Source organism: Streptomyces malaysiensis subsp. samsunensis (genome assembly GCF_024519315.1).
In the GTDB taxonomy this organism is placed as follows: Bacteria; Actinomycetota; Actinomycetes; order Streptomycetales; family Streptomycetaceae; genus Streptomyces; species Streptomyces malaysiensis.
The window spans coordinates 57,189-99,082 of record NZ_JANIIC010000043.1 but is presented as its reverse complement, the minus strand read 5'-3'; the positions used below and the strand labels follow the sequence as shown (position 1 = coordinate 99,082).

Here is a 41,894-nt window from a genome sequence, read left to right as displayed (position 1 = left end):
GTAGGACTCCCTTCGGAATACCCCCATCAGCGCCACACGGGCGCAATTCACCTGCACAACCAGCTTCATGACATCGGACCGTAGTACGACCACCACACACACGACCGCCACTTCCCCAACGACCATCCGTCCAGGTGACCCACCAGGCAGGTGTTCGCAATTCCCGACGCGCTCCAGCCGATGGCGCACGCGCTGCTGAACGACGTGGTCGACGCGGCCGAACGCGGCGCGGCCTTCGGCCTGTTCAACCTGGTCGGGGAGATCGGCGCGGTGATCAGCCCGGCGCTCGGCGGCACCCTCTTCGACCACTACGGCAGCTGGACCCACGCGGTCTACATCGACGGTGCGCTGATGCTCATCAGCGCACTGCTGTACATGCTGATCCGGGAGCACACCGCGCGCGCCGCATAAGTTGGTGCCCTAAAGCCGGACATCCAGTGGCGGAGGGGCATACATGGCGGCGGCACGACGCATGGTGGTCATCGGAGGCGACGCGGCGGGGATGTCCGCCGCGTCGCGGGCGCGCAGGCTCAAGAGCCGCGGCGAACTGGAGATCCTCGCCTTCGAGCGCGGCCAGTTCACCTCGTACTCGGCCTGCGGCATCCCGTACTGGGTCGGCGGGGTGGTGAACGGCCCCGACGAGCTGGTGGCCCGTACGCCGGAGACCCACCGGGGCCGCGGGATCGACGTGCGGACCAACACCGAGGTCGTCGAGATCGACCTCGCCGAACAGCGGGTCCTGGCCCGGGACCTCGACCCGCGCGGCGAGGACGAGCGCTGGTACGGCTTCGACGACCTGGTCATCGCCACCGGCGCCCGGCCGCGCCGCCCCCGGATGCCCGGGATCGACGCTCCCGGCGTCCACGGGGTGCAGACCCTGGACGACGGGCGGGCGCTGCTGGAGACCCTGGAGTCCACCCCGGTCGAGCGGGCGGTCGTGATCGGCGCCGGATACATCGGGGTGGAGATGGCCGAGGCGCTGATCCAGCGCGGCTGTCTGGTCACCGTCCTGGAACGCGGTGACCAGCCGATGTCCACGCTCGACCCCGATATGGGGCGGCTGGTGCGCGACGCGATGTCGGGGCTCGGCATCGACACCGTGACCGGCGCCGAGGTCACCGAGGTGGTCACGGGCGAGGACGGCCGGGTGCGGGCCGTGGCCACCAAGGTCAGCGAGTACCCCGCCGACCTCGTGGTCCTGGGCCTCGGGGTGGCCCCCGAGACCGGGCTCGCCCAGGAAGCGGGGCTGCCGGTGGGCGATTACGGCGGGCTGCTGACCGATCAGGCCATGCGGGTGCGCGGTTACGACAACATCTGGGCGGGCGGCGACTGTGTCGAGGTCCTCGACCTGGTGTCCGGCCGCACCCGGCACATTCCGCTGGGCACCCACGCCAATAAGCACGGGCAGGTCATCGGCTCCAATGTGGGCGGCGACTACGCGACCTTCCCCGGTGTCGTCGGCACGGCGGTCAGCAAGGTCTGCGATCTGGAGATCGCCCGCACCGGACTGCTGGAGGCCGAAGCGGCCGCCGTGGGGCTGAAGTTCGAGGCGGTCACGATCAAGTCGACCAGCCGGGCCGGGTACTACCCGGAGACCCGGCCGATGACGGTGAAGATGCTCGCCGAGCGGCGCACGGGACGGCTGCTCGGCACGCAGATCGTCGGCCGCGAGGGCGCGGGCAAGCGGGTGGACATCGCGGCGGTCGCGCTCACCGCCGGGATGACGGTGGAGCGGATGACGGCGCTGGACCTGGGCTACGCCCCGCCGTTCTCCCCGGTGTGGGACCCGGTGCTGGTGGCGGCGCGCAAGGCGGCGGCGACCGTAAGGGCGGCGGAGCGCCACTGAGCCCGCGGCGCGCTCTTACGGGGTGTCCGGCGGACCACGCTGGAGCCGCATATCGTTGCGGTGCCGCGGGAAGGGGCGGGGCGCTGAAATCAGCCCCTCCGGCGTTTGAGGAGCGGGGTCCGGGGCGGAGCCCCGGTTTCGGGAAGGGGCGGGGAGGGGAAGGCCCGCCGCAGGCGCCAAGCCCCGTCGCCCCCGCCGCCGATCAGTGCGCGCCGTCGATGATCCGCAGCGCCTCCCTGACCCGCCCGGCCACATGGCGGGGGCAGCTCCACGCCTCCGGGTCGAAGGGCGGCTCGGGAGTGTCGTACTCCCCGGGCGCGTACAGATGGTTGAGATGGGCGCCGTAAGGGTCCTCGTGGAGGCCGAAGTGACGGCGGCCGGCCAGTTCGGCCAGCATCTCCCAGGGGTGCGCGTCATGGGGGCAGGGCCCGGCCGCCGGACCGGTCCGCACCGCGCCGAGGATCGCCCGCAGATCCCGGTGGACGGCCTCGGGCGGCGCCTCCTCGGCGGAGGTCACCGACCAGCAGGCGACCAGCAGCAGCACCAGCCGCTCGCGCGGATCGGCCGGGCCCGCCGCGAACCGCCGCGCGGCCCACAGCCCGGCGTCCTGTGCGGCCTGCCCGTCCCGGCAGCGGAAGCGCAGGGCGTGGGTGAGCCGTTCGATGTCGAGCCGCCCGTCGGGGCGTACGAGCGCCCCGTCCAGGTGGGCGGTGTCCCGGAGGCCGAAGAGCCGTTCCCGGCCGGTGCGCAGATGGTCCAGCGCCTCGCGGGCGATCGCGGCGAGGAAGGCCGGGCACAGCCACGCCTCCAGCGGCGCCGTCTCCAGCTCCTCCCGGTGCCATTGGCGGTAGACGCCCCGGCCGCCGGGGCTGAGCAGATGGATGCCCACGGTGGCCTGCTCCGCGGTGTCCCGGCCGACTTCGGGGTGGTCGCCCTCGCCGTGCCCGCACGACGCGTCGCCGAGACCGGGCAGCACCGCCTCCAGGGCGTCCACCATGGTGTCCAGGACCCGCCGGTCGCGGATCCGGCCGCTGGCGGCGTACCAGCAGGCGGCGTGCAGCACGACCACGAGCCCGGCGCGGTGATAGCCGAGCGGGTTGGCGACCAGGTTCCTGGCGTAGGCCGACAGCTCCTGACCGGGGTCGACGGCCGCGCTCGGGTAGTCCCAGACGATGGAGCGCAGATCCTCGGCGCGGCGCGCGTCGCGGACCGGCAGCCGGGGCGGGATACCGCCCACGCTGCCGGGGGCGATGATGTCCACGGCGACCCGCGCGTACCCGGCGATGTCGCGCGGGCACAGCCACTGCTCCTTGGTGGCGTCGTCCTCCCAGTCGGGGTCCTCGTCCTCGGTCAACCCGTTGGTGAGCAGCGGCAGATCGTCCACGAAGTGGTCGATCCGGTCGTCCAGATCGCTCTCGTACGGATGCGTCCGGTGGGCGCAGGGCGCCTCGCGCAGCCGCCGGTCGGTGGCGTGGAGGGCCTCCAGGGCCGCCGCCGCGACGTCCTTACGGGAGAACCGGCCGATATGCGCGGCCATCATGACCAGCCCGAGCGTCCACGCGTACGCCCCCTCGCCCGCGGGGTCGGCCGCCAGCCGCCGGGCACAGTCCAGGACGGCCCGGTCCGAATCGCCGCCATAGGTCTCGTGGAGGATGCCGTCCCAGTCGTCGACGAAGTGGACACACTCCGGCGACTCCGGCGAATCTGACAGCGCGGTGGCGGGCATGTCGGTCATGCCCCTCACGACGCCACGGGAGATACGCGGGTTCCCCCTTGGTTCAGACCTTCACAGAAGGTGCGCGCGATGCGCTCCTGGTGTGCACATACTCCACGAGGCGGGTGAGCGCGTCCGGGTCGGTGCTGGGCAGCACGCCATGGCCGAGGTTGAAGATATGCCCCTCCAGCCCCCGGGCCGCCTCCAGCACCTCGTCCGCCTTGGCCTCGACGGCCGCGCGCGGCGCGAAGAGCACGGCGGGGTCGAGATTGCCCTGGAGCGCCTTGCCGGGACCGACGCGCCGGGCGGCCTCGTCCATCGGCACCCGCCAGTCGACGCCGACGACATCCGCGCCCGCCTCGCCGAGCAGCCCGAGCAACTCACCGGTGCCCACGCCGAAGTGAATGCGCGGCACACCGTATCCGGCGACGGCGTCGAAGACCTTCCGGGAGGCGGGCAGCACGCTGCGGCGGTAGTCGGCGGGGGCCAGGGCGCCCACCCAGGAGTCGAAGAGCTGTACGGCCGAGGCGCCCGCCTCGATCTGGACCTTGAGGAAGGCCGAGGTGATGTCGGCGAGCCGGTCGAGCAGCGCGGCCCAGAGCGCCGGGTCGCCGTACATGAGCGCCTTGGTGTGCTCGTGGTTGCGCGACGGGCCGCCCTCGACCAGATAGCTGGCGAGCGTGAAGGGCGCGCCCGCGAAGCCGATCAGCGGGGTCGCGCCGAGCTCGCCGATGAGCGCCCCGACGGCCTCGGTGACGTACTTCACATCGTCCGGATCGAGCGGACGCAGACGCTCCAGATCGGCGCGGGTGCGGATCGGCCGCTCGACGACGGGCCCGACCCCGGGCTTGATGTCGAGGTCGACACCGATGGCCTTGAGCGGTACGACGATGTCGCTGAAGTAGATGGCCGCGTCCACTCGGTGGCGGCGCACCGGCTGGAGCGTGATCTCGGTGACCAGGTCGGGCCGCATACAGGACTCGAGCATCGCGGTGCCCTCGCGCAGCTTGCGGTACTCCGGGAGCGAGCGCCCCGCCTGCCGCATGAACCACACGGGCGTGTGGGGCACCGGCTCCCGGCGGCAGGCCCGCAGAAAAGCCGAATCGGCTGTGGCACCGGCCGTGGGGCGGCCGGTCTGCTGCTGGCCCGAGGGCCGCTCACTGGCGCTCATGCCCCAAATCTTCGCACGGGCCGAACGAGTGACCCGCCAACCCGGGTGTTCCTCCCCGGTTAGGGCCCTCACTGCGCCTAGTCTTCCGGGCATGGCAGCGGTTCAAGGACACCTCTCGAACGGTGCTGACGGCCCTGACGGCACGGACGCGGGCGGCGATGACACGCCTCCCGCCTTCCGGCATGCCGTCACCGCGCTGCGCGGTGTGCGGGTACGGCCCGAGGTGGAGCTCGATCCGACCCCACCCCCGCGTCGGCTCGCACCCTACTCGTACGCGCTGGAGGCGGTGGTCACCGGCGCGTCCGGCGATGACGAGGAGCTGGCCGAGGGGCGGCTGATCCTGCTGCACGACCCGGCCGGGCACGACGCCTGGCGCGGCACCTTCCGCCTGGTCACGCTGGTCCACGCGGACCTGGAGCCGGAGATCGCGGCGGATCCGCTGCTGCCGGAGGTGTGCTGGTCCTGGCTCACCGGCGCACTGGAGGCACGCGGTCTGCCCTACGGGGAGCCCAGCGGCACGGTCACCCGGGCGAGCTCGCACTACTTCGGCGCGATGGGCGAACGGGAGCCGTCGACCAAGATCGAGATCCGCGCCTCCTGGACCCCGTCCGACCACCCGCCCCCCGAACCGGCCCGCTCCGGCCCCCGGCGCCGGGAGCCGGCGGGCGAGGGCGCGGCCGAGCGGCTGGTCGTACCGGACACCGCGGGACATCTGGCCGCCTGGTGCGACCTCCTGTGCCAGATCGCGGGGCTGCCTCCGGCGGGCGCCACGGAGGCGGGCGTCGTCTCGCTCCCGCAGCGGAGGGGACCTCAGGCGCGCTGAGCCCCGCAATATTCGGGATGTTCGGGATGTACGGAAAAAGACGCTGAGCTTCCGGATGTCCTGAAAAAGATCAGTCACGATCGATCAGTCGTCCTAATCGCCCGAATTGTTACTCACCAAATCGTGATCTTTCTCTAAAGCCGGGCCCTATCGGTGCCGAAGGACGTTATGACCCGTCCCACCACTTACCCAGGAGGACCTGGTGTCTGTTCTCCTCGAGCAACCGTCCAGCCTGGTCGCCTACCGCCCCAACAAGCCGACGGCCATGGTCGTCGTCGCCGACCCCCGCGTACGTTCCACCGTCACCCGCCACCTCTGGGCCCTCGGGGTGCGCGACGTCATCGAGGCGTCGTCCATCGCGGAGGCCCGTCCCCGCATCGGCAACCCACGCGACATCTGCGTCGCCGATGTCCACCTTCCCGACGGCTCCGGCCTCACGCTGCTGTCCGAGACCCGCGCCGCGGGCTGGCCCAACGGGCTGGCCCTGTCCGCCGCCGATGACATCGGCGCGGTACGGAACGCACTGGCCGGGGGCGTCAAGGGCTATGTCGTCACCGGCACCCGCACCAACCTCGGCATCCCGGGCCGCCCCGGCGCCGCCCCGCTCGGCGCCGCCGCCCGGATGCACCGCCGCCCGCCGGGCGCCCCCGGCCACCCGGGCGGCTACCGGGAGCTGTCGGGCCGCGAGGTCGAGGTGCTGAGGCTGGTTGCGGAGGGCCAGTCCAACAAGGCCATCGGCGTCTCGATGGGCCTGTCCGCGCTCACCGTCAAGAGTCACCTCGCCCGGATCGCCCGCAAGCTGGGCACCGGGGACCGGGCCGGAATGGTCGCGGTCGCGCTGCGCACCGGAATCATCCACTGAGCCGTACCGCCCGCCCGGCCGCCATGCGGCTCTCCATCACCCCCGCGCCCGTCGACGGAACGTTCCGTCGACGGGCGCCCTGCGTACTCTCCGCACACAGCTACCCTTGACAGGTGACCGACGCCCAAGAGACCGCAGCAGAGACGACACTGCGAACCACCGGGGGCGCTCCTCCGGACGACCTCCCCCCGGCGCCGGTCCCCTTGCTGGAGCCGCGTGAGGGCATCCCGCCCGTCACCGCGGACGCGGACGCCCTCGCCGAGGTCATCGCGACCTTCGCCGCGGGCCACGGCCCGGTGGCCGTCGATGCCGAGCGCGCCTCCGGCTACCGCTACGGACAGCGGGCCTATCTGGTCCAGCTGCGCCGGGCCGGAGCGGGGACCGCACTGATCGACCCCGTCGGCTGCCCCGACCTCTCCGGTCTGGGCGCCGTGATCGCCGACGCCGAATGGGTGCTGCACGCCGCGACCCAGGATCTGCCCTGTCTGCGGGACATAGGCATGGTCCCGGCCCGGATCTTCGACACCGAACTCGCGGGCCGGCTGGCCGGATTCGCCCGGGTGGGGCTGGGCGCCATGGTCGAGAACATCCTCGGATACGCCCTGGAGAAGGGCCACTCCGCCGTCGACTGGTCCACCCGCCCGCTGCCCGAGCCCTGGCTGCACTACGCCGCGCTCGATGTCGAGCTGCTGGTGGACCTGCGCGATGCGCTGGAGGAGGAGCTGGCGCGGCAGGGCAAGCTGGACTGGGCGCACCAGGAGTTCGCGGCCATCGCCGCGGCCCCGCCCGCCCCGCCGCGCAAGGATCCCTGGCGGCGTACGTCGGGGATGCACAAGGTGCGGCGGCGCCGGCAGATGGCCGTGGTGCGCGAGCTGTGGACGGCGCGGGACCGGATCGCCCAGCGCCGCGATGTCTCACCGGGCAAGGTGCTGGGCGACGCGGCCATCGTCGAGGCCGCGCTTGCCCTGCCCGCCAACGTGCGGGCGCTGGCCGCGCTCAGCGGTTTCGGCCACCGGATGAACCGGCGTCAGCTGGAGCAGTGGCAGGCCGCGGTGGACCGGGCGCGGGCCCTGCCGGAGGCCGACCTTCCGCAGCCGGGCCAGCCGGTGGCCGGTCCGCCCCCGCCGCGGGCGTGGGCCGACAAGGACCCGGCCGCGGCGGCGCGGCTCTCCGCGGCGCGTGCGGCCGTCACCCAACTGGCCGAACAGCTGAATCTTCCGCAGGAGAACCTGATCGCCCCGGACACCGTCCGGCGGCTGTGCTGGGAGCCGCCCGCCGAGCCGACGACGGATGCGATCGCCTCCGTTCTCGCAGGTCACGGCGCCCGCTCCTGGCAGATCGACCAGGTGACCCCGGTGCTGACGGCCGCCTTGCTGACGCCGCCCGCCTGATGTGACGCGCGTGGACCGGCGGCGGGTGCCACCGGTCCACGGCTGTGACGTTCAACCCTCCGGCGGTGAGGACTGGGCAGCTTGGTTACTCATAAGTAGCATGAGGGTGTGACGGCGCGCCCCGGGCGTGCCCGCAGCAGTGCCATCCCGCACCTGGAGGAGAGCCAACGTGCCTCGTACCGCTAGGGACGTCGTCTTCGTCGACGGCGTCCGGACCCCATTCGGCAAGGCGGGCCCGAAGGGCATCTACCACGAGACCCGCGCCGACGACCTGGTCGTCAAGTGCATCCGGGAGCTGCTGCGCCGCAACCCGGATCTGCCGCCGGAGCGCATCGACGAGGTGGCCATCGCCGCGACGACGCAGATCGGCGACCAGGGCCTGACCATCGGCCGCACCGCGGGCATCCTGGCCGGGCTGCCCCAGTCGGTCCCCGGCTACGCCATCGACCGAATGTGCGCCGGTGCCATGACGGCCGTGACCACCACCGCGGGATCCATCGCCTTCGGTGCCTACGACGCCGTCGTCGCGGGCGGTGTCGAGCACATGGGCCGCCACCCCATGGGCGAGTCCGTCGACCCCAACCCCCGCTTCGTCTCGGAGAAGCTGGTCGATGAGTCGGCCCTGTTCATGGGCATGACGGCGGAGAACCTCCACGACCGGCTGCCGCATATCTCCAAGCAGCGCGCCGACGAGTTCGCACTGCGCAGCCAGGAGAAGGCCGCCAAGGCGTACGCCAACGGAAAGATCCAGCAGGACCTGGTGCCGATCTCGGTGCGCCGCACCTCCCCCGAGGGCGGGGAGCTGGGCTGGGGCCTGGCCACGGCCGACGAGCCGATGCGTCCGGGCACCACGCTGGAGGGCCTGGCCTCGCTGAAGACCCCGTTCCGCCCGCACGGCCGGGTCACGGCCGGTAACTCCGCGGGGCTCAACGACGGCGCCACCGCCTCGCTGATCGCCTCCGAGGACTTCGCCCGGGAGCTCGGCCTGCCGGTGCGGATGCGCCTGGTCTCCTTCGCCTTCGCGGGCGTCGAGCCCGAGGTGATGGGCTACGGCCCGGTCCCGGCCACCAAGAAGGCCCTCGCCAAGGCCGGTCTGTCGATCGAGGACATCGGCCTGTTCGAGATCAACGAGGCGTTCGCCGTCCAGGTCCTGTCGTTCCTGGACCACTACGGCATCGCGGACGACGATGAGCGCGTCAACCAGTACGGCGGCGCGATCGCCTTCGGCCATCCGCTGGCCTCCTCCGGTGTCCGCCTGATGACGCAGCTTGCACGGCAGTTCGAGGAGCGCCCCGAGGTCCGCTACGGCATCACCACGATGTGCATCGGCTTCGGTATGGGTGGCACCGTGATCTGGGAGAACCCGCACTTCGAGGGGAACAAGTGACCAACACCGCAGAGCTTCTCAAGGGGGCGGCAGAGCTGTTCCCGGGCGAGGTCGTGACGCAGGCGCACGTCCGCCACCTCGATCTCCCCCAGGGCGCCGGCCGCTTCGCGCTCATCACGCTGGACAACGGCCTGGACCACACCAAGCCCACCACCTTCGGCCCGGCCTCGCTCGCCAATCTCAACACGGCGATCGACCAGGTCGAGAAGGAGGCCGCGGACGGCGAGATCACCGGTGTCGGCATCACCGGCAAGCCGTTCATCTTCGCCGTGGGCGCCGACCTCAAGGGCGTGGAGCTGCTGAAGCGCCATGAGGACGCGCTGGCCATCGGCAAGGGCGGCCATGACGTCTTCAAGCGGCTGTCGGCGCTCGCCGTGCCCACGTTCGCGTACTACAACGGCGCGGCGATGGGCGGCGGTGTGGAGGTCGGGCTGCACTGCACCTACCGCACCGTCTCCTCGGCGCTGCCCGCCTTCTCGCTGCCCGAGGTCTTCCTCGGCCTGGTCCCCGGCTGGGGCGGCTGCACCCTGCTGCCGAACCTGATCGGCGCCGACCGCGCGGTCTCGGTCATCATCGAGAACTCGCTCAACCAGAACAAGCAGCTCAAGGGCGAGCAGGTCTATGAGCTCGGGATCGCGGACGCGATCTTCGAGGGCGCGGACTTCCTGGAGCAGTCGCTGATCTGGACCGCCTCCGTCCTCAAGGGCGAGCTCGAGGTCGTACGGCCCGAGATCGACCGCGGCGACGCCTGGCACGAGGCCGTGGTGCGCGGCCGCGCCATCGCCGACGGCAAGGTGCACGGGGCGGCCCCCGCCGCCTACCGCGCGCTGGAGATCATCGATGCCGCGCGCAACGGCGACCTCGCCCGGGGCTACGAGGCCGAGGAGAAGGCGCTCGCCGACCTGATCATGGGCAGTGAGCTGCGCAGCGGCATCTACGCCTTCAACCTGGTGCAGAAGCGCGGCAAGCGCCCGGCCGGCGCCCCGGACAAGTCGCTGGCGCGCCCGGTCTCCAAGGTGGGCGTCGTGGGCGCGGGCCTGATGGCCTCGCAGCTGGCGCTGCTGTTCGCGCGGCGTCTGGAGGTGCCGGTCGTGCTGACCGACATCGACCAGGAGCGCGTCGACAAGGGCGTGGGCTATGTCCACGGCGAGATCGACAAGCTGCTGCTCAAGGGCCGGATCAACCAGGACAAGGCCAATCGCCTCAAGGCCGCGGTGACCGGTTCGCTGGACAAGGCCGCCGCCTTCTCCGACGCCGACTTCGTCATCGAGGCCGTCTTCGAGGAGATGGGCGTCAAGCAGCAGGTGTTCGCCGAGGTCGAGGCGGTCGTGCCGGAGCACGCCATCCTCGCCACCAACACCTCCTCGCTGTCGGTCTCCGAGATGGCGTCCCAGCTCAAGCACCCCGAGCGGGTCGTGGGCTTCCACTTCTTCAACCCGGTCGCGATCCTGCCGCTGCTGGAGATCGTCCGCGGTGAGAAGACCGATGACCCGGCGCTGGCCACGGCCTTCGGGGTGGCCAAGAAGCTGAGGAAGACCGCCGTTCTGGTCAAGGACGCCCCGGCGTTCGTGGTCAACCGGATCCTGACCCGCTTCATGGGCGAGATCCAGAACGTCATCGACGAGGGCACCCCGGTCGACGTCGCCGAGCGCGCCGTCGAGCCGCTGGGCCTGCCGATGTCCCCGCTGGTGCTGCTGGAGCTGGTCGGCCCGGCGATCGGCCTGCATGTCTCGGAGACGCTGCACGGCGCCTTCCCGGACCGCTTCACGGTCTCGGAGAACCTCAAGCGCGTGGTCGAGGCGGGCAAGCGCGGCTTCTATGTGCGTGCCGGCGGCAGTTCAGCGAAGCCGGAGCTGGACCCGGAGGTCGCCGCGCTGCTCCAGCAGGGCGACACCGTCCTCTCCGAGGAGCAGGTGCGCGCCCGGGTGCTGGACGCCGTCGCGCAGGAGCTCGGCCTGATGCTCGAGGAGGGCGTCGTCGCCGAGGCGCAGGACATCGACCTGTGCCTGATCACCGGTGCGGGCTGGCCCTTCCACCTGGGCGGCATCACGCCGTACCTGGACCGCGAGGGCGTCTCGGAGCGGGTGAACGGCAAGACGTTCCTGGCTCCGGGCGTGGCGAGCGTCCCGGCGTAGCCGGACGGCGTACGGCGCGGGCGCCGGGCGGGCCGAGGGGTCCCGTCCGGCGCCCGCGCCGTCCCCCGGCCGCTCAGCCGGGCCCTCAGCCCGCCTGCCGCGCCGCTCAGCCGCCTCCCACACGGGTCCAGGCATGGAGGGCCAGCCCGCGCTCGTCGGTCTTCTGACGGGCCACCAGGAGCTTTCCGTCCAGACTCAGCGCGGCCAGCACCACCCCGCCCTGTCCGTCGAGCGCCAGCGCCGGGGTGTGGGCGCCCTGTTCGCCGGTGGGGGTCCACCACACCCCCGCCGCCTCGTCCTCGCTGGGGTGGGCGGCGACCGCCAGCCGGCCGGCCTCGGTGTCCTGGTGGGCCAGAACGGTGCAGTCATGGCCGTCCACCACGGCGCGCACCGCGGCGACCGGGCCGGTGCCCGCCGCCCCGCCAAGCGGCGCGGGGGCCGGGACGTCCGGCCGCCAGGCCAGGAGCTCACCGCTGCGGGCGTCGCGCCAGTAGTGGGTGAGGGTGCCGGGGCTGGTCTCCACCACGGACGCCGAATCAGGCCGGGCGTCGGCGGGGACGTCCTCGCCACGCTTCGGGGCGGCGCCGGGCTTGGGCTGGAACCAGCGCAGCGCCGCGCCCTTCCCGGCCGGTGCGAGCAGTTCGAGACGGCCGTCGGCGGTCGAGGCCGCCGACAGCCCGCCCAGCACCCGCTCGCCCTTCCAGTCGGTCCAGCGCTCCCAGGTGCCCTTGGGGTCCTGCCGCCGCGCGCTCACCCCGCCCCCGGCGTTGCGGACGAAGACGCGGAGGGCGCCGGAGGAGTCAAGCGCCGCGGCCGGGGGGCCGGTGCGCTGCGCCTTGGCGCGGTCCTTGGGGTGCGGGGTGCCCAGGGAGTGCCACGCCGTCAGCGGGCGGCCCGTCTGGAACTGGATGGCATGAACGACGTCGAGGTCGACCTTCGGCCCGTCCTTGCCCTCCGTGCGCCGCAGCCCCACCAGATGGGCGTAGCCGTCCGGCCCTTGAGCGATCGTCACCTGGGACAGCCCGGGGGTCCGGATCAGCCATGGGCCGGTCCATGAAGACCCGCCGGGGCGGTCCTCGGTCCAGCGGGCGAGACCGCCCGTCACCGGTACGTAGGCCGTGAGCCTGCCGTCCTTGCCGCGGAGCAACCGCAACGCCATGGCCCGCCGCCAACCCTTCCCCGAGCCGTTCCATCCGATCGAACGACGTCCATAGTAATTTGCCTGGACTATGGATGGGGTTGTGGTCGTGGATGCCGCCAATGTGGTCGGCTCGGTGCCCGACGGCTGGTGGCGCGACCGGCGCGGGGCCGCCGAGCGGCTCCGCGACCGGCTGGCCTCGCTCGCCGGGACCGGGCTCCCCGGCCGGCCGGGCGTGCCCGGCTGGGCCACCCGCCCTCCGGTGGACATCGTGATGGTGGTCGAGGGCACGGCGCGGGGCGTCGAACCGGTGGCGGGCGTACGGGTGGAGAGCGCGCCGGGCAGCGGCGACGACCACATCGTGGCGGTGGTGGCGGCCCGTGGCGAGGGGCGTCCCTGCCTGGTGGTGACGGCGGACCAGGGGCTGCGGACGCGGGTATCCGCGCTGGACGCGGAGGTGACGGGCCCCCGGACAATCCGCCCGGAGGGGTCGTAGCACCCCGCCCGGAGGGGTCGTAGCACCCCGCCCGGAGGGGGCGTAGCACCCCTACTCCCCGCGCGTCCCCGCCTCGGTCACCCGGCTGTGGCGGCGCCCGTAGAGGAAGTAGACGATGAAGCCGATGGCCATCCACACCGCGAACCGCAGCCAGGTCTCGGCGGGCAGATTGAGCATCAGCCACAGCGACGCGACCACCGACACGACCGGCAGCACCGGCATCCAGGGCGTGCGGAAGGCGCGGGGCAGATCGGGCCGGGTGCGACGGAGGATCAGCACGCCCAGGGCGACCACGACGAAGGCGAAGAGCGTGCCGATGTTCACCAGGGCCGCCAGTTGGGAGATGCTGGTGAACCCGGAGACGATGGCGATGATCACGCCGAGCAGGATCGTCGAGCGGTACGGCGTGCGGAAGCGCGGATGCACCCCGGAGAAGACCCTGGGCAGCAGCCCGTCCCGGCTCATCGCGAAGAACACCCGGCTCTGGCCGAGCAGCAGGATCATGCACACCGTGGTGAGCCCGACCGCGGCGCCGAAGCTGATGACGCCCGCGTAGAAGGGGTGTCCGGTGGCCTTGAAGGCGTCGGCGAGCGGGGCGTCCACGCTCAGCTCGGTGTACTTCTGCATCCCGGTGACCACGACGGACACGCCGACGTAGAGCACGGTGCAGATGAAGAGCGAACCGAGGATGCCCCGGGGCACGTCCCGCTGGGGGTTCCTGGTCTCCTCCGCCGCGGTGGCCACGATGTCGAAGCCGATGAAGGCGAAGAAGACCACGGCGGCGGCGGTGAAGATGCCCTCGACGCCGAAGGTGGTCGGCTGGTAGCCGGACATCAGCTGGATCAGCGGCGCGGTGAGTCCGGAACCCGAGATCGAGCCCTTGGCCTCGGGGATGAAGGGGCGGTAGTTGGCCGGGTCGACGAAGAAGGAGCCCGCGATGATGACCAGCAGCACCACGGCCACCTTCACCGCGACCACCACCGAGGTGACCCGCGCCGACAGCTTCATCCCGAGGACCAGGATCGCGGTGAGCACCAGCACCAGCGCGGCGGAGAGCACATCGAAGGAGAAACCGTGCGCCACATCGGGGCCGGACAGCGCCGCGGGCAGCTCCAAACCGGCGTTGGCCAGCAGCGCGCGGATGTAGCCCGACCAGCCGACCGCGACCACGGCGGTGCCGAGCGCGAACTCCAGCACCAGGTCCCAGCCGATGGTCCAGGCGGGCAGTTCGCCCAGCGAGGCGTACGAGAAGGTGTACGCGGATCCGGCCACCGGGACGGTCGAGGCGAACTCGGCGTAGCAGAGGGCGGCCAGCGCGCAGACGATGCCCGCGACGACGAAGGCGAGGGCGGTCGCGGGGCCCGCCTGCTCCTTGGCGACGGCCCCGGTGAGGACGAAGATGCCGGTTCCGATGATCACGCCGACGCCGAAGACCGTGAGGTCCAGGGCGGACAGGGACCGGGTGAGGGCGTGCTCGGGCTCCTCGGTGTCCTTGATGGACTGCTCGATCGACTTCGTCCGCAGATAGGCCGGCCGGCCCTTGCGACCGGAGCCGCCGCCGGAGCGGCCCTCGGGTTCCCGCTCGCTCACCGATGCCACCTCCACGCCTGCCCGTGCGGGTCATGCTTGTGGCTACCGGTCGGCGGCGAGGGGTACACACTCTGGGCCGCCCCCGATTCACCCGATGGGGGCGGTCCGCGCGACACACGCTGGGCCGGTCGGAGCAGGAAGCGCTCCGACCGGCCCGGACGGGATGGGGGCGGTGGCCCGGTGGCTCAGTCGCGCACCGGCTCGGCCGTCGTCGGGCGGGTCACATCGGCGCCCTGGGAGTCCGCGGCCGCGGACTCGTAGCCGCCGCCGATCCTGGAGACCAGCCCGGTGATCTGCCGGGCGATGTCCGGCGCGGTCAGCCCGATCTCCGCCATGACCTCCTTGCGGGAGGCGTGCTCCAGGAAGCGCGGCGGGATGCCGAAGTTGCGCACCGGCATGTCGAAGCCGCCGTCGCGCAGCGCCTGGGCGACGGCCGCGCCGACGCCGCCGACCCGGATGTTGTCCTCGACGACCACCACGACGCGGTGGAGGTCGGCGAGCACGGGCAGTTCCTCGTCCACCGGCTTGACCCAGCGGGGGTCGACCACAGTGGTGGAAATGCCCTGTTTGTCGAGGAGGTCGGCGATCTCCAGACACATCGGGGCGAGCGCGCCGACCGAGACCAGCAGCACGTCCGGGGCGTTCCCCGCGGCCTCGGAGGGCTCGCGGAGCACATCCATCCCGCCGATCCGGCCCACGGCCGCGACCGCCGGGCCCACCGCGCCCTTGGAGTAACGCACCACGGTCGGCGCGTCCTCCACCGCCACGGCCTCGCGCAGCTGGGCGCGGACCTGGTCGGCGTCGCGCGGGGCGGCGATCCGCAGCCCCGGGGCGACCTGGAGGAGCGACATGTCCCACATGCCGTTGTGCGAGGGGCCGTCGGTGCCGGTGATACCGGCGCGGTCCAGGACGAAGGTCACCCCGCACTTGTGCAGGGCCACGTCCATCAGCACCTGGTCGAAGGCGCGGTTGAGGAAGGTGGCGTAGACGGCGAAGACCGGGTGCAGACCGCCGGTGGCCAGGCCCGCCGCGGAGACGGCGCCGTGCTGCTCGGCGATGCCCACGTCGAAGACCCGGTCCGGGAAGCGCTTGGCGAACTCGGTGAGGCCCACCGGGTGCAGCATCGCGGCGGTGATCGCGACGATGTCCTCGCGCTCCTCGCCCAGCTTGACCATCTCCTCGCCGAAGACCGAGGTCCAGTCGGCGCCGCCCGCGGAGATCGGCAGCCCGGTGTCGGGGTGGATCGGGCCGATGCCGTGGAAGCGGTCGGTCTCGTCCTGCTCGGCCGGGGTGTAGCCGCGGCCCTTCTCGGTGAGGCAGTGCACGATGACCGGGCCGCCGAAACGCTTCGCCCGCTGGAGCGCGGACTCCAGGGCCTCGATGTCATGGCCGTCGATCGGGCCGACGTACTTCAGCCCCAGGTCCTCGAACATGCCCTGCGGGGCGATGAAGTCCTTGAGCCCCTTCTTGGCGCCGTGCAGCGTCTCGTAGAGCGGCCGGCCCACGACCGGGGTGCGCTCCAGGATGTCCTTCCCGCGGGCGAGGAAGCGCTCGTAGCCGTCGGTGGTGCGGAGCGTGGCGAGGTGGTTGGCGAGGCCGCCGATGGTCGGGGAGTACGACCACTCGTTGTCGTTCACCACGATGACCAGCGGGCGGTTCTTGGCGGCGGCGATGTTGTTGAGCGCCTCCCAGGCCATACCGCCGGTCAGCGCGCCGTCGCCGATCACGGCGACCACATGGTCCTGCTTGCCGAGCAGCTCATTGGCCTTGGCGATGCCCTCGGCCCAGCCGAGGACGGCCGAGGCGTGGCTGTTCTCGATGACGTCGTGCTCGGACTCGGCCCGCGAGGGATAACCGGACAAACCGCCCTTGCGCTTGAGCTTGGAGAAGTCCTGGCGGCCGGTGAGCAGCTTGTGGACGTAGGACTGGTGGCCGGTGTCCAGCAGCACCTTGTCCCGGGGCGAGTCGAAGACCCGGTGCAGGGCGATGGTCAGCTCCACCACACCGAGGTTGGGGCCTAGGTGGCCACCGGTCTTGGAGACGGCGTCGACGAGAAAGGTGCGGATCTCCGCGGCCAGCTGGTCGAGCTCCTCCGCAGTGAGCCGGTCCAGATCGCGCGGTCCCGTGATGCGGGTCAGCAGCACCCGTGCCTCCTTGCTTCGAGCGTCTCCATGGAGCTTGCCGGTCCGCCCGAGTCTAATGTTCCGCCCTCCGGCGCAGACCTCCCCCCATGCAATCTCCGTCACGCGTGTTCTTTTCAGCCACCCGTGTGTTCCCCTCAGACGGCTGCCCGGTGCCTCCGCGGAGGCACCGGGCAGCCGGGCGAAGAGGACCGTGGTCAGCCGCGACCCGCGGTGCGTTGTGTCCTGCGCGACACCGAGTCGATGACGACGGCGGCCAGCAGCACTCCACCGGTGATCATGTACTGGACGGAGTTCGCGACGCCCAGCAGGTTCATCCCGGACGAGATCGAGCCGATGACCAGCATGCCGAGCAGCGCCGACCAGACCGAGCCACGGCCACCGAAGAGGCTGGTGCCGCCGATGACCGCGGCCGCGATGGCCTCCATCAGCAGGTTGCCGGTGCCGGCCTGCTGGCTGGCGGAGCCGATCCGGGAGGCGATCATGATGCCGCCGGTGGCGGCCATCAGACCGGCCAGCGAGTAGACCGAGATCCGGATGGCGACAACGTTGATACCCGCGCGGCGGGCGGCCTCGACGCTGCCGCCGAGGGCGATCACCTTGCGTCCGTAGGAGGTGCGGCGGACCACGAAGTCGAGGATCACCAGGACCGCCACGAAGATCACCAGGGCGAGCGGCAGACCCTTGTACTGGTTGAGCCGCCAGGCCGCGGTGAAGAGGATCACCGCGAGCACGGCCGTGCGGACCAGGATCTCGCTCAGCGGCCGCGAGGGGATGCCGACCGCCTTACGGCGCCTGCTGTCCAGGAACTGGACGAGGAAGAAGGCCGCCGTCGCCAGCGCGGCCACGCCGTAGGCGGCGATGAGCTGGCTGAAGTAGTGGGCGGTGAGATCGCGCACGAAGCTGTCGTCCGCGATGCTGATGGTGCCGGTGGTGCCGAGCACCTGGAGCATCAGACCGTTCCAGGCCAGCAGACCGGCCAGGGTCACCACGAAGGCCGGAACGCCTATCTTGGCGAAGAAGAAGCCGTGCACCGCGCCGAGGGCCGCGCCACTGGCGAGCGCCGCGATCACCGCGATCCCCTCGGGCACCCCGTGGTTGACGTTGAGCACCGCCAGGGTGGCCGCGGCCAGACCGCTGACCGAGCCGACGGACAGGTCGATCTCACCGAGCAGCAGCACGAAGACGATCCCGACCGAGATCATGCCGGTGCCGCCGAGCAGGATGGAGAGGTCGGAGAGGTTCTTGGGCGAGAGGAAGGCGCTGTCCTTCCACTGGAAGACCGCCCAGATGATGGCGATGCCGACGATGACCGGGACCACGCCCAGTTCGCCGCTGCGCATCTTGCGGCCGAACTCCGTCAGATAGCCCTTGAACCCCTCCTGACGGACCAGCAGCCGGGGGTCGACGACGGTGACCGCGTCCTTGGCGACGGGGTTGGCGTCGGCCGGGCCGCCCGCATTGTTGCCGCCGTTCGACGGGCCGTCGTTGGTCTGGTGGACGTTCGTGGTCACTTCGCGACCTCCCCGCTACGCGCCTTGCGGCGGGTCACGGCGTTGTCCGTGGCGCCGGTGATGGCGGAAATGATGTCTTCCTGAGAGGTGGTCTTCACATCGAAGGTGCCGTTGTTACGGCCCAGCCGCAGCACCGCGACACGGTCCGCGACGGCCTTGACGTCGGCCATGTTGTGGCTGATGAGGATGACGGCGAGGCCGCGGTCGCGGAGCCGCTCCACCAGGTCGAGGACCTGCGCGGTCTGCTCGACACCGAGGGCGGCGGTCGGCTCGTCCAGGATCACCAGCTTGGGCTCGCCGAGCATCGAACGGGCGATGGCGACGGTCTGCCGCTGGCCACCCGAGAGCGAGGCGATCGGGATCCGCACACTGGGGATGCGGATCGACAGGGTCTGGAGCAACTCACGGGAGCGCCGCTCCATTTCGACCTCGTCGAGCACCCCGGCGCGCAGGATCTCGCGGCCGAGGAAGAGGTTGCCGACGACGTCGATGTTGTCGCAGAGGGCGAGGTCCTGGTAGACGGTCGCGATGCCCAGCTCCTGGGCGTCGTGCGGCCGGGTGACCTGGACGGGCCTGCCCTGCCACTCGATGACGCCTTCGTCGGCGGGGCCGACTCCGGCGATGGACTTGACGAGGGTCGACTTGCCGGCGCCGTTGTCGCCCACCAGGGCGACGACTTCACCGGCGTGGACCTCCAGATCGATGTCGGTGAGCGCCTGGACGGCGCCGAACCGCTTGGAGATCCCGCGCAACGCCAACACGGGTCCGTTCGGCACGATGGCCATCTCCGTTCCGGGCAGGGTGGTCCCTGCTGTGTGACGGAGGGGAGAGGGTGCTCTCCCCTCGGTTGGGGGGTGGGTCAGGGGGGCGGGCCGCCCTCGGGGTAGGGGCGGCCCTGCTCCACTACTTCAGACCGGCCGCTGCGCAGGCCGCCTTGACCTTGGCGGTGCAGATCTGGTCGATCTTGTAGATGCCGTCCTTGATGACGGTGTCCTTGATGTTCTCCTTGGTCAGCGAGACCGGGGTGATCAGCGTCGCCGGGATGTCCTTGTTGGTCGGGCTGTCGACCGTGTTGGACTCGTTGACCTTCTCACCGCGGCCGAGCGCGACGGCCATCTCCGCGGCGGCGGTGGCCTCGTCCAGGTAGGACTTGTAGACGCTCATGTACTGCTCACCCGTGACGACCCGGCGCACACCCTCGATCTCGGCGTCCTGCCCGGTGACCGGGGGCAGCGGGTTGAAGCCGCCGCTCTTGAGCGCGGTGATCGCGCCGCCGGCCATGCTGTCGTTGGCGGAGTAGACGCCGACGATGTTGTCCTTGCCGAGCGAGGAGATGGCGCCCGTCATGGCCTCGTTGGCCTTGTCCGCCAGCCAGCGGTCGACGTCGTACGACTTGCCGATGTTCACCTTGCCCTTGAGGACGGACAGCGCGCCCTTCTTGAACATGGCGGCGTTGGGGTCGGCCTCCCAGCCGTTGAGCATGACGATCTTGCCGCTCTTGGCCTTGTTGCCCAGCGCCTTGAGCAGCGCCTGGCCCTGGACCTTGCCGACCGTCTCGTTGTCGAACGAGGTGTACGCGGAGACCGGGCCCTCGGCGAGGCGGTCGTAGGCGACGACCGGGATACCGGCCTCGTCGGCCCTGCGGACCGAGCTGGCGATGGACTTGGAGTCCACCGAGTCGAGGATGATCGCGTCGACCTTCTTGGTGATCATCGAGTCGACCTGCTGCTGCTGAACCGAGGGGTCCGACTTGGCGTTGACGTACAGGACCTTGCAGTCGGCACACAGGCCCTTGATCTTCTTGGTGACGAACGGCCGGTCGAAGTTCTCGTATCTGGCCGTCTGGTCCTCGGGCAGCAGCAGCCCGATCGTGAGCGGACCGGTCTTCTTCTTGTCGTCCTTGCTGTCGCCGCCGGCCTCCTTCGCCGACCCACAGGCGGCGAGGGCTACCGTCATCGACACCACGGAAGCGGCAAGAGCGACGCGACGCATCGTTGCGTTCATTTGGGGATGACCTCCCTGACGAGGCCGCGTCATTGCGGCCGAGGTGGCTGGAAGTCAACTCGGCCGCCCGCATGACGTCAAGAAGTAAATCCTTAACGAGATGGCAACGGTGCCATTCGTTATCTGAGTGAACGCAGCCGGACAGGCCGGATAGACGGAGCGTGACGGGACAAAGGCGCTCAGGCAACCCCTGGGCCAGCAGCCGCGGCCCGGCGGTCAGGTGAGCGCCGGGGTCCCCGCCGAGAGCGCACCGTCCAGCAGCGTCGAATCTCCCATCTCGCTGAGCACCAGCGCCAGCGCGCCCAGCACCTCGGCCCGGCCGCCGAGCGCCCCGGGCATCACCGACAGCTGATGGGCCGCGCTGGGGATCGCGTACCGCGCGACCGACTCCCGGATCGGGCCCAGCACCAGCTCCCCCGCCTCGGCGAGCTGACCGCCCAGCACCATCCGGCTCGGGTTGATCAGATTGCAGAGGTTGGCCACCCCGCTGCCGATGTGCCGGCCGACGTCCGCGATCACCCGCCGGCAGCCCGGGTCGCCCTCGCGGGCGAGCTGCACCATGCGCTCCACGGTGAGGTCGGCGCCATGGCTGGAATGCAGCAGTGGCAGCACATAGCGGGCCGCGGTGAAGGTCTCCAGACAGCCGCGGTTGCCGCAGCGGCACACCGGGCCCGACTCGTCGAGGGTGATGTGACCGATCTCGCCCGCCGTGCCGCCGGGGCCGCGGTAGATCTTTCCGCTGATCACCAGCCCGGCGCCGACACCGTCGGCGACCTTGATGTACGCGAGGTCGGCGACCCCGCGGCCGGAGCCCCAGACCAGCTCGCCGAGCGCGCCGAGGTTGGCGTCGTTGTCCACGTGCACCGGCACCCCGAGCCGCTGGGCCAGGTCATCGCGCGGATTGGTGCCGGCCCAGCCCGGCAGGATCGCGGTCGAACCCAGCGTGCCGGTCTCCACATCGATCGGGGCGGGCACCCCGAGACCGACGCCGACCACCTTGTCCTGGCTCAGCCCGCTGGCCGTGATCAGCCTGCTGACCAGGTGCTCCGCCCGGTCCAGCCCCTGTGAGGCGGAGGCGTCCACATCCAGCGGCTCGGCCTCCTCGGCCAGCACCTGATGGGCGAGGTTGCCGATGGCGACACGCAGATGCGTATGGCCGAAATCCACCCCCACCACAATGCCCGCGTCACCGCTGAGCGAGACGCTGCGCGCCCGGCGGCCACCCGCCGAGGTGGGGGTGACCTCGACCGTTCCGCCGTCCTTGAGCTCACGCACGATGTTGGAGACGGTGGCGGCGGACAGCCCGGTGGACCGGGCGATCTCCGCCTGGGTCAGCGAGCCCGCCATCCGCACCGCACGGACCACCCGCTCGAGATTGGCCCGGTGCAGCGACGACTGCGATCCCGGAGTCTCCACGCCCATCCACTCCCGCCTTCGCGGGCGGCACGACGGCCGCTCCGCAGGCCGGACCGCAGCAGTGGGGCCCGGCTGTGTCTCCAACATGTGAACTCTAAGCTGAGCCGCCACGGTTGTCCCACGTCAAGTCCCCGACCGCCACGGGACGGCCCGCGACACCGTCCGATACCCACGAACCACACGGCCCCGTCCTTTCCGCGCGGCGGAATGGACGGGGCCGCGAAAAGGCGATCTGCGCGTTTCCCCTATTTGAGCGCGCCCGCGGTCAGGCCCGCCTGGACCTGCCGCTGGAAGAGGATGTAGACGCCCAGCACCGGAAGCATCGCCAGCACCAGACCGGCGAAAAGGGCGGACCAGTCGCCTTTGTACTGCTGGCTGGCCGCGAGCTGCACCAGACCCTGGGTGAGCACCCGCTTGTCCTCATCGGTGTTGAGCACCGTGGGCAGCATGTACTGATTCCACTGGCCGAGGAAGTTGAAGATCCCCACACTGATCAGTCCGGGCTTCGCCATCGGCAGCATGACCTGGAAGAACGTACGGGTATGGGACGCCCCGTCGATCAGGGCCGCCTCCGCCACCGAGGACGGCAGCGTCTTGAAGAACGAGGTGAGGAAGAAGACCGTGAACGGCAGCGAATAGGCGATATAGACCAGAATGAGCCCGTGGAAGGTGTTGAGCAGACTCATGTTCTTCATCACGAAGAACAGCGGCACCAGCGCCAGGATGATCGGAAAACTCATCCCGCCGACGAACATGAAATAGATGAATCGCTTTCCCGGGAATTCAAAGCGGGCCAGGATGTATGCCGCCATCGAGCCCAGCAGCATCGTGCCGATCAGGGAGCAGCCCACCACCAGGATCGTATTGAGGAAGAAGTCGCCGATGTTCGACTTGCTCCAGGCCCGGGTCCAGTTGTCGAAGTGCAGCGCGGAGGGCAGTCCCCAGGGCGAGGTGAAGATCTGCTTGTCCGTCTTGAGGGAGCTCATCACCGCCCACAGCAGCGGCAGTGTGACCAGCAGCCCCCAGACCACCAGGATGCCGTGCGAGAAGACGTTGAGGACCTTGCCCTCGCTACCGATCCGGTCCTCGGAGCCCGGCGACTGCTTGCGGACGGGCCCGGTGGGCGGTGCCTCGTCCTCCTTGGTGATGCCCGGGAGTTCCGAGGGCTCTGCGTGCGAGGTCACTGTGGTACCCCCAGATCGGCGGTCGGGCGGCGGTGGCCGGGTGCGGTCGGTGTGATCGGCATCAGTACTCCAGCCGCTCGCGCCGGCCGAGCCTGGTCACGACGACCGCGAAGATCAGGGTGACGATGAGCATCGCGACGCCGATCGTGGTGGCCCGTCCCGCCTGCCCGTCATGGAAGGTCTTGGTGTAGACGTAGTAGCCCATGACCTGCGTGGAGTCGGCGGGGCCGCCCGGCCCCACGGTCATGATCTGCACCACGGCGAACGCGTCGAGCGCGATGATGCCCATATAGATCCAGCCGGTCTGGACCGTGTCCCACAGCAGCGGCAGGGTGATCTTGAAGAAGGTCTTGACCCGGTTGGCCCCGTCGAGCAGCGCCGCCTCGTAGAAGTCCCTCGGGATGGAGCTCATCCCGGCCGAGAAGAGGACGACGTAGAAGCCGACATTGCTCCAGACCATCACCGCCATCAGGCACCACAGCGCCAGCTTCGGATCGGCCAGCCACTGCTGCTGGAGCGAATCCAGCCCGATTCCGCCGAGGAAGGAGTTGAGCGCGCCGTTGCGCGGGTTGTAGGTGAACTGGAACAGCAGGGCGACGATCGCGATCGACAGCACCTGCGGAAAGAAATAGATCACCTTGTACAGGCTCGACCCGCGCACCCCGGAGATGGCCGCGTTCTTCCGGCCCCGGCCCCCCACATTGAGCATGAAGGCGAAGAAGAGTCCGAGGCCGAGCGTCACCAGCGGCACCACGAGCAGCAGCACGACATTGTGCCCGACCGCTTTCCAGAAGAGGTCGTCATGCAGCAGCCAGTTGTAGTTCTTGAACCCGACCATCTTGAAGTCGGAGCTCAACCCGGTCCAGTCCGTGAAGGAGTAGTAGACGGCCTGGACAAATGGCGAGATCACGAAGACCGCGTAAAGGATCACCGGCAGGGCCAGGAACCCCACGATGAACCGGTACTTCCCATGCTGCATTTCTACCGACCTCGGTCTTCCCCTACGGATAATGCCGCCGGCGACGCATGAAGGGGCATCAGACGTGCTTGTACTTCTTGACGGCGTCGTCCTTGGCCGTGTCATCGGCGAACTTCTGGCACTTCTTGATCGTCTCGGCGGGGGTCATCCGGCCGGCCATCATCTCGCCGAGCGCGCCGACGCCGATCTGCTGCTTCTGGAGCGTCACGTACCAGTCCTGGAGCCGCGGGTTGACCACGTTCTTGCCCGCCTTGGTCAGCGCCTCCTGCGCCGAGGCCAGGCCCGGCGGCAGGGAGAGTCCCTCGGTGCCGCCGTTGAGGGAGGAGAGCGAGGAGACCTGCTTGATGAAGTTCTTGGTGGACTTCTCCCCGAGCATGATCCGCAGCAGCTCCATGCCGCCCTCGGGGTTCTTCGCCGACTTCGGGACGATGAAGGGCTCACCGCCGGAGGCCCACAGGGTGCCGAACGGCAGCTTGTCGCTCTTGTCCAGGCCGGAGGGCGCGGCCACCGCCATCTGGAAGTCCTTCGGGGTGGTCTTCTTCGCCTCGTTCTCCACCCAGGAGCCGTTGGGGATGAACAGCGCCTTGCCCTGGTTCCACGCGGTCTGGGACTCGATGTGGGTCAGGCCCGGGGTGCCCTTGAGGATGTAGCCCTTCTTGTAGAGCTCGTAGTACGCCTCGAAGGCGGCCTTGACGGCCGGGTGCTTCCAGGCGTTCGGCTCCAGGTTGTCGATCGAGTCCAGGACCTCCCGGCCGCCGATCTTGGCGATGAAGGGGTAGAGGCTGAACGGCAGGTAGTAGGGGTACTTGCCGGGGTAGGTCCAGCCCGCGATCCCCTTCTTCTTGGCCTTCTCGCAGACCTTGAGCATGTCGTCCCAGGTCTCGGGGTACTCCACGTCCAGCTTGGCGAGGTTGGTCTTGGAGTACCAGACGCCGTAGACGGTGTAGGCGTAGTAGAGGATCCACACCGGCTTGCCGTCGAACTGGCCCATCTCCACGACACCGGGGCGCAGGGTCTCGCGCACCGTCTTGTTCGGGTCGTCGAGGGAGGGCGCGTCCAGCAGCGGGGTGAGGTCGGTCAGCTGGTTCTTCCCGACCAGGGTGCCCATGTCCATCTGCTCGGCGCCGGAGTTGTCGACCAGGTCCGGCGGGGTGCCGCCGTTGAAGCGCGGCTGGAGCACGGTCTGGATCTTCTGGGTGGCGGCGTGCTTGACCTTGCCCTTGGTCTTCGGGAAGGCCGCGGCGTACTCCGCCTCGGCATCCTTGGCGTACTGCTGGCCGAAGCCGCCGTCGAAGATGACGACGTCGAGCGCGGCGCTCTCATTGACCGCGAGCGGGTTCTTGGCGCTCTTCTTGCCCTTGTCCACCTTCTTGGGGTCGTCGTCACCGCCACTGGCACAGGCGGACAGCACGCTCATCGCCGGCACGGTGATCAATCCGAGCGCCGCCGAGCGCTTGATCAGATCGCGACGGCCGACATCTGAAGTGGGTCCCATGCTCAAGTCCTCGCCTTCGTCAGGACTCAGGCGGTGTAACGGTCTCCCGTACATACTCGCCTCCGGCGAGGGGCCCGACACCGCGGGTCAGTTGAAGCGTCAAGCGGAGTATTGCTGGGTGTGCGCCGGGGAGTGCGGAGGACCCGCCGAGGCCCTCCGATATGGGCCGCGGTGCGGCCTTCCCCCTGGGGCGACAGGTATAGTCCACTGGGCCTCATATGGGCAAGATCGAGAGGTCATCGGGTATCAGTCTTTCCCGAGTTGAGACCTGGCCGACATACCGTAGGGAAGACAGTCCGCGCGGCAAGCCGTCGTGCGCGCTCCCCGAAAGGCGGTCCCCGTGTCCCGGAAGCAGCTGACCCTCGCCACCAGCATTGTCGTGACCGCGACACTCGCGGTCACCGCGGGGTGCGGCTCGGACAGAGGAGGCTCGTCCGCCACGGACGGCAAGGGGGGCGCCGCGATCGGCAAGGGCATGGCCCAACTGCCGGTGGAGCCCACGCAGGCGCCGACCGAGGACCCCACCGACGACCCCTACGACAATCCGTATGACGAGCCGTCGGACTCCCCCACCGGCGGCTCCGGGCTGGTCACCCCGGACGCCAAGATGGGCACGTGCGGATGGGGTTCGGACGGCAAGCCCTACGCCAATGTGAAGATCGCCAACTCCGGTTCCAGCACGGCCTACTACTCACTGCTGGTCGGCTTCGTCGACAGCTCCGAGAAGGCCGTGACCACCGGGGTGGAGTCCGACGCGCCCGTGGCGGGCGGCGCCGAGAAGACCATCAAGGTCACCGGGCTCAAGGCGGACAGCTCCCATACCGCGAAGAAGTGCCGGCTGTCGCTGGCCACCAAGTCCGGCAGCAAGGACTGACGACACACCAGGGGCGGCCCCGACGGGCGCGCCGTATCACCCCCATGGACGCGGGCCGTACCACTTCCGGTGGTACGGCCCGCGTCGCACCGTCCGCCGGGCGGACCCGAATTGACGGCTGTCCGCATCCTTGACACCACCCGCCCCCTGCCTCCCTACTTATCACTGCCCGAACCAGTGGACAACGTTGTCAGACTCGTTGAGAGGCTGAGTATGCGACAGAGACGACCACAGAGACGATGGCGTGGGATCGGACGGACGGCCGCCCTGGTGGCGGCCGTCCTGCTGGCGGTGACCGCCCAGGGCGGCGCGGTCGCCGCCCCCGCCGGCCCGGCTTCCGCTCACCACGCCGACCGCGCCTTCACCTCCTCCTTCGAGTCGGGCGACCCCCAGCCCGACTGGCGCAACACCGTCGAGACCGGACCCGACGGCAAGAAGAAGGCATCCGGAGTGGACGGAGGCTACTCCTCCGGAATCCCCGGCAATGTCACCGACAAGGTCACCGAGGTCCGGGCGAGCAAGGAGAACACCGACGGCGGGGAGATCAAGGAGAACCTCGTCGACGGCGAGGTCACCAGCAAGTGGCTGGCCTTCGACACCACCGCCTGGCTCGAGTTCGATCTGAGCGAGCCGGTGGAGGCCGTCCGCTACGCCCTCACCTCCGCCAATGACGCCCCCGGCCGGGACCCGAAGGACTGGACCCTCAAGGGCTCGGCCAATGGCTCCGACTGGACGACACTGGACACCCGTAAGGACGAGACGTTCTCCTCGCGCCAGCAGACACGGGAGTTCGCCTTCGACAGCTCCACGGCCTACCAGCACTTCCGGCTGGAGATCACCCGCAATGCCGGGGACGACATCGTCCAGCTCGCGGAGGTGCAGTTCGCAAACGGCGACACCACTCCGCCCGCGCCCTCCGACATGCGCACCCAGATCGACCGCGGCCCGACCGGCTCCCCCACCGCCAAGGCCAACGCGGGATTCACCGGCACCCACGCCCTGCGCTACGCGGGCACCCACAAGCCGGACGGCCGGGCGTACTCGTACAACAAGGTCTTCGACGTCGACACGGCCATCGGCCGGGACACCGAGCTGTCCTACCGGATCTTCCCGTCGATGCCCGAGACCGACCTCAACTACCCGGCCACCCATGTCTCCGTCGACCTCGCCTTCACCGACGGCACCTACCTCAGCGATCTGCCCGGCGCGGTCGACCAGCACGGCGCCCGGATGAGCCCGAAGGGCCAGGCCGACTCCAAGACGCTCTACGTCAACCAGTGGAACCACAAGGAGTCGCGGATCGGCGCGGTCGCCGCGGGCAAGACGGTCGACCGGATACTCGTGGCCTACGACTCCCCGAAGGGCCCCGCGCAGTTCCGCGGCTGGGTGGACGACATCTCGATCGCCCCCAAGGCGCCCGAGAAGCCGCTGGCACATCTGTCCGACTACGCCGTGACCACCCGCGGCACCAACTCCAGCGGCAGCTTCTCGCGCGGTAACAACTTCCCGGCCACCGCCGTCCCCAATGGCTTCAACTTCTGGACGCCGGTGACCAACTCGGGCTCCACCGACTGGCTCTACCAGTACGCCCGCGCCAACAACGCCGACAACCTCCCCACCATCCAGGCGTTCAGCGCGAGCCATGAGCCCAGCCCCTGGATGGGCGACCGGCAGACCTTCCAGGTGATGCCGTCCGGCGCGGCCGGCACCCCCGACGCCGGGCGCACCGCCCGCGCGCTCCCCTTCCGCCATGAGAAGGAGACAGCCCGTCCGTACTACTACGGGGTGACCTTCGAGAACGGCCTCACGGCGGAGATGGCGCCCACCGACCACGCCGCGGCCATGCGCTTCACCTATCCGGGCGAGGACGCGAGCGTCATCTTCGACAACGTCAACGGCAACGGCGGGCTGACCCTCGACGCCGAGCACGGCGTCGTCACCGGCTACTCCGACGTCAAGAGCGGACTGTCCACCGGGGCCACCCGGCTGTTCGTCTACGGCGTCTTCGACACCCCGGTGAGCGCGAGCGGCAAGCTGGACGGAGGCGGTGGCAAGGATGTCACCGGCTACTTCCGCTTCAAGCCGGGCAAGGACCGTACGGTCACCCTCCGGCTCGCCACCTCCCTCATCGGCGTCGACCAGGCGAAGGCCAACCTCGACCGGGAGCTGCCCGCGTCGAAGTCGTTCGGGCAGGTCAAGCGGGCCGCGCAGGCGGAGTGGGACAACATCCTGGGGCGGATCGAGGTCGAGGGCGCGGACCGCGACCAGCTCACCACGCTCTACTCCAGCCTCTACCGGCTGTACCTCTATCCCAATTCCGCTTTCGAGAACACCGGGACCGCGGCGACCCCCCGCTACCAGTACGCGAGCGCCTTCTCACCGGCCGCCGGGGAGAACACCCCGACCCGCACCGGTGCGAAGGTCGTCGACGGCAAGGTGTACGTCAACAACGGCTTCTGGGACACCTACCGCACCACCTGGCCCGCCTACTCCCTGCTCACCCCGAAGCGGGCGGGCACGATGGTCGACGGCTTTGTGCAGCAGTACAAGGACGGCGGCTGGATATCCCGCTGGTCCTCACCGGGCTACGCCGATCTGATGACGGGCACCAGCTCGGACGTGGCCTTCGCCGACGCCTACCTCAAGGGCGTGCGGTTCGACGCCGAGGCCGCGTACGAGGCGGCGCTGAAGAACGCCACCGCGGTGCCGCCCTCGTCGGGCGTCGGCCGGAAGGGCATGTCCACCTCGCCCTTCCTCGGCTACACGAGCACCGAGACCCATGAGGGGCTGTCCTGGGCGCTGGAGGGCTATCTCAACGACTACGGCCTCGCCAACATGGGCAAAGCGCTCTACGAGAAGACGAAGAAGGCCCGCTACAAGGAGGAGTCCGAGTACTTCCTCCACCGCGCGCAGGGCTATGTCTCGCTCTTCGACGACAAGGCCGGCTTCTTCCAGGGCAAGGACGCCGGCGGCAAGTGGCGCGTGCCCTCCGACAAGTACGACCCCCGGATCTGGGGCTACGACTACACCGAGACCAACGGCTGGGGCTACGCCTTCACCGCGCCCCAGGACAGCCGGGGCCTGGCCAACCTCTACGGCGGCCGGTCGGGCCTGGCCAAGAAGCTGGACACCTACTTCTCCACCCCGGAGACCGCCTCCACCGAATTCGCCGGTTCCTACGGCGGGGTCATCCATGAGATGACCGAGGCGCGGGACGTCCGCATGGGCATGTACGGCCACAGCAACCAGGTCGCCCACCATGTGGCGTACATGTATGACGCGGCGGGCCAGCCGTGGAAGACCCAGGAGAAGGTGCGCGAGGTGCTCTCCCGCCTCTACACCGGCAGCGAGATCGGCCAGGGCTACCACGGCGACGAGGACAACGGCGAGCAATCCGCCTGGTACATCTTCAGCTCGCTGGGCTTCTATCCGCTGGTGATGGGCGGCTCGGAGTACGCGATCGGATCGCCGCAGTTCACCAAGGCCACGGTGCATCTGGAGAACGGCCGCGACCTCGTCGTCAAGGCCCCGCGCAACAGCGAGCGGAACGTGTACGTCCAGGGCCTGAAGGTCAACGGCAAGGCGTGGAACTCCACCGCCCTGCCGCACGACCTCCTCGCCCGCGGCGGCACGCTGGAGTTCGCCATGGGCGCCAAGCCGTCGTCCTGGGGCACGGGCGCGAACGCCGCGCCGTCCTCCATCACCAAGGACGACAAGGTGCCCACCCCGCGCCACGACCTGACGGTGCCGAGCGGCGGTACGGCGCTGCTGGACAACACCTCCGGCACCGAGGCGACCTTCGAGTCGGTGGACCTCCCGGTCACGGAGGCGGGCCGCGCGGTGCAGTACACCCTGACCTCCTCGGACCGGAGCAAGGCCCCGGCGGGGTGGGTGCTCCAGGGCTCACGGGACGGTGAGAGCTGGAAGGACCTGGACCGCAGATCGGGAGAGTCCTTCAGCTGGAACAAGCAGACCCGCGTCTTCTCGGTGCACACGCCCGGTACGTACGCGCACTACCGCCTGGTGCCCGATGGCAAGGCGACCCTGGCGGAGGTGGAGTTGCTGAGCTGAGCTGAGAACGTGCGGGCCGTGGCCGTGAGTTCTGGCGGCCACGGCCCGCCGTGCGGTGAGGTGCGGGCTTCACCCGACTAGTCTTCTACGTCGCTTCGCGAAGACCATTTCGCCGGGAAAACCTTATGACGAATTCCCGCGTGAGCGAATGTAATGCCGTCCGAAATAGAGCGCGCCCAGCGCTCCCGCAACCGCACCGACCGCGCACAGCGCCATCGCCCATGAGGCCATGTCTCGTGTGATCCACAGCAAGCTCACGACAATCAGGGCTATGGAGAACAAGAATCGCTCTCCATAGCCCGGACCGCGGCGACCTGTCAGTCGCGGGTGGCGGTGCATGAGTAGGTGACGCCCTTCATTTTAATCTTCCGCCAACCTGCCATCGGCGCGAGATCGGTGCCACCGCCACCGCCACCGCCGTCTTTCCGGCAGTAATAACCAAGCGCGTCGAGCTTCCCGAGGTCACTCTTCGCCTGGTAGTTTTTGTACGACTTGATCATGGCAGCTCGCTTACTCGCAGGCGTAGCTTCCTTCGCCTTCGTGTACGCATAGCAGCCGATGCTGGCGCCGATCCCTACCCACGAAGCCCCCTTGGCCAGCGCCTTGGTGAGGCCCGCCGCGCCACTGCCGATCCCCAGGACCGCGCAGATCTCATCAGCTCCAGCGGCGCGAATGGGCGCCTCAGCTGATGCTCGCGCCACTACCGAATCCCCGTTACCTTCCACCGAAGCCGCGTTTGCCGCCTGTGCGCCAATTCCGCACATCGCGCCGGCCATAGCGAAGGTGATTGCAGCAGAAACGCCCTTGTTCCGCATACTCACGAAACCATTCCCCCATGTTTTTTGGTCATTGCGGGAAAGAACATTACCAGCAAGATCACATTTGCGCAATGGATTAATCGGAGCTATTGCGGAATGCCGCGGACCGGCCAGGGGGCGGTGGCCCCGACGGCGGGGTGTGGTGTCCACGGTGGAACACCGTCACCCGTCGGCCGCGGGCCACCGCCGGATCCGGTCAGCCGCGGGCGACCGCGAAGACGTGGAGATCCGCGTTGTCGGGGAGGGTGACGGTCTTGATCGTCTTGCCCTCGGGGGCCCGGAACGCCTTCGTGGCGAAGATGTACGCGTCCACCACGTCCTTGTCGCCGCCGCTGATGTTGCGGTACGGGGTTTTGGCGAGGGTCACGTTGCCGTATTGGACCGTTCCGCCGCCGCCACCCACCGTCCAGTCGGTGAAGGACAGGTCCGCCTCGTCCGAGCTGCCGTCCGTGTAGGTGACCTTGGCCGTGGCCTTCTGGTTGCCGTTGACCGCGCTGCCGATGAAGGACAGCGCGGTGGACTCGGGCAGGGTGATGGTCTGGCCGGTGGCGGAGGCGTTGTCGGGGCGGCCGGGCGGGGAGGCGGGCCAGGTGTAGTCCAGGTCCTGGGTGGTCCCCTTGGCGCCCGGCCCGAGGTCGGCGGCGGCGAGGGCCTGGCGGGAGTAGCTCCAGCCGCCGCCGTCGTAGTCGCCCTCGTCGTGCTCGCCGTCGTCGTCGGTCGCGCCCACGTTGTTGTAGGCGGCGAGCAAGGTGCCGGGGGCGGCGACGGTCAGGGTGATCGGCTGAAGGACCTCGGTGTCCTCGCTGGCCACCGTCACCTTCGCGTCGTAGAAGCCCTCGGGCGTGTCCTTCCCCGCGCGCAGGGAGATCTCGGCGGTGCCGTCCGGGCCGACCGTCCCGGAGGCGGGTGAGGCGGTGAGCCCGTCGGGCGCGTCGGTGGTGAAGCGCACCTCGGGGCGGTCGCCCTCGCTGACCGGGACGGCGGCGACCTTCACGGTCAGGCTCTCGCCCGGGGCGAGCGTGCCCGTGGTGGGCCCGACCCCGATCTGGTACGGCTGCTCACCCTCGCGGAAGGAGGGCGGCGCGGCGGACGGGGCGGAGCCCCAGGTGCGGTCGGGGGCGTCGGACAGGGTGTAGTCCAGGGTGCCGCCGTGCCGTACGAAGGACTCCGGCAGCCAGGGGCGGTCGCTCGCCCGCCCGTCGACCTTCAGGGACTGGACGTAGGGCGCGCCGGGCGCGGCCTGCGGGGCGCGGATGGAGATGTCCCGGCCGCCGCGCTCGATCTCGATCCGCGGGAAGAGCGGCGAGGCCAGGACGAGTTCGGCGCGGGAGGGCACCTGCGGGTACATGCCGAGGGCGGAGAAGACGTACCACGAGGACATCTCGCCGAGGTCGTCATTGCCGGGGATGCCGTCGGGCTTGGTGGTCCACAGCTGGCGCATCGCGGCGCGCACGGTCTCCTGGGTCTTGTACGGCTGCCCGGCGTACGCGTACAGATAGGGGACGTTGATCGACGGCTCGTTGTCCAGCTCGGACTTCTCGCCGCCCGCCCCCGTGAGCGCCCAGCCGCCGTCGGCGTCGTGGAAGAAGGCGTCCAGACGCTTCACCGCGGCGTCCTTGCCGCCCATGGCGGCGAAGAGTCCGGCGGGGTTGTGCGGGACCATCCAGGTGTACTGGGCGCTGGTGCCCTCGACGAAGCCGTTGCCGGTGCCCGGGGTGAAGCCGGTGACCCAGCTGCCGTCGGCCTTACGGTTGGCGGCATAGCCGCCGGTGGCCGGGTCGGCGGCGGCGTTGAAGTTGTTCTGCCACCACTGGGCGCGGCGCGCGAAGGTTTCGGCGGTGTCCTTACGGCCCGCGGCCCGCGCCAGCTGGGAGAGGGCGAAGTCCGCGCCGGACATCTCCAGGGTTTCGGCCGCGCCGCCCCAGGCGTTGGATACGGACGGCATGTAGTGCAGCTTCAGGTACTTGTCGAGGGAGGGCCGCTGACCCACCGACATGATGGGCTTGCCCGCCGGGCTGAGGTCCTTCTCCGTCGGCACGGTGGCCGCCTTGACGAGCGAGTCGAGCGCGGCGTCGAGGTCGAAGTCGTCACCGCCGAAGGCCCGGATCCCGGCGAGGGCGGCGGGCGAGGGGTCGCCGTTCATCACATGCGTCCCCGAGGCGCCCTGGAGCCAGCGGTCCCAGACGCCGCCGTTCTGCTGGGCGAGGTTCAGCAGGGACTGCGCGATGTCGGAGCCCTTGTCCGGCTCCAGCAGGGTGAGCAGCTGGAGCTGGGAGCGGTAGATGTCCCAGCCGGAGAAGGTGCCGTACTGCGCCCGGTGGCCCCGGCTCACCCGGTGCACCTCACCGTCGCTGCCCCGGTAGCTGCCGTCGGCGTCGCTGATGACGTTGGGGTGCAGCAGCGAGTGGTAGAGCGCCGAGTAGAAGGTGGTGCGGTCCGCGTCCGCGCCGCCGCCGACCCGGATGGCGGACAGCTGGCGCCGCCAGGCGTCGTACGCGGCACTCCGCACCTGGTCGAAGCCGCGCCGCGGCGGGTTCTCGGCGGCGAGGTTGGCCCGTGCGCCCTTGTCGCTCACGTAGCTGATGCCGACCTTGACGCCCACGTCGCGGGTGCCCGGGGCGAATTGGAGATAGCCGCCGGAGCCCTTCCCGGCCACCGGACGGCCGTCGCCGCCATAGCCGCCGGAGCCGCCCTCGGCGCTGGTGGTGCCGGGCCGCAGGGTGCCGTCCCGCCAGGTGCCCTGGGCGGAGAAGGGGGTGTCGAACGTGGCGGTGAAGTGCAGGGTGTAGTAGCTGCGGCGCCCCTCGGGGTCGAGATAGCCGCAGAAGTTGCCGCTGGTGACCGAGCCGGAGACGGTGCGGTGGGCCGGGTCGATGGTGAGGTCGGCGTCGCTGCTGCCGACCTCGGAGGAGGAGGTGCGGATGAGCAGGGAGGCGGTCTTGTCCGCGGGGTAGGTGAAGCGGGCCGAGCCGGTGCGGGCGGTGGCGGTCAGCTCCGCACCGGCGCCGGAGGCGAGGGAGACCTTGTAGCGGCCGGGTTCGGCGGTCTCGTCGGAGTGGCTGAAGTCGGAGGCGTAGACCTGGTCCTTGGTGTCGGCGGCGGGTGAGCTGGTGACCTCGCCCACGTGGGGGAAGAAGGGGATGTCGCCCGCGCCGCCCGCACAGCCGGTGCCGGACATATGGGTGAGGCTGAAGCCGCGCACGCGGGTGGCGTCGTAGTGGTAGCCGCCGGGCGCGACGGTGCGGGTGGCGTCGCCGCGGGTGTTCTCCGGGCTCCACGACAGCATGCCGAAGGGGACGACGGCGCCGGGGAAGGTGTCGCCGCCGGCCGAGCTGCCGATCAGCGGATCGACGTACGCCGCCGGGTCCTTGACCAGCGTCGGCGGCGGGGCGGCCGAGGCGGGCGCGGTCGCCGCGGTGGCGAGGAGCCCCGCGGTCAGGGCCGCGGCCGCCAGGGCGGCCAGGGGTCTTGAGGGCATTGCGGTCCCACCTTGTCGGAAGGGCCGCGATCACCGGGTCGAGCAAGCCGTGGGGACCGTACCGCACGGGGGCCGTCGGCCGTAAGGGGGCGGGGACGGTCTTGACAGGGGCACCCGGTTGGCGGCGTACTGATCGTTACAGCCAGCCTGACAACGTTGTCGCGTTCGCCGGTCGAGCAAGCCGCCACCACGTACCGACAACCCCTCACCCGACGCGCCATCATGGGCGCATGATCCTCCGCCAGCTACGTGACACCGACGAGGACGCCGAGGCGGCATGGGAGGTGATGGCCGCCGCCTTCGGGGACGCCGCCGCTCTCGCGGGCGAGGAAAGATGGCCGCCGGCGTACGTGGCCGAGGTCCACGAGCGGAACCGCCATCTTGCCCGCACCGACCCGGGCGGCTGCTGGCTCGCCCTGGACGAGGCCGGAATGCCGCTCGGCGTGACGCTGTCCACGCGGCGCGAGGGCACCTGGGGGCTCTCGATGTTCGCGGTGCTGCCGCGGGCCCAGCGGCAGGGCGTGGGCCGGGAGTTGCTGGCCGCGGCGCTGATGTACGGCCGGGGATGTCTGCGCGGCATCATCTGCGGATCGGAGGATCCGCGCGCGGCGAGCACCTACCGGCGCGCGGGGTTCGCGCTGCATCCGGCGATGCGGCTGCGCGGCACCGTCGGACCGGAGACCAAGGAGCGGCTGTCCCCTCCCGACGGCGCCGTGCACGAGGGCGTGGCCCGCCACCGGGACCTGCTGGACTCGGTGGACCGCCGCACCCGGGGCGGCGCGCACGGCGCCGACCACGAACTGCTGCTCACCCAGCGGCGGCTGCTGGTCGTGGACGACTTGGCGGGCAGCGGCTACTGCTACGTCGGCGAGGACGGCAAGGTCGAGATGCTGGCCGCGACCTCACGGCGGCTGGCGAAGCGGCTGCTGACGGCCGCCCTGCTGTGCCTTCCGGAGGGCACCGACGCCCGGGTCCCGGGGCTGACGGCCGAGCAGCAGTGGGCGGTGGACGTGGGTCTCGAGGCCGGGCTCGAGCTGTCCACCGGCGGCTATGTATGTCTGCGGGGGATGCCGCCGCCGGCGCCGTACATCCCCTCGGGGACGTTCCTCTGACCGCGGGGACGTTCCTGCGACCGCGGAGCGACTGGTACGCGGACGGGCCGCACCCCCGCCGAGGGGTGCGGCCCGTCGCCGCCGTGAGCCGCCCTTACTTGCGGATCAGCGAGCGCAGCACGTACTGCATGATGCCGCCGTTGCGGTAGTAGTCCGCCTCGCCCGGGGTGTCGATGCGCACCTTGGCGTCGAACTCGATGCTCTTCCCATCAGCGGCTCCGCCGCGGGCGGCCTTGACCTTGACGGTCTCCGGGATACCGCCGTCGTTGAGCGCGACGACGCCGGTGATGTCGAAGGTCTCCTCACCGGTCAGGCCCAGCGCCTGCGCCGAGGCGCCCTCGGGGAACTGGAGCGGCAGGACGCCCATGCCGATGAGGTTCGAGCGGTGGATGCGCTCGTACGACTCGGCGATGACGGCCTTGACGCCGAGCAGCGCGGTGCCCTTCGCGGCCCAGTCGCGGGAGGAGCCGGAGCCGTACTCCTTGCCCGCCAGGATGACCAGCGGGATGCCGGCCGCCTGGTAGTTCTGCGACGCGTCGTAGATGAAGGAGACCGGGGCTCCCCCGTCACCTTCGGCGGCCCGGGTGAAGTCGCGGGTGAAGCCGCCCTCGGTGCCGGGCGCGATCTGGTTGCGCAGCCGGATGTTGGCGAAGGTGCCGCGGATCATGACCTCGTGGTTGCCCCGGCGGGAGCCGTAGGAGTTGAAGTCACGACGCTCGACACCGTGCTCGGTGAGGTACTTGCCGGCCGGGGTGTCGGCCTTGATCGCACCGGCGGGGGAGATGTGGTCGGTGGTGACCGAGTCGCCCAGCTTGGCCAGCACCCGGGCACCGGCGATGTCCTCGACCGGGGCCGGGTCCATCGTCAGGCCCTCGAAGTACGGGGGCTTGCGGACGTAGGTGGACTCCGGGTCCCACTCGAAGGTGTTGCCGGTCGGCACCGGAAGCGACTGCCACTGGGCGTCACCGGCGAAGACGTCGGCGTAGCTGGTCTGGAACATCTCCTGGCCGATCGAGGAGGCCACGACCTCCTCGACCTCCTTCTCGGAGGGCCAGATGTCCTTCAGGTGGACCGGGTTGCCGTCCTGGTCGATGCCGAGGGCGTCCTTGGTGATGTCCACCTTCATGGAGCCCGCGATGGCGTAGGCGACGACCAGCGGCGGGGACGCCAGGTAGTTCATCTTGACGTCGGGGTTGATCCGGCCCTCGAAGTTGCGGTTGCCGGAAAGCACCGCGGTGACGGCCAGGTCGGCCTCGTTGACCGCCTCGGAGACCTCCTCCGGCAGCGGGCCGGAGTTGCCGATGCAGGTGGTGCAGCCGTAACCGACGAGGTTGAAGCCCAGCTTGTCGAGGTACGGGGTGAGCCCGGCGCGGTCGTAGTAGTCCATGACGACCTTGGACCCGGGGGCCAGGGTGGTCTTGACCCACGGCTTGCGGCTGAGGCCCTTCTCGACGGCCTTCTTGGCCACCAGGGCGGCCGCGACCATCACATACGGGTTGGAGGTGTTGGTGCAGGAGGTGATCGCGGCGACGGTGACGGCGCCGTGGTCGATCTCGTACTGCGAGCCGTCGGGGGCGATCACCGGGGTCGGCTTGGTGGGCACGCCGTTGGTGACGGCCGGGGCGTCGGAGGCCGGGAAGGACTCGACACCGGCCTCGTCCAGGTCGGCCACCGGGACGTAGTTGCGCACGTCCTGGGCGAACTTCTCGGCGGCCTCGGCCAGGATGATGCGGTCCTGCGGGCGCTTGGGGCCGGCGATCGACGGGACGACCGTGGCCAGGTCCAGCTCCAGCTCCTCGGAGAAGTCCGGCTCGGCGGCCGGGTCCAGCCAGAGGCCCTGCTCCTTGGCGTACGCCTCGACGAGCGCGAGCTGCTGCTCGCTGCGGCCGGTGAGCTTGAGGTAGCTGATGGTCTCGCCGTCGATGGGGAAGATCGCGGCGGTGGAGCCGAACTCCGGCGACATGTTGCCGATGGTGGCGCGGTTGGCCAGCGGGATCGAGGCCACGCCCTCGCCGTAGAACTCGACGAACTTGCCGACGACGCCGTGCTTGCGCAGCATCTCGGTGATCGTCAGGACGAGGTCGGTCGCGGTGGTGCCGGTCGGCAGCGAGCCGGTGAGCTTGAAGCCGACGACGCGCGGGATCAGCATGGAGACCGGCTGGCCCAGCATCGCGGCCTCGGCCTCGATACCGCCGACGCCCCAGCCGAGCACACCGAGGCCGTTGACCATGGTGGTGTGCGAGTCGGTGCCGACCAGGGTGTCCGGGTACGCCTGGCCGCCCCGGACCATGACGGTGCGGGCCAGGTGCTCGATGTTGACCTGGTGGACGATGCCGGTGCCGGGCGGGACGACCTTGAACTCGTCGAAGGCGGTCTGGCCCCAGCGCAGGAACTGGTAGCGCTCCCGGTTGCGGCCGTACTCCAGCTCCACGTTCTTCTTGAACGCGTCGGGCGCGCCGAAGACGTCGGCGATCACCGAGTGGTCGATGACCAGCTCGGCCGGGGCCAGCGGGTTGATCTTGGCGGGGTCGCCGCCGAGCTCCTTGACGGCCTCACGCATCGTGGCGAGGTCCACCACGCACGGCACACCGGTGAAGTCCTGCATGATCACACGGGCCGGCGTGAACTGGATCTCCTGGCTGGGCTGGGCCTGCGCGTCCCAGTCGCCCAGCGCGCGGATGTGGTCGGCCGTGATGTTGGCGCCGTCCTCGGTGCGGAGCAGGTTCTCCAGCAGCACTTTCAGGCTGTAAGGGAGCCGTGCGGACCCCTCGACCTTGTCCAGCCTGAAGATCTCGTACGATTCGTCGCCCACCTGCAAGGTGCTGCGGGCGTCGAAGCTGTTCGCCGACACGACAGTCTCCTTCATGCATGATTTCGCGCGTACCACCGCAATGCTGCCGTCACATGCCGGCGCCGATCCGCTAAGGTATGGCTAAGTTAGGTAAGCCTTACCGGCGCGGGGCGGCGATGCGCCTTCCAGCAGATATCTCGATGTCGAGATAACTCTAGTACATCGCCCCCGCACGGTCATGCCCTGCCCGGGGCGGGCGCCTCCCGGGCCGGGTGCACGGCGTGTCCGGGCCCGGAGGCACGGCGTGTCCCGGGGCCGGTTCGGCGGTGCTCATGTGCGTTCGCCGACGTTCACCGATTAGGGTGATCACCTGCCGGAAGGACCCCGGACGGCGACGTTCCGACGTGAGAATCTGGAACATGAGCATGTGCGCGGACGCGACCGACGGCCCCGGAACGGACGACGGCCGGGCCCGAACCGGCCCAGGCCACCTCCGAGTTGTGAACTGAGCCACTCCCGCCACCGCGATACTGCTGCCATGGACCCGCATCTGCTCCGCACGTTCGTCTCCGTGGCCCGCTGCGGATCCTTCTCCGACGCCGCCCATGAACTGGGCTTCACCCCGTCCGCGGTCTCCGAGCACATCGCGTCCCTCGAAGCGGATCTGCGCACCTCACTGCTGACCCGGCGGCCGGTCATGCTGACCAGCGCGGGCGCCCGGCTGCTGGAGCACGCCGGTCCGCTGCTGCTGCGGCTGGACGCGGCGCGGGCCGACGTGGAGCGGCTGTCGGGGGCCGGCGCCGCCCGGCTGGTCGCGGGGGCCTCGCCGCTGGCCATGACCCCGAGGATCGCCGCGGCCCTGGACCGGGTGCGCCAGGCGCATCCGGCCACCCGGGCCACATTGCGGATCCTCGGCCGCCGGGAGATCCCGGCGGCGGTGGCGTCCGGGGCGCTGGACCTGGGCCTGATCGACGGCTCGGCCACCCCCGCCGATGCCCTGCCGCTGCCCGAGGTGGGCCCGCTCACCGCGGTCACGGTCGCGGAGGCCCCGCTGGTGGTCGCCCTGCCCACCGGCCACCCCCTGGCCCGCCGGCTCGGCCTGAGGCTGGCCGACCTCGCCGACGCCCCGTGGCTGGACGCCCCGGACGCCGCGATGCCGCTCGCACAGCTACGGGCGGTCGGCCGGAGCGACGGCTTCCGGGCCTCGCTGACGTACGAGGGCACCGATGTACGCGGCCTCCTCGCCCTCACCGCCGCCGGCCACGGCCTGGCCCTCCTCCCCCACCCGGCCACCAAGGGCGCCCCCGGCATCGTCGCGACCCCCTTGATCGCCCCCCGCCTGGTCCACCGCACCGAACTCCTCCACGGCCCCGCCGTCGACGGCCCGGCGCGGACACTGGCGGCGGTGGTGACGGGGGATCGTCACCGGTACGGGTGATCCGCGAGCCGGATCCCCGCCACGCCACGTATCGGCTGCGATAGATCTCGCTCCCCGATACCCGCTGGAGGACCGATGAGCGCGCCATCACCTGCGTACCCGACCGACGATCCCGAGACCGCCCTCAAGTACGCGGTCCAGCGCATCCGAGGCTTCGACCGTGTGCAGGTCATCGAAGGGTTCATCGAACCGCTGTCGCCGGATTGGGATCACGAGAGCACCATCGCGAAGGTCCGGGAGCACATCGCGCCGGTGGTGAACGCCCTGGGCTGTCTGGCGGGATCAGGAGATCTGGACCTTCCCGGCACCAGCAATTGGTACGTACCGGATCTGGCCGTTGTGCCACGCGAGCTCGCCAAGGGCGCCGGGGCCCTGCTCCCCGACCAGACCCTCCTGATCGTCGAGGTGACCTCCGACTCCAACGGGGACACCGACCGGATCGTCAAGCGGCGCCGCTACGCCGAATATGGCGCCCCGCTGTATCTCCTGGTCGACCGGCAGCAGCGCACCTGCACGCTCTATTCGGCGTCCGGCAACCTCGGCTACACCAAGGTGGACGGCCCCCACCCCGTCGGCACCCCGCTCCCGCTCCCGGAGCCGTTCGATCTGGAGTTGGACACCTCCGCGTTCTGACCGGCCTCAGCCGCCGGTGAGGCGGGTTCTGACCAGGGTCAGGACCTCTTCGTCCGAGAGGCCCAGGGCGCGGGCCTGTTCCACCAGGCCCTGGACGCCCTCCAGGAGCCGGGCGCGGGCGGTGGGCTGGTCGCCGGTGACGACCGCGCCGCGGCCCCGGCGCAGTTCGATCAGGCCCTCCTCGCGGAGCCGCTGGTAGCCGCGCAGGACCGTGTGGACGTTGACCCCGAGGGACTCGCCGAGCGCGCGGGCGGCGGGGAGGCGGTCGCCGGGGCGTACGGTGCCGTCGGCGATCGCGCCGCGGACGGAGGCGGCGATCTGGTCGGCCAGCGGGACGGCGGAGCCGGGGTCGACGCGGAAGAGCATCTCAGCCGCGCTCCCCCGGCGCGGGGCGGTCGCGCTCGATCAGGGTGTTGAGCAGCGCGGCCGCGGTGGCGGCGTCGTCCACCGTCACCGCGAACTCCCGGCCCGTGGTGAGCGTCAGGAACAGCGCGTCGCCGGAGCGGAACACCAGCGCGCTGCCCCCGCCGCGGATCCGGTAGCCCCAGCCGCCGAGGCTCAGCGCGCCGGCCTCGCGGCTGGTGGCCCGCTCGATCCGGTCCAGCGGTATCCGCATCCGGGGCCGCGGGGCGAACCACGGGACCACGGCGAGGCCCCGGCGGTCGACGGTCACCCGGCAGCGGGCCAGCGCCGTGGAGACCAGCCCGATGACGATCAGCCATGTCGCCGGCCCCGAGCCCACGGCGGTCAGCACGGCGCCCAGCAGCGTGGTCCCCGCTCCCACGGCGAGCAGCACGGGCGAGCCCACGGAGCGTGTCCAGGTGGCCACTTCACCCCTGGCCAACGGGAGGCGGGGGGCGGCGGCCCGGTCCCCGGGCCCGGTCGCGGACGCCGGGTCCCGGCCGGCGATCAGCCAGCCCAGGGCGCCCATCACGGCCGCGACGGCGAAGGCGACGCCCAGCTGCCACAGGGGCTGGGAGACCCGGGAGGCGCGGGTGGCGTCGGCGTTGGCGAAGAGCAGGGAGGCGAAGGCGTAGCCCAGCAGCCCGGACAGCCCGTAGCCGAGGGTGACCGCGAACCGCTGGGCGCGGAGCCCCTTGTTCAGGCGCAGCGTGGGCATGAGGGTGAGGAGGCCGGAACCGAGCAGAACGGCGGTCACCACCGAGAGGAACGCACCCGTACCGGTGAATCCGTCGGCCTCCCCGCCCGGGCCGAAATGCGTGGCGAGCGGATCCGGCAGCCGGTCGCGCAGCCCTGCGAAAGCCGCCAGAACTACGGCCCAAGCCAGCACAAAAGGCAGAGCGACAACGAGCACGCGCCGCCGGGCAGGACGCATATCGACCCCCTCCATTCACCACTTGTTCGCATACTACTAGAACAATTTTCGGGTGGA

Annotated in this window: 30 protein-coding genes; 13 read left to right on the top strand and 17 right to left on the bottom strand. The window is 70.4% G+C overall.

Annotated elements, in window-relative coordinates; genetic code table 11:
* Positions 1 to 150 precede the first annotated feature (150 nt).
* Together NQU54_RS31170 and NQU54_RS31165 are read left to right on the top strand one after the other, a co-directional pair.
* Positions 151 to 411, top strand: a complete 261-nt coding sequence (locus tag NQU54_RS31170) for an MFS transporter (protein WP_257633947.1) — start codon at positions 151 to 153, stop codon at positions 409 to 411.
* Positions 412 to 454: 43 nt separating this feature from the next.
* Entirely contained in the window at positions 455 to 1,846 is a 1,392-nt protein-coding gene (locus NQU54_RS31165; RefSeq protein ID WP_257633946.1) for an FAD-dependent oxidoreductase, read from the top strand.
* Between the two features lie 202 nt (positions 1,847 to 2,048).
* On the opposite strand, the gene NQU54_RS31160 is transcribed toward NQU54_RS31165, so the two are convergent.
* Positions 2,049 to 3,581 carry a hypothetical protein gene (locus NQU54_RS31160; protein WP_257633945.1) on the bottom strand — a complete coding sequence of 511 codons (1,533 nt, stop codon included), beginning with the start codon at positions 3,579 to 3,581 and terminating at the stop codon, positions 2,049 to 2,051.
* Positions 3,582 to 3,624: 43 nt separating this feature from the next.
* Entirely contained in the window at positions 3,625 to 4,731 is a 1,107-nt protein-coding gene (gene hemE / locus NQU54_RS31155) for a uroporphyrinogen decarboxylase (RefSeq protein ID WP_257633944.1), read from the bottom strand.
* Positions 4,732 to 4,822: 91 nt separating this feature from the next.
* Here hemE and NQU54_RS31150 point away from each other — a divergent pair, with 91 nt between their 5' ends.
* The 5 genes from NQU54_RS31150 to NQU54_RS31130 all read left to right on the top strand — a co-directional run bounded on the left by NQU54_RS31150 (position 4,823) and on the right by NQU54_RS31130 (position 11,329).
* Positions 4,823 to 5,554: a DUF3000 domain-containing protein gene (locus NQU54_RS31150; RefSeq protein WP_257633943.1), complete on the top strand. Its 732-nt coding sequence runs from the start codon at positions 4,823 to 4,825 to the stop codon at positions 5,552 to 5,554.
* Positions 5,555 to 5,756: 202 nt separating this feature from the next.
* The gene (locus tag NQU54_RS31145; protein ID WP_014175686.1) at positions 5,757 to 6,416 is read left to right on the top strand and encodes a response regulator transcription factor; all 660 of its coding nucleotides are present in this window, start codon (positions 5,757 to 5,759) and stop codon (positions 6,414 to 6,416) included.
* Positions 6,417 to 6,529: 113 nt separating this feature from the next.
* Positions 6,530 to 7,807 carry a ribonuclease D gene (locus NQU54_RS31140; RefSeq protein WP_099015226.1) on the top strand — a complete coding sequence of 426 codons (1,278 nt, stop codon included), beginning with the start codon at positions 6,530 to 6,532 and terminating at the stop codon, positions 7,805 to 7,807.
* Between the two features lie 169 nt (positions 7,808 to 7,976).
* Entirely contained in the window at positions 7,977 to 9,194 is a 1,218-nt protein-coding gene (locus NQU54_RS31135) for a thiolase family protein (protein ID WP_069867186.1), read from the top strand.
* Complete coding sequence (locus NQU54_RS31130; protein ID WP_257633942.1) at positions 9,191 to 11,329, top strand: 3-hydroxyacyl-CoA dehydrogenase NAD-binding domain-containing protein; 2,139 nt, start codon at positions 9,191 to 9,193, stop codon at positions 11,327 to 11,329. Before NQU54_RS31135 ends, NQU54_RS31130 begins: the two co-directional genes overlap by 4 nt.
* Positions 11,330 to 11,435: 106 nt before the next feature.
* Here NQU54_RS31130 and NQU54_RS31125 read toward each other — a convergent pair whose 3' ends face one another.
* On the bottom strand, positions 11,436 to 12,488 hold the full coding sequence (locus NQU54_RS31125; RefSeq protein ID WP_257633941.1) for a PLL family lectin: 1,053 nt from the start codon (positions 12,486 to 12,488) through the stop codon (positions 11,436 to 11,438).
* A gap of 70 nt (positions 12,489 to 12,558) precedes the next feature.
* On the opposite strand from NQU54_RS31125, the gene NQU54_RS31120 reads away from it, so the two are divergent.
* The gene (locus tag NQU54_RS31120) at positions 12,559 to 12,963 is read left to right on the top strand and encodes an NTP pyrophosphohydrolase (protein WP_257633940.1); all 405 of its coding nucleotides are present in this window, start codon (positions 12,559 to 12,561) and stop codon (positions 12,961 to 12,963) included.
* Positions 12,964 to 13,014: 51 nt separating this feature from the next.
* Here NQU54_RS31120 and NQU54_RS31115 read toward each other — a convergent pair whose 3' ends face one another.
* The 9 genes from NQU54_RS31115 to ngcE form a co-directional block, all read right to left on the bottom strand.
* Positions 13,015 to 14,487, bottom strand: a complete 1,473-nt coding sequence (locus NQU54_RS31115) for an amino acid permease (RefSeq protein WP_257633952.1) — start codon at positions 14,485 to 14,487, stop codon at positions 13,015 to 13,017.
* Between the two features lie 251 nt (positions 14,488 to 14,738).
* Complete coding sequence (gene dxs / locus NQU54_RS31110; protein ID WP_257633939.1) at positions 14,739 to 16,697, bottom strand: 1-deoxy-D-xylulose-5-phosphate synthase; 1,959 nt, start codon at positions 16,695 to 16,697, stop codon at positions 14,739 to 14,741.
* A 194-nt stretch (positions 16,698 to 16,891) separates the two neighbouring features.
* Positions 16,892 to 18,208, bottom strand: a complete 1,317-nt coding sequence (locus NQU54_RS31105; RefSeq protein ID WP_257633938.1) for a sugar ABC transporter permease — start codon at positions 18,206 to 18,208, stop codon at positions 16,892 to 16,894.
* Positions 18,205 to 18,993, bottom strand: coding sequence for an ATP-binding cassette domain-containing protein (locus tag NQU54_RS31100; protein ID WP_069867192.1), 789 nt, complete (start codon positions 18,991 to 18,993; stop codon positions 18,205 to 18,207). The genes NQU54_RS31105 and NQU54_RS31100 overlap by 4 nt, the downstream gene beginning before the upstream one ends.
* A gap of 118 nt (positions 18,994 to 19,111) precedes the next feature.
* Positions 19,112 to 20,212, bottom strand: coding sequence for a substrate-binding domain-containing protein (locus tag NQU54_RS31095; RefSeq protein WP_257633937.1), 1,101 nt, complete (start codon positions 20,210 to 20,212; stop codon positions 19,112 to 19,114).
* A gap of 216 nt (positions 20,213 to 20,428) precedes the next feature.
* Complete coding sequence (locus NQU54_RS31090) at positions 20,429 to 21,628, bottom strand: ROK family transcriptional regulator (protein ID WP_257633936.1); 1,200 nt, start codon at positions 21,626 to 21,628, stop codon at positions 20,429 to 20,431.
* A gap of 245 nt (positions 21,629 to 21,873) precedes the next feature.
* Entirely contained in the window at positions 21,874 to 22,812 is a 939-nt protein-coding gene (locus NQU54_RS31085) for a carbohydrate ABC transporter permease (protein WP_173963193.1), read from the bottom strand.
* A gap of 61 nt (positions 22,813 to 22,873) precedes the next feature.
* A complete protein-coding gene (locus NQU54_RS31080; protein ID WP_167503703.1) occupies positions 22,874 to 23,791 on the bottom strand; it encodes a carbohydrate ABC transporter permease in 918 nt (305 codons plus the stop codon).
* Positions 23,792 to 23,849: 58 nt separating this feature from the next.
* Entirely contained in the window at positions 23,850 to 25,286 is a 1,437-nt protein-coding gene (ngcE, locus tag NQU54_RS31075) for an N-acetylglucosamine/diacetylchitobiose ABC transporter substrate-binding protein (RefSeq protein ID WP_257633935.1), read from the bottom strand.
* A gap of 340 nt (positions 25,287 to 25,626) precedes the next feature.
* On the opposite strand from ngcE, the gene NQU54_RS31070 reads away from it, so the two are divergent.
* Both NQU54_RS31070 and NQU54_RS31065 read left to right on the top strand, forming a co-directional pair.
* Positions 25,627 to 26,160, top strand: coding sequence for a PT domain-containing protein (locus NQU54_RS31070; protein ID WP_257633934.1), 534 nt, complete (start codon positions 25,627 to 25,629; stop codon positions 26,158 to 26,160).
* Between the two features lie 213 nt (positions 26,161 to 26,373).
* Positions 26,374 to 30,231: a GH92 family glycosyl hydrolase gene (locus NQU54_RS31065; protein WP_257633933.1), complete on the top strand. Its 3,858-nt coding sequence runs from the start codon at positions 26,374 to 26,376 to the stop codon at positions 30,229 to 30,231.
* A gap of 317 nt (positions 30,232 to 30,548) precedes the next feature.
* On the opposite strand, the gene NQU54_RS31060 is transcribed toward NQU54_RS31065, so the two are convergent.
* Both NQU54_RS31060 and NQU54_RS31055 read right to left on the bottom strand, forming a co-directional pair.
* Complete coding sequence (locus tag NQU54_RS31060; RefSeq protein ID WP_257633932.1) at positions 30,549 to 31,199, bottom strand: hypothetical protein; 651 nt, start codon at positions 31,197 to 31,199, stop codon at positions 30,549 to 30,551.
* A 46-nt stretch (positions 31,200 to 31,245) separates the two neighbouring features.
* Entirely contained in the window at positions 31,246 to 34,527 is a 3,282-nt protein-coding gene (locus NQU54_RS31055; protein ID WP_257633931.1) for a GH92 family glycosyl hydrolase, read from the bottom strand.
* 230 nt (positions 34,528 to 34,757) lie between these two features.
* On the opposite strand from NQU54_RS31055, the gene NQU54_RS31050 reads away from it, so the two are divergent.
* Positions 34,758 to 35,639, top strand: a complete 882-nt coding sequence (locus NQU54_RS31050) for a GNAT family N-acetyltransferase (protein WP_257633930.1) — start codon at positions 34,758 to 34,760, stop codon at positions 35,637 to 35,639.
* Between the two features lie 94 nt (positions 35,640 to 35,733).
* Here NQU54_RS31050 and acnA read toward each other — a convergent pair whose 3' ends face one another.
* Positions 35,734 to 38,490, bottom strand: coding sequence for an aconitate hydratase AcnA (acnA, locus tag NQU54_RS31045; protein WP_308408511.1), 2,757 nt, complete (start codon positions 38,488 to 38,490; stop codon positions 35,734 to 35,736).
* A 478-nt stretch (positions 38,491 to 38,968) separates the two neighbouring features.
* Here acnA and NQU54_RS31040 point away from each other — a divergent pair, with 478 nt between their 5' ends.
* On the top strand, positions 38,969 to 39,868 hold the full coding sequence (locus tag NQU54_RS31040; protein WP_257633928.1) for a LysR family transcriptional regulator: 900 nt from the start codon (positions 38,969 to 38,971) through the stop codon (positions 39,866 to 39,868).
* 75 nt (positions 39,869 to 39,943) lie between these two features.
* The gene (locus NQU54_RS31035) at positions 39,944 to 40,501 is read left to right on the top strand and encodes a Uma2 family endonuclease (protein WP_257633927.1); all 558 of its coding nucleotides are present in this window, start codon (positions 39,944 to 39,946) and stop codon (positions 40,499 to 40,501) included.
* Between the two features lie 6 nt (positions 40,502 to 40,507).
* Here NQU54_RS31035 and NQU54_RS31030 read toward each other — a convergent pair whose 3' ends face one another.
* Together NQU54_RS31030 and NQU54_RS31025 are read right to left on the bottom strand one after the other, a co-directional pair.
* The gene (locus NQU54_RS31030) at positions 40,508 to 40,867 is read right to left on the bottom strand and encodes a GntR family transcriptional regulator (protein WP_069867747.1); all 360 of its coding nucleotides are present in this window, start codon (positions 40,865 to 40,867) and stop codon (positions 40,508 to 40,510) included.
* A gap of 1 nt (position 40,868) precedes the next feature.
* A complete protein-coding gene (locus NQU54_RS31025) occupies positions 40,869 to 41,837 on the bottom strand; it encodes a DUF1648 domain-containing protein (RefSeq protein ID WP_257633926.1) in 969 nt (322 codons plus the stop codon).
* Positions 41,838 to 41,894 lie beyond the last annotated feature (57 nt).

Excerpts from the sequence above, each read along its gene's own strand:
- NQU54_RS31120 (WP_257633940.1), top strand. The coding sequence starts at position 12,559 with ATGGATGGGGTTGTGGTCGTGGATGCCGCCAATGTGGTCGGCTCGGTG.
- NQU54_RS31100 (WP_069867192.1), bottom strand. The coding sequence starts at position 18,993 with ATGGCCATCGTGCCGAACGGACCCGTGTTGGCGTTGCGCGGGATCTCC.
- NQU54_RS31125 (WP_257633941.1), bottom strand. The coding sequence starts at position 12,488 with ATGGCGTTGCGGTTGCTCCGCGGCAAGGACGGCAGGCTCACGGCCTAC.
- NQU54_RS31050 (WP_257633930.1), top strand. The coding sequence starts at position 34,758 with ATGATCCTCCGCCAGCTACGTGACACCGACGAGGACGCCGAGGCGGCA.
- NQU54_RS31095 (WP_257633937.1), bottom strand. The coding sequence starts at position 20,212 with ATGAACGCAACGATGCGTCGCGTCGCTCTTGCCGCTTCCGTGGTGTCG.
- NQU54_RS31160 (WP_257633945.1), bottom strand. The coding sequence starts at position 3,581 with ATGACCGACATGCCCGCCACCGCGCTGTCAGATTCGCCGGAGTCGCCG.
- NQU54_RS31025 (WP_257633926.1), bottom strand. The coding sequence starts at position 41,837 with ATGCGTCCTGCCCGGCGGCGCGTGCTCGTTGTCGCTCTGCCTTTTGTG.
- NQU54_RS31030 (WP_069867747.1), bottom strand. The coding sequence starts at position 40,867 with ATGCTCTTCCGCGTCGACCCCGGCTCCGCCGTCCCGCTGGCCGACCAG.
- NQU54_RS31035 (WP_257633927.1), top strand. The coding sequence starts at position 39,944 with ATGAGCGCGCCATCACCTGCGTACCCGACCGACGATCCCGAGACCGCC.
- hemE (WP_257633944.1), bottom strand. The coding sequence starts at position 4,731 with ATGAGCGCCAGTGAGCGGCCCTCGGGCCAGCAGCAGACCGGCCGCCCC.
- NQU54_RS31065 (WP_257633933.1), top strand. The coding sequence starts at position 26,374 with ATGCGACAGAGACGACCACAGAGACGATGGCGTGGGATCGGACGGACG.
- NQU54_RS31080 (WP_167503703.1), bottom strand. The coding sequence starts at position 23,791 with ATGCAGCATGGGAAGTACCGGTTCATCGTGGGGTTCCTGGCCCTGCCG.
- NQU54_RS31150 (WP_257633943.1), top strand. The coding sequence starts at position 4,823 with ATGGCAGCGGTTCAAGGACACCTCTCGAACGGTGCTGACGGCCCTGAC.
- NQU54_RS31165 (WP_257633946.1), top strand. The coding sequence starts at position 455 with ATGGCGGCGGCACGACGCATGGTGGTCATCGGAGGCGACGCGGCGGGG.
- NQU54_RS31055 (WP_257633931.1), bottom strand. The coding sequence starts at position 34,527 with ATGCCCTCAAGACCCCTGGCCGCCCTGGCGGCCGCGGCCCTGACCGCG.
- NQU54_RS31040 (WP_257633928.1), top strand. The coding sequence starts at position 38,969 with ATGGACCCGCATCTGCTCCGCACGTTCGTCTCCGTGGCCCGCTGCGGA.
- ngcE (WP_257633935.1), bottom strand. The coding sequence starts at position 25,286 with ATGGGACCCACTTCAGATGTCGGCCGTCGCGATCTGATCAAGCGCTCG.